Source organism: Microbacterium rhizosphaerae (genome assembly GCF_034120055.1).
Classification (GTDB): Bacteria; Actinomycetota; Actinomycetes; order Actinomycetales; family Microbacteriaceae; genus Microbacterium; species Microbacterium rhizosphaerae.
Genome location: NZ_CP139368.1, coordinates 458253 through 514327 on the forward strand (window position 1 = coordinate 458253; position 56075 = coordinate 514327).

Annotated in this window: 56 protein-coding genes (2 of these 56 cut by a window edge); 21 read left to right on the forward strand and 35 right to left on the reverse strand. The window is 69.8% G+C overall.

The window, feature by feature from the left end:
- The 8 genes from SM116_RS02105 to SM116_RS02140 all read right to left on the reverse strand — a co-directional run.
- A protein-coding gene (locus tag SM116_RS02105) for an HD domain-containing protein (RefSeq protein ID WP_320942816.1) crosses the window boundary here: on the reverse strand, window positions 1-96 show its beginning. It extends 549 nt beyond the left edge of the window; 96 of the gene's 645 nt are visible here — the first part of the coding sequence; the start codon lies at window positions 94-96; its stop codon lies off the left edge, out of view.
- A 15-nt stretch (window positions 97-111) separates the two neighbouring features.
- Window positions 112-1416 carry an NAD(P)/FAD-dependent oxidoreductase gene (locus SM116_RS02110; RefSeq protein ID WP_320942817.1) on the reverse strand — a complete coding sequence of 435 codons (1305 nt, stop codon included), beginning with the start codon at window positions 1414-1416 and terminating at the stop codon, window positions 112-114.
- Window positions 1416-1787, reverse strand: a complete 372-nt coding sequence (locus tag SM116_RS02115) for a 2Fe-2S iron-sulfur cluster-binding protein (RefSeq protein WP_320942818.1) — start codon at window positions 1785-1787, stop codon at window positions 1416-1418. The genes SM116_RS02110 and SM116_RS02115 overlap by 1 nt, the downstream gene beginning before the upstream one ends.
- 19 nt (window positions 1788-1806) lie before the next feature.
- Entirely contained in the window at window positions 1807-2568 is a 762-nt protein-coding gene (locus SM116_RS02120) for an SDR family NAD(P)-dependent oxidoreductase (RefSeq protein WP_320942819.1), read from the reverse strand.
- A 9-nt stretch (window positions 2569-2577) separates the two neighbouring features.
- Window positions 2578-4416, reverse strand: coding sequence for a PEP-utilizing enzyme (locus SM116_RS02125; RefSeq protein ID WP_320942820.1), 1839 nt, complete (start codon window positions 4414-4416; stop codon window positions 2578-2580).
- A gap of 67 nt (window positions 4417-4483) precedes the next feature.
- On the reverse strand, window positions 4484-5557 hold the full coding sequence (locus SM116_RS02130; protein ID WP_320942821.1) for a PEP/pyruvate-binding domain-containing protein: 1074 nt from the start codon (window positions 5555-5557) through the stop codon (window positions 4484-4486).
- Window position 5558: 1 nt separating this feature from the next.
- Entirely contained in the window at window positions 5559-6893 is a 1335-nt protein-coding gene (locus SM116_RS02135; protein ID WP_320942822.1) for a cytochrome P450, read from the reverse strand.
- Window positions 6894-7016: 123 nt separating this feature from the next.
- Window positions 7017-7799, reverse strand: coding sequence for an IclR family transcriptional regulator (locus tag SM116_RS02140; RefSeq protein ID WP_320942823.1), 783 nt, complete (start codon window positions 7797-7799; stop codon window positions 7017-7019).
- Window positions 7800-7907: 108 nt separating this feature from the next.
- On the opposite strand from SM116_RS02140, the gene SM116_RS02145 reads away from it, so the two are divergent.
- Both SM116_RS02145 and SM116_RS02150 read left to right on the forward strand, forming a co-directional pair.
- Window positions 7908-8666, forward strand: coding sequence for an HD domain-containing protein (locus SM116_RS02145; RefSeq protein WP_320942824.1), 759 nt, complete (start codon window positions 7908-7910; stop codon window positions 8664-8666).
- A 33-nt stretch (window positions 8667-8699) separates the two neighbouring features.
- Window positions 8700-9263, forward strand: coding sequence for an NYN domain-containing protein (locus tag SM116_RS02150; protein ID WP_320942825.1), 564 nt, complete (start codon window positions 8700-8702; stop codon window positions 9261-9263).
- A 29-nt stretch (window positions 9264-9292) separates the two neighbouring features.
- On the opposite strand, the gene SM116_RS02155 is transcribed toward SM116_RS02150, so the two are convergent.
- From SM116_RS02155 to SM116_RS02205, 11 genes are all read right to left on the reverse strand, one after another.
- Window positions 9293-10264: an NAD(P)/FAD-dependent oxidoreductase gene (locus SM116_RS02155; protein WP_320942826.1), complete on the reverse strand. Its 972-nt coding sequence runs from the start codon at window positions 10262-10264 to the stop codon at window positions 9293-9295.
- Window positions 10261-11622, reverse strand: coding sequence for an FAD-dependent oxidoreductase (locus tag SM116_RS02160; protein WP_320944225.1), 1362 nt, complete (start codon window positions 11620-11622; stop codon window positions 10261-10263). The genes SM116_RS02155 and SM116_RS02160 overlap by 4 nt, the downstream gene beginning before the upstream one ends.
- Before the next feature lie 8 nt (window positions 11623-11630).
- Window positions 11631-12404 (reverse strand): uroporphyrinogen-III C-methyltransferase, encoded by a 774-nt coding sequence (gene cobA / locus SM116_RS02165; RefSeq protein ID WP_320942827.1) that lies wholly within the window; start codon window positions 12402-12404, stop codon window positions 11631-11633.
- Complete coding sequence (locus tag SM116_RS02170) at window positions 12401-13369, reverse strand: ABC transporter permease (protein WP_320942828.1); 969 nt, start codon at window positions 13367-13369, stop codon at window positions 12401-12403. The genes cobA and SM116_RS02170 overlap by 4 nt, the downstream gene beginning before the upstream one ends.
- Window positions 13359-14105, reverse strand: coding sequence for an ABC transporter ATP-binding protein (locus SM116_RS02175; protein WP_320944226.1), 747 nt, complete (start codon window positions 14103-14105; stop codon window positions 13359-13361). The genes SM116_RS02170 and SM116_RS02175 overlap by 11 nt, the downstream gene beginning before the upstream one ends.
- A 47-nt stretch (window positions 14106-14152) precedes the next feature.
- Complete coding sequence (locus tag SM116_RS02180) at window positions 14153-15223, reverse strand: ABC transporter substrate-binding protein (RefSeq protein ID WP_320942829.1); 1071 nt, start codon at window positions 15221-15223, stop codon at window positions 14153-14155.
- Window positions 15224-15280: 57 nt separating this feature from the next.
- Window positions 15281-16645, reverse strand: coding sequence for a sulfate adenylyltransferase subunit 1 (locus SM116_RS02185; RefSeq protein WP_320942830.1), 1365 nt, complete (start codon window positions 16643-16645; stop codon window positions 15281-15283).
- Entirely contained in the window at window positions 16645-17670 is a 1026-nt protein-coding gene (gene cysD, locus SM116_RS02190; protein ID WP_425563233.1) for a sulfate adenylyltransferase subunit CysD, read from the reverse strand. The genes SM116_RS02185 and cysD overlap by 1 nt, the downstream gene beginning before the upstream one ends.
- Window positions 17667-18410 (reverse strand): phosphoadenylyl-sulfate reductase, encoded by a 744-nt coding sequence (locus tag SM116_RS02195; RefSeq protein WP_320942832.1) that lies wholly within the window; start codon window positions 18408-18410, stop codon window positions 17667-17669. The genes cysD and SM116_RS02195 overlap by 4 nt, the downstream gene beginning before the upstream one ends.
- Before the next feature lie 52 nt (window positions 18411-18462).
- Window positions 18463-20148 carry a nitrite/sulfite reductase gene (locus SM116_RS02200; protein WP_320944227.1) on the reverse strand — a complete coding sequence of 562 codons (1686 nt, stop codon included), beginning with the start codon at window positions 20146-20148 and terminating at the stop codon, window positions 18463-18465.
- Window positions 20149-20390: 242 nt separating this feature from the next.
- The gene (locus SM116_RS02205) at window positions 20391-21089 is read right to left on the reverse strand and encodes a sirohydrochlorin chelatase (RefSeq protein WP_320942833.1); all 699 of its coding nucleotides are present in this window, start codon (window positions 21087-21089) and stop codon (window positions 20391-20393) included.
- Window positions 21090-21214: 125 nt separating this feature from the next.
- Between SM116_RS02205 and SM116_RS02210 the strand changes: the two genes are divergently transcribed.
- Window positions 21215-21670, forward strand: coding sequence for a MarR family winged helix-turn-helix transcriptional regulator (locus SM116_RS02210; protein ID WP_320942834.1), 456 nt, complete (start codon window positions 21215-21217; stop codon window positions 21668-21670).
- Between the two features lie 52 nt (window positions 21671-21722).
- Window positions 21723-22055, forward strand: a complete 333-nt coding sequence (locus SM116_RS02215; protein WP_320942835.1) for a hypothetical protein — start codon at window positions 21723-21725, stop codon at window positions 22053-22055.
- A 99-nt stretch (window positions 22056-22154) separates the two neighbouring features.
- Here the strand turns inward: SM116_RS02215 and SM116_RS02220 are convergent, their stop codons facing one another.
- From SM116_RS02220 to SM116_RS02230, 3 genes are all read right to left on the reverse strand, one after another.
- On the reverse strand, window positions 22155-22511 hold the full coding sequence (locus tag SM116_RS02220; protein ID WP_320942836.1) for a nuclear transport factor 2 family protein: 357 nt from the start codon (window positions 22509-22511) through the stop codon (window positions 22155-22157).
- 26 nt (window positions 22512-22537) lie between these two features.
- Window positions 22538-23290: an MBL fold metallo-hydrolase gene (locus tag SM116_RS02225; protein WP_320942837.1), complete on the reverse strand. Its 753-nt coding sequence runs from the start codon at window positions 23288-23290 to the stop codon at window positions 22538-22540.
- A gap of 70 nt (window positions 23291-23360) precedes the next feature.
- Window positions 23361-24137 carry a hypothetical protein gene (locus SM116_RS02230; RefSeq protein ID WP_320942838.1) on the reverse strand — a complete coding sequence of 259 codons (777 nt, stop codon included), beginning with the start codon at window positions 24135-24137 and terminating at the stop codon, window positions 23361-23363.
- Between the two features lie 95 nt (window positions 24138-24232).
- Here SM116_RS02230 and SM116_RS02235 point away from each other — a divergent pair, with 95 nt between their 5' ends.
- Entirely contained in the window at window positions 24233-24817 is a 585-nt protein-coding gene (locus SM116_RS02235) for a MarR family winged helix-turn-helix transcriptional regulator (RefSeq protein WP_320942839.1), read from the forward strand.
- A 9-nt stretch (window positions 24818-24826) separates the two neighbouring features.
- On the opposite strand, the gene SM116_RS02240 is transcribed toward SM116_RS02235, so the two are convergent.
- Together SM116_RS02240 and SM116_RS02245 are read right to left on the reverse strand one after the other, a co-directional pair.
- The gene (locus SM116_RS02240; RefSeq protein WP_320942840.1) at window positions 24827-26380 is read right to left on the reverse strand and encodes an HD domain-containing phosphohydrolase; all 1554 of its coding nucleotides are present in this window, start codon (window positions 26378-26380) and stop codon (window positions 24827-24829) included.
- A 45-nt stretch (window positions 26381-26425) separates the two neighbouring features.
- Window positions 26426-27169 (reverse strand): hypothetical protein, encoded by a 744-nt coding sequence (locus SM116_RS02245; protein ID WP_320942841.1) that lies wholly within the window; start codon window positions 27167-27169, stop codon window positions 26426-26428.
- Between the two features lie 114 nt (window positions 27170-27283).
- Between SM116_RS02245 and SM116_RS02250 the strand changes: the two genes are divergently transcribed.
- Entirely contained in the window at window positions 27284-28864 is a 1581-nt protein-coding gene (locus SM116_RS02250) for an MFS transporter (protein WP_320942842.1), read from the forward strand.
- On the opposite strand, the gene SM116_RS02255 is transcribed toward SM116_RS02250, so the two are convergent.
- Window positions 28865-30184: an MFS transporter gene (locus tag SM116_RS02255; protein WP_320944228.1), complete on the reverse strand. Its 1320-nt coding sequence runs from the start codon at window positions 30182-30184 to the stop codon at window positions 28865-28867. It lies immediately after the preceding gene.
- 127 nt (window positions 30185-30311) lie between these two features.
- On the opposite strand from SM116_RS02255, the gene SM116_RS02260 reads away from it, so the two are divergent.
- From SM116_RS02260 to SM116_RS02290, 7 genes are all read left to right on the forward strand, one after another.
- The gene (locus tag SM116_RS02260; protein WP_320942843.1) at window positions 30312-32060 is read left to right on the forward strand and encodes a sensor histidine kinase; all 1749 of its coding nucleotides are present in this window, start codon (window positions 30312-30314) and stop codon (window positions 32058-32060) included.
- On the forward strand, window positions 32048-32695 hold the full coding sequence (locus SM116_RS02265; RefSeq protein ID WP_320942844.1) for a response regulator transcription factor: 648 nt from the start codon (window positions 32048-32050) through the stop codon (window positions 32693-32695). The genes SM116_RS02260 and SM116_RS02265 overlap by 13 nt, the downstream gene beginning before the upstream one ends.
- A gap of 373 nt (window positions 32696-33068) precedes the next feature.
- A complete protein-coding gene (gene dnaK / locus SM116_RS02270; protein WP_320942845.1) occupies window positions 33069-34934 on the forward strand; it encodes a molecular chaperone DnaK in 1866 nt (621 codons plus the stop codon).
- Window positions 34935-34936: 2 nt separating this feature from the next.
- The gene (locus SM116_RS02275; protein ID WP_320942846.1) at window positions 34937-35566 is read left to right on the forward strand and encodes a nucleotide exchange factor GrpE; all 630 of its coding nucleotides are present in this window, start codon (window positions 34937-34939) and stop codon (window positions 35564-35566) included.
- Between the two features lie 8 nt (window positions 35567-35574).
- Window positions 35575-36567, forward strand: a complete 993-nt coding sequence (locus tag SM116_RS02280) for a DnaJ C-terminal domain-containing protein (protein WP_320942847.1) — start codon at window positions 35575-35577, stop codon at window positions 36565-36567.
- Between the two features lie 101 nt (window positions 36568-36668).
- Window positions 36669-37139: a heat shock protein transcriptional repressor HspR gene (locus SM116_RS02285; RefSeq protein WP_320942848.1), complete on the forward strand. Its 471-nt coding sequence runs from the start codon at window positions 36669-36671 to the stop codon at window positions 37137-37139.
- Between the two features lie 15 nt (window positions 37140-37154).
- Window positions 37155-37574: an MmcQ/YjbR family DNA-binding protein gene (locus SM116_RS02290; protein WP_320942849.1), complete on the forward strand. Its 420-nt coding sequence runs from the start codon at window positions 37155-37157 to the stop codon at window positions 37572-37574.
- Window positions 37575-37625: 51 nt separating this feature from the next.
- Here SM116_RS02290 and SM116_RS02295 read toward each other — a convergent pair whose 3' ends face one another.
- The gene (locus SM116_RS02295) at window positions 37626-37811 is read right to left on the reverse strand and encodes a DUF1918 domain-containing protein (RefSeq protein WP_320942850.1); all 186 of its coding nucleotides are present in this window, start codon (window positions 37809-37811) and stop codon (window positions 37626-37628) included.
- An 82-nt stretch (window positions 37812-37893) separates the two neighbouring features.
- Entirely contained in the window at window positions 37894-39255 is a 1362-nt protein-coding gene (locus tag SM116_RS02300) for a DUF2252 domain-containing protein (RefSeq protein WP_320942851.1), read from the reverse strand.
- 194 nt (window positions 39256-39449) lie between these two features.
- On the opposite strand from SM116_RS02300, the gene SM116_RS02305 reads away from it, so the two are divergent.
- Complete coding sequence (locus tag SM116_RS02305) at window positions 39450-40547, forward strand: DUF998 domain-containing protein (protein ID WP_320942852.1); 1098 nt, start codon at window positions 39450-39452, stop codon at window positions 40545-40547.
- Here the strand turns inward: SM116_RS02305 and SM116_RS02310 are convergent, their stop codons facing one another.
- Window positions 40548-41942: a DUF2252 domain-containing protein gene (locus SM116_RS02310; RefSeq protein WP_320942853.1), complete on the reverse strand. Its 1395-nt coding sequence runs from the start codon at window positions 41940-41942 to the stop codon at window positions 40548-40550. It lies immediately after the preceding gene.
- 47 nt (window positions 41943-41989) lie between these two features.
- Here SM116_RS02310 and SM116_RS02315 point away from each other — a divergent pair, with 47 nt between their 5' ends.
- Window positions 41990-43081 carry an AI-2E family transporter gene (locus SM116_RS02315; protein WP_320942854.1) on the forward strand — a complete coding sequence of 364 codons (1092 nt, stop codon included), beginning with the start codon at window positions 41990-41992 and terminating at the stop codon, window positions 43079-43081.
- A gap of 2 nt (window positions 43082-43083) precedes the next feature.
- On the opposite strand, the gene SM116_RS02320 is transcribed toward SM116_RS02315, so the two are convergent.
- The gene (locus tag SM116_RS02320) at window positions 43084-44391 is read right to left on the reverse strand and encodes an ion channel protein (RefSeq protein WP_320942855.1); all 1308 of its coding nucleotides are present in this window, start codon (window positions 44389-44391) and stop codon (window positions 43084-43086) included.
- A gap of 96 nt (window positions 44392-44487) precedes the next feature.
- Here SM116_RS02320 and SM116_RS02325 point away from each other — a divergent pair, with 96 nt between their 5' ends.
- Complete coding sequence (locus SM116_RS02325; RefSeq protein ID WP_320942856.1) at window positions 44488-45273, forward strand: potassium channel family protein; 786 nt, start codon at window positions 44488-44490, stop codon at window positions 45271-45273.
- Window positions 45274-45336: 63 nt separating this feature from the next.
- Here the strand turns inward: SM116_RS02325 and SM116_RS02330 are convergent, their stop codons facing one another.
- From SM116_RS02330 to SM116_RS02340, 3 genes are read right to left on the reverse strand one after another with little or no spacing between them, the layout of a single operon-like run.
- Window positions 45337-45690 carry an SHOCT domain-containing protein gene (locus tag SM116_RS02330; RefSeq protein ID WP_320942857.1) on the reverse strand — a complete coding sequence of 118 codons (354 nt, stop codon included), beginning with the start codon at window positions 45688-45690 and terminating at the stop codon, window positions 45337-45339.
- A 10-nt stretch (window positions 45691-45700) separates the two neighbouring features.
- Window positions 45701-46120: a DUF6325 family protein gene (locus SM116_RS02335; RefSeq protein ID WP_320942858.1), complete on the reverse strand. Its 420-nt coding sequence runs from the start codon at window positions 46118-46120 to the stop codon at window positions 45701-45703.
- Between the two features lie 23 nt (window positions 46121-46143).
- Window positions 46144-46527, reverse strand: a complete 384-nt coding sequence (locus tag SM116_RS02340; protein WP_320942859.1) for an SHOCT domain-containing protein — start codon at window positions 46525-46527, stop codon at window positions 46144-46146.
- A 163-nt stretch (window positions 46528-46690) separates the two neighbouring features.
- Between SM116_RS02340 and SM116_RS02345 the strand changes: the two genes are divergently transcribed.
- Window positions 46691-47836, forward strand: a complete 1146-nt coding sequence (locus SM116_RS02345) for an AI-2E family transporter (RefSeq protein WP_320942860.1) — start codon at window positions 46691-46693, stop codon at window positions 47834-47836.
- 9 nt (window positions 47837-47845) lie between these two features.
- Here SM116_RS02345 and SM116_RS02350 read toward each other — a convergent pair whose 3' ends face one another.
- Entirely contained in the window at window positions 47846-48604 is a 759-nt protein-coding gene (locus SM116_RS02350) for a GAP family protein (RefSeq protein WP_320942861.1), read from the reverse strand.
- A gap of 291 nt (window positions 48605-48895) precedes the next feature.
- Here SM116_RS02350 and SM116_RS02355 point away from each other — a divergent pair, with 291 nt between their 5' ends.
- Entirely contained in the window at window positions 48896-49423 is a 528-nt protein-coding gene (locus SM116_RS02355) for a DUF1269 domain-containing protein (RefSeq protein ID WP_320942862.1), read from the forward strand.
- 15 nt (window positions 49424-49438) lie between these two features.
- Window positions 49439-50764 carry a chloride channel protein gene (locus SM116_RS02360; protein WP_320942863.1) on the forward strand — a complete coding sequence of 442 codons (1326 nt, stop codon included), beginning with the start codon at window positions 49439-49441 and terminating at the stop codon, window positions 50762-50764.
- Between the two features lie 12 nt (window positions 50765-50776).
- On the opposite strand, the gene cls is transcribed toward SM116_RS02360, so the two are convergent.
- Both cls and SM116_RS02370 read right to left on the reverse strand, forming a co-directional pair.
- Entirely contained in the window at window positions 50777-52252 is a 1476-nt protein-coding gene (cls, locus tag SM116_RS02365) for a cardiolipin synthase (RefSeq protein ID WP_320942864.1), read from the reverse strand.
- A 68-nt stretch (window positions 52253-52320) separates the two neighbouring features.
- Window positions 52321-52980 (reverse strand): hypothetical protein, encoded by a 660-nt coding sequence (locus tag SM116_RS02370; protein WP_320942865.1) that lies wholly within the window; start codon window positions 52978-52980, stop codon window positions 52321-52323.
- Between the two features lie 285 nt (window positions 52981-53265).
- Between SM116_RS02370 and gadC the strand changes: the two genes are divergently transcribed.
- Window positions 53266-54699, forward strand: coding sequence for a glutamate/gamma-aminobutyrate antiporter GadC (gadC, locus tag SM116_RS02375; RefSeq protein WP_320942866.1), 1434 nt, complete (start codon window positions 53266-53268; stop codon window positions 54697-54699).
- Between the two features lie 17 nt (window positions 54700-54716).
- Window positions 54717-56075 carry the 5' portion of a glutamate decarboxylase gene (gene gad / locus SM116_RS02380; RefSeq protein WP_320942867.1) on the forward strand. Its footprint extends 36 nt past the window's final position, so 1359 of the gene's 1395 nt are visible here — the first part of the coding sequence; it begins with the start codon at window positions 54717-54719; its stop codon lies beyond the right edge, outside the window.

The following is a 56075-nucleotide window of genomic DNA, read 5'->3' on the forward strand; positions in this document are numbered from 1 at the left end:
GACGACGATCGACCGCCAGACGGGGTCGAGGTCATCGCCCGACTCCCACGCGGAGATCGGTGAGGTGTCGGCGGGCACGGCGGTGGGGAGTGTCATCGCGGGTCTCCGGTTCTAGACGAGTGCCGCGGCGGCGGGCTCGACGATGGACCTCTTCACGGGGATGCCGGTGTCGGCGGCGTCTGCGGGTGGAATGGTGGCGCCGCGGCCGAGGGCGTGGCGTATCGCCATGAACTCCGCCGGGTGGTTGATGCAGTCCGCGGCGATGAGCCGACCGCTGCGGTAGTACAAGACGCTGAACTTCTCCGTTTCCGGATCGCCGCGCACCACGACCGAGTCGTAGCCCGTCGAGAGTCCGGCGATCTGCAGCTTGATGTCGGCCTGATCCGACCAGAACCACGGCACGCCTGAGTACACGGCGTCGCGCCCGAGCAGCGTCGCGGCGGCGACCTTCGCCTGCTCGAACGCGTTGTTGACGCTCTCGAGACGGATGCGACCCCCCGTGCCCAGCGGGTAGGGGTTCGGCATCACCGCGCAGTCGCCGGCGGCGACGGTGAGGCCGTCCGACGTGCGGCACGCCTCGTCGACGACGATGCCGCCGTCGACCTCGAGGCCGAGCTGATCCGCGAGCTCGACACGTGGGATGATGCCGATGCCGATGACGACGAGGTCGGCGGCGACGACCGTGCCGTCCTCCATCTCGACCCCGCTGACCGCCCCCTTGCCGCCGGCGACCGAGGAGTCGTCGCCCACGATGCGGGCGATGCGCGCATTCAGGAGGACCTCCGTGCCGCGACGGCGGTGCGCGCCGAGGTAGAACGCGCTGGTCTCCTCAGCGACGACGCGGCCGACGAGGCGGGGCGCCGCTTCGAGCACGGTGACGCTCTTGCCGAGCCCGCGGGCCACGGCTGCGGTCTCGAGCCCGATGAAGCCGCCCCCGACGACGACGACCCGGCGGGTGGCAGGGTCGCGCATCGCAGCCTCGAGGCTGATCGCGTCGTCGGCGTCGCGCAGGTAGTGGACTCCGCGGTAGTCGGTGCCGGGCAGCGGCAGGCGACGTACGGCGGCGCCCGTTGTGAGGGCCAGGCGTGCGAAGCGGATGCTGCGACCGCCCTCAGTCGTCGCGGTGCCGGCGCCGTCGGCGCCGCGGTGGATCGTCACGACCCGGTCGCCCGTCACGAGCTGGATGCCTCGATCGGCGAACCACTCCCGTGTGCGCAGGATCACGTCATCGGGCTCGAGCTCGCCCTTGATCCATCCCTTCGACAGCGGCGGCCGCTGGTACGGGCGATGATTCTCCTCGCCGATCAGGACGATCGGCTCGGTGTCGCCGAGTTCGCGCATGATCGATGCGAGCTGGACGCCCGCCTGGCATGCGCCGACGATCAGTGTGGTGCCCGCAGTGTCCGAAGAGCCCATCACAGCTGCTCCCGGGGAGTGGTCACGTGGTACTCGCAGCCGCCCTGGAGCTTGATCTGGCACGACAGCCGGGAGTTCTCTTCGCGCTCGACGGCGGTGCCGTCGAGCATCTCGTCCTCGAGATCTCCGGGGCCGCCGACGAGCGCGAGCGTGTCTTCGGCGACGAAGACGTGGCAGGTCGCGCAGGAGAGGCTGCCGCCGCATTCGCCGACGATCCCCGGCACGCCGTTGCGCACCGCGGTCTCCATGATCGAATCTCCGGGCCTGCCGGTGATCGTCGTCACGCCGCCGTCGTCGGCGGTGTACACCACGACGCTGTGCGTGCTGTCGACCAGCGCGGATTCTCGCGCGGGTGTCTCGATGATGCTCATGTCTTCTCCTGACTGAGGTCTAGAGGAACTGCCGCCCACCGTCGACGACGAGCGTCTGACCGGTGACGAAGGCGGATTCCGGGCTGGCGAGGAACAGGACGGCCCCCACGATGTCGTCGGGCTGGATGGGCCGCTTGATCGAGCCGCGGTCGATGCCGTACGACTCGGCGTCGGGCATGAGACTGTGGCTCGCCTCGGTGAGGGTGAAGCCGGGGGCGACGGCGTTCACGGTGATGCCGCGCGCGCCGAGCTCCTTCGCGAGCACGCGGGTCAGCCCGATCACGCCGGCCTTGCTCGCCACATAGTGCGCCCACTGAGCCGATCCGCTCATGACCGTCGCGGACGAGATGTTCACGATCCGCGCGCCCGTGTTCAGGAGCGGCGAGGATGCGCGGGCGACGAGCCACGGGCCCTTGAGGTTCACCGCCATCACGCGATCCCACTCGGTCTCGTCGATGTCCTCGAAAGGCGATCGGGTGAGGGTCGCGTAGATCGCGGCGTTGTTGATCACGACGTCGATGCCACCGCGTCCCGCCTCGGCGGTCAGGGCTGCCAGCTCGGCCGTGGAGGAGGCATCCGTCACATCGACCCCGGCGCCCGTGACGGTCAGCCCCTCCGCGGCCAGCTCGGCGGCCGCGCGCTCGGCGCCCACTCGGTCGATGTCGGCGATCACCACGACGTCGCCGCGGCGCGCGAACGCCTCTGCGAAGGCTCGTCCCAGCCCACCCGCCGCGCCCGTCACGAGGACCGTGCGGGGACTGCTCGTGGTGTCGTCGATCATCGCCTCGCCTCAGTCCAGGATCGTCACGGTGCCGGAGTTGCCGTCGACGCGGAGCATCTGTCCGGTGCGGATCTCGGAGGACGCCGTGCCCGTGCCGGTGACCGCCGGCATCCCGTATTCACGGCAGACGATCGCGGCGTGGCTCATCATGCCGCCGATGTCGGTGACCGTTGCGCGGATCTTGCCGAAGATCGGGCCCCAGCTGGGCGCCGTGACCGGGGCGACGAGGATCTCGCCGTCGCACACGTCGGAGAGCTGGTCCGCACTCGAGATCACGCGGGCCGGCCCCTCGGCGATGCCCGGAGAGGCGGCCATGCCCTTGAGCGTGCCCTCAGGCACATCGCCCACGCCCAGCCAGTTCTGGATCTGGTCGTCGGTGATGCCCCACAGCATGAGGGTGAACGGCTCGGTGATGACCGCGGGCGGCGTGTTGAGGGCCGGCTGCGGACGGGCGGTCGAGAGGGCGTCCACGATTCCGCGCCGGCGTTCGACCTCGGCCGGCCAGTAATCCGGTCCGATCGCAGGGGCGCCCACCATCCAGCCGTTGATGTAGTCGAACAGCGCCTCGCGGACCTCGTCACGGCGGAGGTAGAACATGTCGTTCGCCTGCGGCCAGAAGCCCTCGCCCTGCAGAACAGCGGACAGCTGCCGGGCCTTGCGCCAGAACACCCCCATCGTCCAGTGCTCGATGTAGAAGTTGTGGTTCTCGACGTAGGGGTACACCGTGCGGGCGAGTCCGAGCTTGCCGCGGAAGGTCTCGACCGCGTCGCCGCTGAGCATCTCGGCGTACTCCTCCGTGATCCGGTCGCGCTCGGCGATCAGGACGTCGACGTGGCGGTCGATGTCGGCGCCGCTGCGCAGGCGCTCGATGTAGCCCTTGACGAAGGCGAGCGGCGTCTCAGGCGCGTCGCGCCAGTACTCGTCGTGTGCGTAGAACCCGTTGCCGGTGGTGAAGTTGAACCACGGGTCCTGAGCGTCGGCCCATGCGTTCGTCCAGTCGACGCCGGCAGGGTCCGCGGCGATCGCGGCGAGCAGGCCGGCGGCATCCGACGTGTCGGCGAAGTGAGCGTCCAGGCCGTCGCGCACGGCGATGTGCGCGAGCTTCTTGAGCTCGTCGTCAGGGCGGAACAGCTCCATGTCGACGCCCTGCACCATCGTGGCGATCGCCTGGTCCGGAATGCGAGGGAACACGTCCTTGCAGAACATGAACAGGTCGAGATACGCGACGTAGCCGAGGTTGAGGAACTCGAAATGGTACTGCCAGGCGCGGTACGCCAGAGCGATGAGCCGGTCGTAGTCGGCGAGCAGCCGGGTCGCCGGACCGGTGCCCTTGCCGCTCAGCACGTCCTCGAGGGGGATCGCGTCGGGCAGGGCGACGAACTCGATCGACTCGAGCTCGTCGATCGTCTCCTTGAGCTTGCGGTGCCAGTTCTGCAGCAGGCTCTCCCAGTTCTGGAAGTAGTGCCCGGCGCGCTCCATGAACTGCGGGATGCGAGCCTCGATGTGCTGCGGGTCGACCGCCACGGGCGACATGAAGACGTATCCGTTGTGGATGCGGTACTCGATGCCGTTCGCCGTGGGGATCAGCAGCTGGCGGGAGTTGTACTGGCCGAGACAGCCGACCGCGAACTCGAACCCGATCGTCTCGAACGGCTTGGTGACCGTGGGCCAGTGCTGGCTGTCGCAGAACCAGAACTTCGCCTCCTCGGTCGCTCGGCGGTTCTCCTGGAAGACCAGGTTGTATGCGTAGAGGTCCTTCCAGCCCTCGGCGCCGGCGGGTGCCGGCTGCTCGTATGGGCTGGGGAAGGAGTTCTTCACCGGTGCGATGACAGCTGTCGCCTGTGACATTGTCGGGTCCTTTCGGGATGCTGGTTCGGGAGTGCGTGCGGGCGGGCGCCGCAGATCGGGACGATGATCATCGGCCGATCTGGGCCATGAGCGACTGGGTGATGCTGGCGATGCCGAAGCCCGACGTCGTCGCTGCGGCCGTGGATTCCTTCGACGCCCAGACGGTCTCGGGCCGGGATTGCAGGAGCAGCAGGTTCTCGCCGTCGGGCAGGCCCCGGTCGATCGCCCATTCGATGTCCTGCGGCGAGCCGAAGTGCTTCTCGGCCCGCTTGGCCATCGCGGCGACGAGGGTCACTTCCGCGTCGGTGAGCGAGCGGATGCTGCGCCGTTCGGGCTCGACCTCGCGCTCGATGATGCGCCGGGCGGACGCGTCCGGGACGAGCTCGATGTGCTTGTCACCGAGGTGCTCGGCAGAGATCGTCAGCATCACCTTGTCGACGTGGAGGTTGTCGGGCGTCACGAGACCGGACACGACCAGCTCACCCAGGCCCCACGCGGCGTCGATCACGATGGTGGAGCGGTCGCCGTTGGACGGGTCGATGGTCATTGCGACGCCGGCGGCCTTCGCATCCACCATCTTCTGGACGGCGACGGCCATCGACAGGCCCTCGTTCGGGATTCGGGCCCGCAGACGGTAGACGATCGCCCGGGACGTGTACAGCGAAGCCCAGCACCGGCGCACGTGCTCGGCGACCTCTTCGCGGCCGACGAGCCACAGATACGTGTCCTGCTGACCCGCGAAGCTCGCATCCGGCAGATCCTCGGCGGTGGCAGAAGACCTGACTGCGACGGGCGTCTCGGCGTCGAACCTCGACTGCAGGTCGGCGTATGCGGCCGTGAACTCGTCGTGGATCGCCGGCGGAACCGGGCGCTGCAGGATCTCGGCGCGGATCTGCGCGGAGACGGCGTCGATGCTGTCGACGTCGGCGGGGTCGATCGTGGCCAGCAGCGCGTGGATGTCGTCGGCGATGCCCGAGGTCTCGATGAACGCGGTGTACGCATCGGTGGTGATCGCGAATCCCGGGGGCACCGGCATCCCCGCCGTCGTGAGTGCCACCAGGGAGGCGCACTTCCCGCCGAGCATCTCGATCGGCGCGGGTCCGGCCTCGTCGAAGAAGCGGATGAACAGTCGCTCTGACATGTCAGACCTCCCAGGTCACGGGGACGGATGTGGGCGCGCGGAACGAGAGGTTCTCGCCGAAGGCGATCTCGCTGCCGGTGAGGCGGACGCTGGGCACGGCCGCCGCCGTCTCTTCGAGCACGATGCGGTCCTGGAGCTTGGCGAGCATGTTTCCGAGGCAGTAGTGGATGCCGTAGCCGAAGGACATGTGATTGCGGGCGTCCGTGCGGTCGATGTCGAACACGTCGGGGTGCGCGAACACCTCTTCGTCGCGGTTCGCCGAGCCCATCACGAGCAGGATGCCGGCGCCCCGGGGGATCGGCACGCCGCCGATCTCGGTGTCACGGAGGGCCTTGCGCCGCCACGCCACGATCGAGCCGCTGTAGCGCAGCACTTCGTCGATCGCGGCAGGGATGCGGGCGGGGTCGGCGACGATCGCATCCCATGCCTCACGGTGTCCGAGCAGCACACGCACCGAGTTGGCGATGAGCGTGGTCGTGGTCTCGTGGCCGGCGAACAGAAGGCTGTAGCAGAGCGAGGCGATCTCGTGATCGGTGATCTCGGCGCCGGCATCCTGCGCTTCGACGAGATCGGCGATCAGGCTGTCGCCGCCGTTGCGGTGGGCCTCGACGACGAGGCGCTGGCACTCCTGCCAGTACTCCACCAGGTTGTGCGCGTGCGGGATCTGCTGCTCGTCGGCGAGGTCGCCCCACGTCATCGCGGCGCGGGAGTCGGACCAGCGCTTGTATGTGGGCACCATCGCGGGGTCGACGCCGAGAAGCGTGAGGATCGTGATGGTCGGGATGTCGAAAGCGATATCGCGGAGGAAGTCGCCGTGACGGTCGGCGTCGGCGAGCATGCGCTGCAGCGCGGCGCGGGTGTTCTCGCGGATGGCGGGCTCGAGAGCCTTGAAGCGGCGCGGTGTGAAGGCGCGCTGGGCGATCGCGCGGATGCGGGTGTGATCCGGCGGAACGCGGGCCGAGAGGCCGGAGTAAGCGGTGAAGCCGCCCTCCTTCATGATGCGGGACGCCTCTTCTCCGCGTTCGCGCACGGGGGCCTGGGCGTTCTCGCTCGAGAAGGTCTCCCAGTCGTCGAACACGGCGCGCACGTCGGCCCAGCGCGTGACGACCCAGAGGCCGATGCGCTCGTCGTACATGACGGGCTCCTCCGAGCGGAGGCGCGCATACGCCGGGAACGGGTCGGTCATGTCGAACGGCTCGTAGCCGTGGTGCGCGTCCGCGCCAGCGGTGAAGGCCGAGTGGTCGACCGGGCAGGCCGCAGGGCCGGCAGCATCCGTCACGGCATCCGTGTCTGCTTCCGTTCCCGCGTCGTGCAGGTCGGTGCGCGATACTGCCATGGCGACTCCTTCGTCTCTGAACGTCGTGTCCTGGTTCAGCTCATGCCACCCGGAGGCGGCAGTCACATCTCACCCCCCGGGGCGTCGACCGCGATAGCCGGCTTCCACTGAGCGGAAGCGACCTCATCGCGGACGCGTGCCCGCCGGGGTCATGCTGCGCAGCGGGAATGCCCCGACACTGGTCTCGATGCGGTGAGCGATGCCGCGCAGCGCGGGCAGGTGCCGCTCCAGGCCCACCGCGGTGTCCGCGGATGTCACCAGGCCGAGTGCCGCCCCGATGCCGCCGTCGCGCTGGAAGATCGGCACCGCGATCGAGGCCGACCCGAGCCGGACTTCGTCGGCGGTCAGCGCGTAGCCGCGCGCGCGGATGACATCCAGTTCCACCCGCAGGGCGTCGGGGTCGACGTGGGTCTTCGGCGTGCGGCTCTCGAGCGGCTGGGCGAGCACGGCTTCGCGCAGCCACGACTCCTCGTGCGCGAGCAGGACCTTGCCGACCGCGGTCGCGTGCAGCGGAAGCCTGCCGCCCACACGTGATGCTTGCGGTACGCGGCGCGAGCCGTACACCCGATCGATGTACAGCGCCTCGGTATGCTCGCGCACCGCGATGTGCACGGTCTCCTGCGTGAGGCTGTAGAGGTCCTGCAGCAGAGGACGGGCGATGTCGCGTACCTGGCGACCGGCGTGCTGTCCGAGCTCCCACAAGCGCAGGCCGATCTGATACCGGCCGTTGTCGTCGCGCTGCAGCGCGCCCCAGTCCTCGAGCTCGGCGAGCAGGCGATGCGTGGTGCTCAACGGCAGTCCCGTCTCGTTGCTCAGCTCGGTGAGACTGCGGGGCGCGAGAGTCTTCTCGAACACGGCGAGGATCGACAGCATCCGCCCCGTCACCGACTGCCCCGGAGGGCTCACCCCACCCGCCATGCCGACTCCGCCCCTCGTGTCCGTCGGAGCATCATCGCTTCCGACCAGTGGAAGCGTAGTTGCTCGGGACCGGCGCTGCCTGAGAGCCTCCCGTTCATGAGCTCGTCGACGAGCACGCGCCTGGGCCGCGACATCCGCTCGCACATCCCGCCCGCATCCGACGTGCCCGGGGTCATCCGTCTGCGGGATCCGGACGCCGAGGTCTGGAATCGGGCGGCGCCGTACCTCGCGGTGCGCAACAACGACAGCCACACTCTGTACGCGTACGGCCTCGCCCGCGCCCTGTTGGCTCTGCTGCCGGATGCCGACCCGGAGGTCGTGCTGCCGGCGATCCTCCTCCACGACACCGGCTGGTCGACCGTGTCGGACGACCTGATCCTGGAGGCGATCGCGCCGGGAGGGGGACGTCCGGATCTGGTGCTGAAACACGAGAAGGAGGGTGCGCGGATCGCGACCGAGGTGCTGTCGTCACTCGGGCGAGACTCGGAGACCGTGCGTCGAATCGTGGAGATCATCGACGGGCATGACTCGCGACTTCATGCGCTGCACATCGACGATGCGATCGTGAAGGATGCCGACAAGCTCTGGCGGGTGACACCGCACGGGATCGAGATCGTCTGCGGGTGGTTCGGGCTGTCCCGCGAGGAATCCCTGCGCCTCACGTCACTGCGCGTGCAGGACGACCTCTTCACCGTGCCGGCGCGCGCAATGGCGCGCGGGTTCGCGGCGATCGGATCGATCGTGGTCGCGCCCCAGCGAGCCGGCTTGATCTCGCGGTCGACGTCCCTTCAGGTGGGCGATGGCACGATAACCGTCGGACCGGTCGGTCCGCGGGAAGCGGCACGGCCCGCGTAGGCTTCGGCTGGGGAACAGACGGAGGAGACGCACGTGTCGGACGCGGAGTCACGATCGACCTGGGTGCTCGTGGATGGTGAGAACATCGACGCGACCTTCGGCACGTCGATCCTCAACAGGAGGCCGCAGCCAGACGAGCGGCCGCGATGGGATCGCCTCCTCGCGTTCGCGCAGAGGACGTGGGGTCAGGCCGCGCGCGGCGTGTTCTTCCTGAATGCGTCCTCGGGCATTCCGATGCCCTTCGTGCAGGCGTTGAAAGCGATGGACTACATCGTCGTCCCGCTGTCGGGTGCGCCGGACGAGAAGGTGGTGGATATCGCCATCCAGCGCACGCTGCAGGCCCTCGCCGGCAGGACAGCGGATGTGATGCTGGTCAGTCACGACGGCGACTTCCTTCAGGACGTGTCCGATCTCATCGGACCGCAGCGGCGGGTGGGGATCGTCGCCTTCTCGGAGTTCCGCAACGCCGGCTACAGCACGCTCGCCGGTCTCGAGAAGTTCGACCTCGAGTACGACGCACGGGTCTTCGACGCCCCGTTGCCCCGCATCAGGGTCATCCCGATCGACGAATTCGATCCGAACACGTTCCTCGACTGAGTGCCCGCCTCGCGCCGGCTGCCACCTGCTCAGTGGGCGGTGACCACGCCGACGAGGTCGTGCACGATGACGGCCGCGCTGCGCGCGCCCTGGCCCGCCGCCACGATGAGCTGCTGGGGACCGGGGGCCGCCGCATCCCCCGCACCGTACAGGCCGGGGATGCTCGTGCGGCCCGAGCGGTCGACCACGAGATGCCCGTGCTCGTCGCGCGACGCGTCGAGGCCCGCCAGGAACTCCAGTGCGGGCGTCCAGACCGGACGGACGAAGCCGCCCTCGACCGGCACGACCGCCCCGCTCGCGAGGCGCACGCCGGTGATCGCGCCGCGGTCGCCCTCGAGGTCGGCGATCGATTCGCGCTCGACACGCACACCGGATGCCGCGAGCTCCGCTTCGTCGGCGGTATCCACCGTGTCGGCGCCGTTCGTGAAGACCGTGAGGCTGTGCGTCCAGCGGGCGATGAGCCGAGCCCGAGCCGCGAGATCGCCGGTCTCGCCGATGAGGGCCAGGGGTCGGTCCTGCAGCTCCCACGCGTCGCACGCCGCGCAGCTGAAGACGCTCATGCCGTAGAAACCGCGGATTCCCGGCACATCCGGCAGCGTCTCGCGCAGTCCCGTGGCGACGAGCACCGAGCGGGCATGCACGGATGCGGGACCCTTGCGGCCCTCGAGGACCGCGGCGAAGCGCGCCCCGTCGGCACCGGCGGTCTCCTCGAGCGACGCCACCTTCGTGCGCACCAGGACCTGGACGTTCGGGTACGCGGCGAGCTCCTCGCGCGCGAGGCGGCGGAGCTCCTGCGGCGGGACTCCGTCGCGTGTGAGGAAGCCGTGCGAGCGGAGGGTCGCCGCGTTGCGGGGGCGGTCGGCATCCACCACCACGACCGTCGCGCGGGCGCGACCGAGGTTCAGGGCGGCGGAGAGCCCGGCGGGTCCGCCGCCGATGACGAGCACATCGACGACGGGAGTCTCGCCGCTCTCCGCTCCGCCGGGCGCCGGGTCGGTCATGAGCCGAGCAGGGAACCGCTGCGCGAGAGCTCGACCTGCTCGTCGCGCGGCACGACCTTCACGCGCTCGCGCGTGTGCTCGTGCGCAGCGCCGAGCGCGCGCTCGTGGGCATCGAGGGCCAGCCAGCCGTCCCAGGTCGTGTACGCGACGTCGCGCTCGGCCAGCAGATCGAGCACGTCGCCGTCGACCGTCGGAGCCGTCAGCACGCCGTGCTCGACGTCGGCGACCAGGTGGGCGATCGTCTCCATCGCATCGGACTTCGTGTGACCGATGAGGCCGACCGGTCCGCGCTTGATCCAGCCGGTCGCGTAGAGCCCGGTCGACACCCGGCCCTCGACGTTCGGGATGACGCCGCGAACGTCGTCGAACGGCGCATCCACGATCGGCGAGCCGAAGTACCCGACCGCGCGGTAGACCTGCTGCACCGGGATCTCGCGGTACTCGCCGGTTCCGACGACGCCGCTCTCGGTGGGCGTCGTCCGCTCGAACCGCACCGCCTCGACGCGCTCCGTGCCGACGACCTCGACCGGCGCGTGCCAGAAGTGCAGGTGCAGGCGACGGGACGCGCCGGACGGCCCGCGGTCCCGCCACGACTGGAACGTGCGCAGCATGACCTTGAGCTGGTTGTTCGTGGCGGCCGCCGCATCCAGCGTCTCGAAATCCTCGTCGGCGAGCACGATGTCGACGTCGCGCACCTCGCCGAGCTCGCGCAGCTCGATGGGCGTGAACTTGACGTCGGCCGGGCCGCGGCGTCCGAAGACGTGCACGTCGGTGACGGCCGAGGCCTCGAGTCCCGCGAGCACGTTGTCCGGGATCTCGGTCGGGCGCAGGTCCACCGCGTGCTTCGCGAGGACGCGGGCGACGTCGAGCGCGACGTTCCCGTTGCCGATGACGGCGACCGCGGAGGCATCGAGCGGCCACTCGCGCGGGACGTCGGGGTGCCCGTCGTACCAGGCGACGAAGTCCGCGGCACCGTACGAGCCGGGGAGGTGGATGCCGGGGATGTCGAGCTCCGCATCGCGGATCGCACCGGTGGCGAGGATCACGGCGTCGTAGCGCTCGTGCAGCTCGTCGATCGCGATGTCGCGGCCGACCTCGACGTTGCCGATGAACCGGGTGGTGCCGGCATCCAGCATCTCGTGCAGCGAGGTGACGATGCCCTTGATGCGCGGGTGGTCGGGCGCGACGCCGTAGCGGATGAGGCCGTACGGCGCGGGGAGGGACTCGAACAGGTCGATGCGTGCTCCGACAGGCTCAGCAACCGGTCCCTGAGCTTGTCGAAGGGCGTTCGTGAGGATGTTGCCGGCGTAGATGCCGGCAGGGCCGGCTCCGACGATCGCGACGCGGAGGTGATTCAAAGAGGAGGTCACAGCGAGGCGGCCTTTCTGTCTTCGGTTTCGAGAGCTTCTGCGTACAGGCTGAGCGACACGACGTCGCCGGCGACGACGACGGCGGGCGAGCGCACGCCGCGGAGCGCGGCCTGGTGCGCGATGGTGGCGAGCGTTCCGACGGTGACCCGCTGGCCGGGGCCGAACCCGTCTTCGACGATCGCGACGGGGCAGTCGGCCCCGCGCTCGCCGCGGGCCAGGGTCATGGCCGCGTGCGCGAGGGTGCCGATGCCCATGAGCAGGACCACCGTGTGATCGCGGCCGCCGCCGAGCTGCTGGATCTGGTCGTGGGCGGTGACGACGGTGAAGGCCGTCGCGACGCCGCGGTGGGTCAGCGGGATGCCGGCGATCGCGGGCACCGAGACGGCTGACGTGACGCCCGAGACGACCTCGACGTCAACGCCCGCCTCGAGGCAGAACTCGCGCTCCTCGCCGCCGCGGCCGAAGACGTACGGGTCGCCGCCCTTCAGCCGCACGACGTTCTTGCCGTCGCGGGCGAGGTGCACGAGCAGGGCGTTGATCGCGTCCTGCGGCACGGCGTGGTGCCCCGGGAGCTTGCCCACGTCGACGACCTCGGCCGCGAGCTCCACGCCCTCGGCGGCGAGCCCGTCGAGGACCGCGCGCGCGCCGAGGCGATCGGCGACGATGACGTCGGCCCGCTCGAGAGCGCGCAGGCCCCGCAGGGTCAGCAGGCCGGGATCGCCCGGGCCCGCCCCGACGAGCCAGACCTTGCCGGTCGCACGGCGGCTCATCGGGCCGTCTCCACGAGCAGGCCCCGGCGGCGCAGCATCCGTCGCTCGAACGGGGCGAAGACCACGAGCTCCACGAGGATGCCGATGACGAGGATCACCAGGATGGCGGCGAGCACCGACGAGATGTCGGCGAGCTGGCGCGAGGTGTCGAGCAGCGAGCCCAGACCGAAGCCCATGGTGCCTCCGACGGTGATGATCTCTGCGGCCATGAGCGACCGCCACGCGAACGCCCACCCCTGCTTGAGGCCGGCGACGTACCCGGGCAGTGCGGCAGGCAGCACGATGAGGGTCGCCAGGCGCAGGTGCCGCGCGCCGAGCACCGTCCCCACCCGCCGCAGCTGCGGCGGCACCTGGTCGACGCCCGACACGAGGCCGTTCACGATGGACGGGATGGCGCCCATCAGCACGACGAAGTAGGCGGTGGCATCCGTCAGTCCGAACCACAGGATCGCGGCGGGGACCCATGCGACGGACGGCAGCACCTGCAGCCCCGAGATGATCGGGCCGACGGCGCGACGGATGGGTCGCACCTCGGCGAGGAGCAGCCCGACGGGCGTCGCGACGACGATCGAGATGAGGAAGCCCAGGATGCCGCGCTCCAGGCTCGTCACGATCGCGGTGGGCAGTCGGCCCGACGCCCAGGCGTCGCCGAGGGCGGCCGCGACATCCGCCGGTGAGGGCACGATGTCGGGCCGCGGCTGGGCGATGACGATGTAGAGCTGCCACGCGACGAGCAGCACGACGATGAAGAGGATGGGCGGCAGCACGCTCGTGCGGAACCGGCGCCACCCGCTCGGGCGGCGCTCGGCATCCGTCTGCAGGCTGTCGAGGCCGGCGGCGAGGTCGCGAAGCTCGGTGTCGGTCGGTGCGACGACGCGGACGACCGCCGGGCTCGGGGACGCGCTCGCCCCTGCGGGTGGAGCCTCGACGGGCTCGGCGACGGGGATGCGGGTTTCAGGCGGCATTGCGGCGGATCTCCTTGCGCAGCTGCTCGGTGATCTGCTGCTCGAGGACGACGTGGTCGGCTCCTGCGGTGCGCCACTGGCCGGCGATGCGGCCCGGACGGCTCGAGAGCAGGATGACGCGCTGGCCGAGGCGGGCGGCCTCGCGCACGTTGTGCGTGACGAAGACGATCGTGCGGCCGGTGGCGCGCCACACCCGCGCGAGCTCCTCGTGCAGGAGGTCGCGCGTGATGGCGTCGAGCGCGGCGAACGGCTCGTCCATCAGGAGCACCGGGCGGTCCTGGGCGAGGGCGCGAGCCAGCGCGACACGCTGGCGCATGCCGCCGGACAGCTCGTGCGGGCGCTTGTCCGCCGCATCCGTCAGCGAGACGATGTCGAGCAGCTCCAATGCTCGCTCGCCGCGCTCCGCACGCGGCACGCCCCGCAGGCGCAGCGCGAGCTCGATGTTGCGGCGGGCGGTGAGCCACGGCATGAGGGCCGAGTCCTGGAACATGAAGGCCGAGCCCTCCGCCGGCGTCTCGATCGTCCCGGCGGTCGGGGCATCGAGGCCCGCGATGAGGTTCAGCAGGGTCGACTTGCCGCAGCCGGACGCGCCCAGGAGGCAGACGAACTCGCTCGGTGCGATGTCGAGGGAGATGTCGTCGAGCACGACCGGCCCGGCGCCGTAGCGCTTGCCGACGTGCTGCAGGCGGACGGCCGGCGCCGGAGCGAGCGGCGGCGCGACCGGCGGCGTCGTCATGTCGAAGCTCGGTCCGAGGCGGCGCTCGGGCGCCGGCGATCCGGAACTCATTGTTCTCCGAGCCCGTGCGCCGAGACGGTCTTGTCGCCGTCGGCCTTCAGGACCTCGTTGAGCAGCCGCAGGTCGAACAGCCCGTCGACCGAGCCCCTCTTCTGCGTGCCGGCCCGGAGGCCGTGCTGTACGAGCTGGGTGTAGGTCTGCGCCTGCGGGTCGGCCGAGAACGTCACGTGCTCGAGCGACCGGCGCAGCACCGCGTCGGACAGCCCCTTGCCGGAATCGGCCTTCAGCTTCTCGTTGATCGCGTTCGCGGCCGTGCTCTTGTTCTCGTTCAGCCACGCGATCGCGTCGACGTCGCCCTGGACGAGCTGCTTGACGGTCTGCGGATGCTTCGCCAGGAATTCCGCGTTCACCAGCAGCACGGTCGTGGGGAACGCGCCGTTCTTCCACAGATCGGCCTCGTCGACGAGCACGGTGGCGCCCGCCTCCTCGACCAGGCGCGACACCCACGGCTCCGGCAGCCACGCGCCGTCGATCTTGCCCTGCCGGAACAGCGCGAGCGTCTGCGCGTTGTCGGTCGGCGTGATCTTGACGTCGCCGCCGCCGGTCGTGTCGGTCTTGAAGCCCCGGCCCGCGAGCCAGTTGCGCAGCGCGACATCCTGCGTGTTGCCCAGCTGCGGAGTCGCGAGCGTCTTGCCCTTGAGGTCCTCGGGCTTCGTGATGCCGCTCTTGACGACGAGTGCCGCGCCGCCGGTGGTCGCACCGGCGACGATGCGCACCGAGCGCCCCGCCGACTGGATGTACGAGTTGATCGACGGGTTCGGGCCGATGAACGCCGCGTCGATCGCGCCGGCGGACAGCGCCTCGATCGTCGCCGGGCCGGCGTTGAACAGCTCGGCCGAGACCTTCGCCGTGATGTCCTTGTCGAAGATCCCCTCCTGCAGCCCGACGAGCGCCGGTGCGTGGGTCACATTGGCGAAGTAGCCGATGCGGATCTCGGAGGCGGGAGTCCCGCCGGTGAGAGCGGCGGGCGTGCGCGTCGCCGCATCTGCGGAGGCGGCGCAGCCGGCAAGCATCATGGCCGCCAGGGCCAGGGTCGTGAACTTCGCGGTCTTCATCATTGCGTTGCGCCTCCTTCGTGATCAGTGGATGTGACGGTGTTGCGGTATCCGGGCGGTTCAGGCCAGGACGGTCCCGGCGGCGAGCGTCGCGCCGTCGGACGGATGGATGACCAGGAACGATCCGCCCGCGCGCCCCTGCGCGTAGGGCTCGACCGGCAGGTCGGCGGCGACGCGCACGTGCGCCCGGCCGATGTCGTTCACCGAGAGGGATGCCGCGTCCTCGTGCGCGAGCGCGTCGAGGTCGTAGCGGCTCGTGATCTGCAGCACCGCCTGGACCGTGGAGGTGCCGTGTTTCACCAGCACGCGAGTGCCGGATGCGAGTCCGCGGGCGTCGAGCTGGAACAGCTCGGCGTCGAACTCACGGGTCGGCGCGGGCGCGGCGTCGGCAGCGGCGATGACCGTGCCGCGGGCGGCATCCACATCGTCCGCGAGTTCGATCGCGACCGACTGGGGGGCGGATGCCTCGTCCGTCGGCGCTCCGGCCACCCACACACCCGTCACCGTCGTCCGCAGGCCCGTCGGGAGGACGGTGACCTCGTCACCGACGCGGACACGGCCCGAGGAGACACGGCCGGCGGAGGCGCGGTAGTCGCGGAACTCCTCGGCATCCAGCCCCGGCGCGAGGGCCCCCTGCGGGCGGATCACCAGCTGCACAGGCAGCCGGAACGGCTCGCGCTCGGTCTCGAGCTGGTCCTCGGCGGGGAGGGTCTCCAGGAGGTCGATGAGCGAGGGGCCGTCGTACCAGGGGGTCCGCTCCGAGCGGTCGACGATGTTGTCGCCGTCGAGGGCCGAGACGGGCAGCACGTGCAGGTCGTCGATCTGAAGCTGCGCCCCGACGGCGCGGGCCTGGGCCTCGACGTCCGCGAAGACCTCGGCGGAGAAGTCGACGAGGTCGATCTTGTTCACGGCGATGATGACGTGCGGCACGCGCAGCAGCGCGACGACGGCCAGGTGACGTCGGGTCTGCTCGAGCACGCCCTTGCGCGCGTCGACCAGGACGATGACGGCGTCGGCCGTCGCGGAGCCGGTGACCATGTTGCGGGTGTACTGCACATGTCCGGGGCAGTCGGCGAGGATGAAGCTCCGGCGGTCGGTCGCGAAGTAGCGGTAGGCGACATCGATCGTGATGCCCTGCTCGCGCTCGGCGCGCAGGCCGTCGGTGAGCAGGGCGAAGTCGAAGCCGGTGCCGTGCGCGAAGCCGCGCTCGGCGGATGTGCGGGCCACCTGCTCGAGCTGGTCGGCGAGGATGGCCTTCGCGTCGTGCAGCAGGCGGCCGACGAGCGTCGACTTGCCGTCGTCGACCGAGCCGGCGGTCGCGAAGCGGAAGAGGGTCGTCCCCTCCGGTCGCCGAGACGGTCGAAGCGTGGAGATGTGCGGCCCCTCGACGAGCTCGGGGACCGGATCGATCTGAGCGGTGCTCATCAGAAGTATCCGTCCTTCTTGCGGTCCTCCATGGCGGCCTCGCTGATGCGGTCGTCGGCGCGCGTCGCGCCCCGCTCGGTCAGCGTCGAGACGGCGACCTCGGCCACGATGTCGGCGGTGGTCGCGGCATCCGATTCGACCGCTCCGGTGCAGCTCATGTCGCCGACCGTGCGGTAGCGGACCGTGCGCTTCTCGACCGTCTCGTGGGCGAGCGGCTGCGAGACCTCGCCGACCGCGCGCCACATGCCGTCACGGCGGAAGACGTCGCGCTCGTGCGCGAAGTACAGCGGCGGGAGGGCGATGCCTTCGCGCTCGATGTAGCGCCACACGTCGAGCTCGGTCCAGTTCGAGATCGGGAACGCGCGGACGTGCTGACCCGGGGTGTGGCGGCCGTTGTACAGGCTCCACAGCTCCGGACGCTGGTTGCGCGGATCCCACTGGCCGAACTCGTCGCGCAGGGAGATGATGCGCTCCTTGGCGCGGGCCTTGTCCTCGTCGCGGCGGGCGCCGCCGAAGACGGCGTCGTGGCGGCCGGCGGCGATGGCGTCGAGGAGAGGCGTCGTCTGCAGCGGGTTGCGCGTGCCGTCGGCGCGCTCATGCAGGCGGCCGTCGTCGATGTAGTCCTGCACGCGGGCGACGTCCAGACGGATGCCGAGGCGGGCCACGGTGTCGTCGCGGAACGCGATGACCTCGGGGAAGTTGTGGCCGGTGTCGACGTGCAGCACCGGGAAGGGAACCTTGCCCGGGAAGAACGCCTTGGTCGCCAGGTGCAGCACGACGACGGAGTCCTTGCCGCCGGAGAAGAGCAGCACCGGGCGCTCGAACTCGGCGACCACTTCACGGATGATGTGGATCGCCTCGGCCTCGAGCTGGTCGAGGGCATCGAGGCCGCCGGGTGCAGTCACAGCATCCCGATCCTGCGCACTGCCGGTGATCCGGCCGAAATCGGGGCTATCGGCCGAATTCGCCCGATATCCGCCGGATTGCCGCCCGGCGGCGGAAAGGTCGATCGTGTCGGTGCTCATACGTGCAGCCCGCATTCCGTCTTGGAGGTGCCGGCCCAGCGGCCCGATCGGGGGTCTTCGCCGGCGGCGACCGGCTTCGTGCACGGCTCGCAGCCGATGGATGGGTAGCCGAAGTTCACGAGCAGATTGACCGGTGCCTTGTGCTCGGCGGCGTAGGCGAGGAGGTCGTCGAAGCTCCAGGATGCGACCGGGTTGACCTTGACGAGACCGTTGCGCTCGTCCCACGAGACGAGGGGCGTGTTCGTGCGCGTAGGCGCCTCGTCGCGGCGGACACCGGTGAACCACACCTCGTAGCCGCCGAGCGCGTCGTGCAGTGGCGCCACCTTGCGGCGGGCGCAGCACAGCGCCGGGTCGCGCTCGAAGAGCTTGGCGCCGAACTCGGCATCCTGCTCGGCGACCGTCTGATCCGGGGTGATGTCGATGATCCGCACGTCGAGGACGCGCTCGACCTCGTCCCGCGTCGCGTACGTCTCCGAGAAGTGGTAGCCCGTGTCGAGGAAGAGCACGTCGATGCCCGGGAGCTGCTCGGCGACGAGGTGCGGGAGGGCGGCGTCGGCCATCGAGCAGGCGACGGCGGCGGCATCCGCCCCGAAGTTCTGCGCGACCCACGCGACGACCTCGGCGGGCGTCGCCTCGTGGTCGGTGAGGCTGCCGAGCTCGACGTTGCCGCGCTCGGCGAGGGCCTTGAGCTCTTCGGCGCTGCGCTTGGCGGCGGCGCGGGGGGCAAGCGAAACGGTCATTGTCCTGAGGTCCTTTCTGAGGCGCCGGCTCGCTGCGCCGCGAGAGCGGCGCTCATTGCAGAGCCTCCTCATCGGCGCGGTGCGCCCACTCGGCGAACGACTCGTCGGCCTCGCGGTCGGCGAGGAACCGGCGGACGACCCGCTCGACGTAGTCCGCGATGCCGTCGGCCGCGACCTTGAGGCCGCGGACCGTGCGGCCGAGGCCCGGCTCTTCGCGCAGCGGCGAGGCGAGTCCGCCACCGAGGTGCACCTGGTAGCCGGGCACCTGCTCGTCGTCGATGACCACCAGCTGGCCCTTGAGGCCGATGTCGGCGGTCTGGATGCGGGCGCACGAGTTCGGGCAGCCGTTGACGTGGAGCGAGATCGGATGCGGGAGGTCGATGCCTGCGAGGCGCTCTTCGAGGACCTCGATGGCGGCCGCGGCGTTGACCTTGGTCTCCACGATCGCGAGCTTGCAGAACTCGATGCCCGTGCACGCGATGGTGCTGCGGCGGAAGAGATCCGGGCGCGACGAGAGGCCGAGCTCATCCAGGCCGGCGACGAGCGAGGGGATGCGGTCCTCCTCGATGTCGAGGATGACGAGCTTCTGGTGCGGGGTCGTCCGCACGCGGGTCGATCCGTGGGCCTCGACGAGGTCGGCGAGCCGGGTCAGCTGGCTCCCGGAGGAGCGGCCGACGAGCGGCGTGACGCCGACGAAGAACCGACCGTCCTTCTGGCGGTGGATGCCGACGTGATCGCCGGGGCTCGTCGGCTTCGGGGCGGCCGGGCCGTCGGGGAGCGGCGCATCCAGGTACTCCGTCTCGAGCACCTGGCGGAACTTCTCCGTGCCCCACTCGGCGAGGAGGAACTTCAGGCGCGCCTTGTTGCGCAGGCGCCGGTAGCCGTAGTCGCGGAAGATCTGCGTGACGCCGTGCCACACCTCGGCGACGCGATCAGGCGGCACGAAGGTGCCGAGGCGCTCGCCGAGGCGGGGAGTCGTCGAGAGGGCCCCGCCGACCCAGAGGTCGTAGCCGGGGCCGAGCTCGGGGTGCACGATGCCGACGAACGCCACGTCGTTGATCTCGTGGACGACGTCCTGGCTGGGGTGGCCGGTGATGGCGGTCTTGAACTTGCGCGGAAGGTTCGCGAGCGACGCGTCGCCGATGAAGCGCTCGGTGATCTCCTGGATCTGCGGCGTCGGGTCGATGATCTCGTCCGCGGCGATGCCGGCGACGGGGGATCCGAGGATGACACGGGGGACGTCGCCGCAGGCCTCGGTGGTCTGCAGGCCGACCGACTCGAGCCGGCGCCAGATCTCCGGGACATCCTCGACGCGGATCCAGTGGAGCTGGATGTTCTGGCGGTCGGTGACGTCGGCGGTGTCCCGGCCGAACTCGGTCGAGATCCCCGCGATGACGCGCAGCTGCTCGGTGGTCAGCTGCCCGCCGTCGATGCGGACGCGCAGCATGAAGTACTCGTCCTCGAGCTCGTGCGGCTCGAGGGTCGCGGTGCGGCCGCCGTCGATGCCCGGCTTGCGCTGCGTGTAGAGGCCCCACCAGCGGAAGCGCCCGTGGAGGTCGGTGGGGTCGATGCTCGCGAATCCGCCCTCCGCGTACGTGTTCTCGATGCGCTCGCGGACGGCGAGGCCGCCGTCCTCCTGCTTCCACTCCTCGTTGCCGTTCAGCGGCGTGGTGCCGTCGATCTTCCACTGGCCGTTCGGCTTGGATGACGGGCGCGGCGGGCGCGCGCGGTCTGTGATCGGGCGGGCGTGCCCGGACGCAGACGCCGCCGGCTGTCGCTCGCTCGTGTCGCTGATCGTCACCGCTGGCACCTCCCCGCTCGTCCGGCTGGGCCGGGCAGGCCCGTTCGGACCTCTGGCGAGGCTATGGCGGAGCGTCGGCCTGTGACATCTCGTGTGTCATGTCACGGAACGCGGCGTAACGCAGAGACATGAACTTGACGCATGTATTCCATAACGTCCAGTTATGTTTGCACGGGAGCTCATTCGGAGAGTTGTGCCGCGTCCAGATACCGCTCGACGACGATGTCGACGAGGGATGCCGCGGGCTCGCTGTCCGGGGTGAGGAGCGGGCGGGCGAGGGGCCGGCCGTGCGCCTCGCGCGTCGCGAGGTCGTGGAAGTAGCCCGGCGCGAGCAGGTAGTTCGCGACGACGGTGTCGGGTGAGTCGGCGATCGCGGCGTCGACCGCTGCGCCCAGTCGCGGTTCGGCGGCGGCGAGGAAGCCGACGTGGACCTCGCGCCCGAGCGTGTCGCCGAGCATGCGGGCGACGAGGCGGCAGTCGTCGTTGGCGCGTTCGTCGCTGGATCCTGCGACCGCGAGCACGACATGCCCCGGATTCGGCTCGATCTCCCGCAGGCGCTCGGCGAGGAGGTCGGCGAGCCGCGGGTCGGGGCCGAGGGCGGGCGTGATCGTGACGTCGTCGCGGTGCGCGCTCTGCTCGCGCAGGTCGATGCGCACGTGGTATCCGGCCGACAGCAGGAGCGGGACGATGACGACCGGGCCGTCGGAGAGCTCGGCGAGGGATGCCGCCACATCCGGCTGCTGGACGTCGACGTGTCCCAGCCGCACTCTGGCCTGCGGCAGGCGCCGCCCGACGGCGTCGACGAGCGCCTGGATCGACGCCTGTCCCTCCGCGGACGCGGTGCCGTGCGATATCGCGAGGAGTGCAGGGTGCGGCATCCGCTCATTCTCCCGTCATCTCCCGCCGCCGGCTCACATCTCTGCTCGTTCGTTCCCCTCAGACCGCATCCATCCGACGATGCCGAGATATTGACAGTATGCTGTCAATCTGGAAGGATGTGCGCATGTCGGGGAAGCAGGACGAGCTGTGGGCGCTGTCGCTGGCCGTGTTCCGCGTGAACGGCCTCTTGATGCGCAACGGCGAGCGGCTGACAGCGCCGTCCGGTCAGTCGAGCGCGCGCTGGCAGGTACTGGGACGTGCGGACGACTCGCCTCGCACCGTCGCTCAGATGGCACGGGAGCTCGGCCTCGCTCGCCAGAGCGTGCAGCGAGTGGCTGACGCGCTCGAAGCCGACGGACTGGTCGCCTATGTCGAAAATCCTGCAGATCGGCGCGCACGTCTGGTGGCGATCACGCCGGCGGGTGCGCGGGCACTGTCCGACATCGTCGCGCGCTACAGCGCGTGGGCCGAGCGGATGGCGGGGATGCTGGATGCCGCGGACCTTGCTTCGGCCGCCGCCTCGCTCGCGCGGGTCGGAGACCGGATCGAGGCCGACTTGGCCGGCGGCGACGGGTGGTGACGGGTGGTGACGGTGCATCGCCGTCGAGGGATGCCGAGGGAATGGAGTGGGTATGAAGACGTACGTCGTGCTGTACCACGCGCCGCAGGAGGTCGCCGCACGGTTCGCGCAGGCGACCGCGGAGGAGGCGCAGGCGGGGCTCGCCCAGTGGCAGGAGTGGAGTGCTGGGCTGGGTGACCGGCTCGTCGATCTCGGTCGCCCGCTCGGTGCCGCCGCGACCGTGACCGCTGCGGGCTGCGTCGACGGCGGGAGCGATGTGATCGGGATGTCGGTCGTCCGCGCGCAGTCACGCGACGAGGCGCTCGAGCTTGTGCGTGAGCACCACCACCTCGCGTGGGGTTCGATCACGCTGCTGGAGGAGCAGGTGGTCCCGGAACTCGCCTGAGACTCAGGGTGGCGAGCGCATCACCGCGCGGGGTTCATAGCGCCTTCTACCTCGCTCGGCTGACGGGATGCGGCGGAGGGCGGCGCGGCCACCCGCGCCTCAAGCCGGCGGCGGCGCGTACGACATCCGGTCGAAGATCAGGACGCTCTCGACGATCCTCCCGCCCCGCACGGTGAAGCACTCGGCCGCGGGTGTCGTGCTCGTCGCCGCTGTCTGCGGATAGTAGAAGAGCGCGACGCGATCGCCGTCGGCGAAGGTCGCGATGTCCGCGATGCCCGTGAGCTTCGGCGCGAAGCCGGCCAGGAACGCTCCGTACGCCTCCTTGCCGACGAGATCCTGCCCGGGAGCCCGGCATCGGATGTCGTCCGACACCAGGCTCAGCGCATGCTCGACGTCACCACCCGTCCAGGCGCGGTGGTACTCCTGCACGATCTTCGACGGTGTCGATTCAGCCATGTCAGCCTCCTTGGACGACACCGACGCTACCCCGCACCACCGACAAGCCGTCGCAGCCTTTCGTACTCGGCATCCATGCCCGCGTTCGCCCGGCGGGGATCATCCGACGAGGCGCGGTGCACGACGTCGTCGATGTACCGCCGATCAGCGTCGAGCCGGGTGAGGGCATCCGCTCCGACGCGCCCGTGTCCGGGCACCACGACAGCCGCCCGCGCGGCGTAGGGCGCCAGCACGTCGAGCGCCTCGAGGTAGGCCGGCACATCGTCCGGATCGAAGGGGAGCGGCAGCTCGACATCGCTCAACATGTCGCCCGCGAGCAGCAGGCGCTCGCGCGGCAGCCACAGTGCGGTGTGGCCGGGCGCATGCCCGTCGTGCACGATCAGCTCGATGTCGAATCCCGCAGATTCGGGGATGCGGCCGGCCACCGCATCCACCCTCCCCATGAGTTCGACGAGCGGATGCGGGAACTCCGCGCCCAGCCCCTCGACGAGGGCGTCGCGCTCCTGGCGCGCGAGTTCGGTCGTGCGCTGCGACGCCCACCGCGGAGCATCCCCGAATCCGGGATGCCAGAGCAGATGATCGTGGTGCGCGTGCGTCGCGAAGCCGCCGACCACACGCGATCCCCCCACGAACGCGGCGAGCGCGGCGAGCTCGTCGGGCATCCATGCCGGATCGACGAGGAATGCCTCCTCACCGCCGATGAGCACCGTGGATGTCGTCAGCGTCCTCCGGCTCGTCGCGACGTGGATGCCGGGTGCCACCTCCTGCGGAACGCCCACGGCGTCACGCTACCGTCCGCCCGCGGAAGAGGCCCGCGACGTCTCCATCGCGGGCCTCTCGTACGGCCGGTTAGGCGCCCCGGTGCGCTGCGAACCCGGCGGCGAAGCCGCGCTCATACGCCGCCTCGGCGCCGCCGTGTTCCTGCTCTCCGTGCGGGTGCGCGTGCCCGTGACCGTGGTGGGCGTGCGCGTGCCGGCCATGACCGCACTCCGCGCCGTGCCCCGCGTGTCCGTGGTGGCCGTGGTGCTCCCAGGGTGCGTGACCCTGCTCCCAGGGTCCGTGACCCTGCTGCCACCCGCCGGCGAACTCCGGCCGGAAGCCCGGGCCGAAGCCAGGACCGAATCCCGGTCCGAAGCCCCGACGAGCGGCCCACGGGCCGAACCCGGGTCCGAAACCGCGACCCCGGAATCCGGGCCCGAAGCCGGCGCCGCCGAAACCGCGCCCGGGAACCCCGGACTTCTCGTCCCAGCCGAGCGCACGCGAGACCGACTCGAGCGACGAGGCGAGTGCCTCATACCGCTCTTCGCCGACCGCGTCGCGGATCGTGGCGTGCAGCTCGTCGAGCCGCTCGGACAGCCGGTCGGCGGCGGCTCGGCCGTCCTCCGTCAGCTCCCACGTGCCATCGCCGCGCTGGTGGGCCCAGCCGCGGTCCTCGAGCGAGCGCAGCTTCTTGTCGCGATCGGTGGTCAAGGGACCCTTCGCCAGCCGGCGCAGCAGCATCCCGTCGCGCCGCGGCAGCCCCTCGGCCGCGAACGCGGCCCCCAACGACTGGGCGACCTGGAAGTCTGCGATGCGGAGCCAGTCGCGCAGCGACGGCGTCCATTCGGTGTCTTCGTTCTCCGTCATGAGAACTCCTCTCGATGAAGTACATGTCATCTGGCATGTACATGCAGTGTGACATGTATCTGGGATCCATGTCAAGTCGCATGTATCGTCGATGTATGAGCGACTCCGACATCGACCGCATCGCGAACGCGCTCGCGCGGCTGCGCGGGCGACGTATGCCGTTTCCCGGCGGGCCCGGCATGCCGCCGCGTCCGCCGGATCAGCCGTGGCCGGGCATGCATGGCGGCCCCGGCATGCACGACCACTGGTCGGGGCACGACCACGGTCCGCACGGCCACCAGCCGCCCCCGTGGGCCGGCGCCATGCACGGCCGCTTCGGCGGTCCCGCGCGCTTCCGGCTCCTGGAGGCGCTCGCCCGGGCCTCCGGTCCGCTCTCGGTGAGCGAACTCGGCGAGGCGATCGGCGTGGATCAGCCGCGAGCGTCGCGGCTCGTCCAGCAGTCCGTCGAGATGGGACTCGTCCGCCGCGAGGCCGACCCCGACGATGCCCGCCGCACGCGCATCGCACTGACGACCGACGGCGAGCGTCTCGTGCGCGGCTTCCTCGGGCAGCGGACGGATGCGGTGGCCTCCGCGCTCGCGAGCTTCACCGACGCCGAGCGGGCGGAGCTGGCGCGCCTGCTCACGAAGCTCGCCGACGCGTGGCCGGCGAGTCCGCCGCGCCCCGACGGACGGCCCTGATGTGACGGCTCAGCGCAGGAAACCGTGGTCGATCGCGAACAGACTCGCACCCACGCGGTTGCTCACGCCGATCTTGGCGTAGGTGTGCTCGACGTGGTTGCGCACGGTCTTCTCGCTGATCGAGAGGGATGCCGCGATCTGCCGGTTCGTGCGCCCCTGGGCGACGAGCGTGAGGACCTCCGCCTCGCGCGGAGTGAGACCCGCGGGCGTCGCGGTCCGCGCACGTGCCCCGACGGCCCCGACCGCGGCGGCGATCGCGGCGACCGCCTCCGCATCCAGCTGACCCGCCGCCGCCCGCCGTTGCAGCCGGGCCGCCGCCTCGGCCGGCTCCAACGCCACCCGATAGGGACGCGGCTCGGTCGCCGAGCGATAGGCGACGGCCGCGGCGAGCAGGCGATCGGCCCTGGTGAGAGTCGTTCCGCGGCTTCCGGCGGGATATCCGCCGCCGTCCGGCCGCTCGTGGTGCGCGCGGACGAGGGCGGCCTCGGCATCCATCCCGGGAACCCGTGAGAGCACACGACCGCCGAGGTACGGATGCATCCGCACGCGCTCCCAGTCCGCGTCGTCGAGCGGGCCGTCCTTCGACCAGATGAGGTTCGAGACGCCGAGCCGCCCGATGTCGTGCACGTATGCGGCCCGCCGCAGGGTCGACGCATCGGCCGGCGACATGCCCATGGCGAGCGCGGCCGACCCGGCGAGGTCCGCCACCCCTCGCGAATGCCCGAGCATGAACGGGCATTTGAGGTCGACGAAGTCGCCGATCGCGGCGAGGGTCTCGTCGAGGGCCTCGCCGTGGAGCACCGCATCGCGATCCGGTGCGGAGTCGATCGCGGCCGTCCAGGCAGCCGAGCCGTGCGGGATGTCGAGCAGGGCACCGGCGTCCGCGGCGAACGCGTCGACCACCACCGGATCGAACTGACCGCCGCGCCTGCTCTGCGCCATCGCGATTGCGGCATCCACCCCGCCGAGGCGGTCGTGCACCTCGGCGGTGTCGGCGAGCTGCGCGATCCGCATCTCGAGCGGAATCCGGTCGCCGGACAGCGCCTGCGGGAGCCCGCGACCGTCGTACCGCTCGAAAGCGCACGCGACGGCATCCTGAACCTCCTGCGGAAGGCCGAGCCGGCCGGCCAGCAGCGCCGCCGACATGCAGTGCGAGTGCAGCAGGCGCCCGAGGTTGCCGCGCGCATCCGACATCATCCCGGCGAGCGTCGCGGCCCGTCGTGTGAGCGGCCGGCCCTCGGCGACGTGGTCGACGAGGAAGCGCAGGAACGGCAGGCCCGACCAGTCCACGAGGTACGACGCCGCGCGCACGGCGATGTCGTCGCCGAACCAGCGGGCGTACTCCTGCGAATCGGCGGTGCAGCCGATCCACATGAGCAAGGTCGAGTAGTAGGTCGCGCCGCGCTGCTGCGCGGACAGCCCGAGACGCTCGGCGAGCCTGCGCGCGAGGATCGCGGCGCGCAGCATGTGCTCGGCCGGCTGACCGAGTCCGAGGTCGATCGCGATCGACAGCGCCGCGAGCATCTCGGCCCGCGTCGGAGCTCCTGCCGTCGACCCGCTCACGGCGCCATTGTGGACGATCGGATGCGTCGCATCCAGAGCCCGCGCTCACACGGCGTCGGCGTGCAGCCCGGGGGCGAGGTGACGAAGCGGGTCGAACGACTCGAACCGCGCCTCGCCGACGTAGAAGATCCCGCGCTGGGGCATCCAGAAGTCCCCGAGGCGCGACTGCTCGTCGAGCGGATGCGTCGAGCCCGGATCGTCACCGTCGAGCGTCGCGGTGCTCGAGGCGACCGACCATACGCGCAGCGGCACCACCTGGAAGTGCTGCCGGTTGGGCGAAGCGCCGGTCAGGCGCATCCTGCCCGCCCGCAGCATCGGGCGCGACATCGGCCCCATGGCGGCCAGCAGCGGATCGCTGCTCCGCGCGGCGGCCGGCATCGCGCCCGCCATGGCCGACATCGTGCGGGTCGCCGGTGTGGCGCGAAGCGCGATGTCCCACTCCAGCGTGCCGGGGATGCGCACGCGCAGGCGGTGCGCATCCGTCCAGGTCAGCTCGATCCGGGCGACGCGCTCGTAGGATGCGGCGGCGCTGAAGTAGCGCGGGCAGCTCCGCTCGGGCGGAGCCGTCACGTACATGTGCCATCGGCCCTGCGGATCGCGGTGCCACACCGACCGGTAGGGGTCGCCGATCGTGGTCTGCGTCCACGCTCGCAGGGCCAGGTAGTGCCCGGTGTCGAAGGCGACGCCCATGACGCCGAACCCGGTGAAGCGCTCGCCGACGCCGCTCGGCAGCGCGGGCCGCGCGGTGGTGGCCGCGGCGGCGGATGCGGGAGTGATTCGCGTGCTCATGACCTCACTCTCGTCGCCGGATCACCGGCGGGCATGAGGCATCCGCCCCATCTTGCGAGGCCTCGAGGAGACTTCGTATAGCGCGCGAGCGCGGCGGAGTGGTTCACTTCACGCATGACGACCGATGCGGGCGCGACCACGTTCAACCGCCGTCTCGCGGCCCTGCTCGCGATGGCGATGTTCGTGCTCGTGGTCGACACGTCGATCATGAACGTGTCGATCTCGGCCGTCGTGAAGGAGCTGGACACCACAGCGAGCGGCGTGCAGGGGGCGATCGCCCTCGAAGCGCTCGTCTCGGCGGCGTTCATCCTGATCGGCGGCAAGACCGGCGATCTCATCGGGCGCAAACTCGCCTACATCCTCGGCCTGCTCGGATACGCGATCGGCGCGGTCGCGATGACGTTCGCCCAGAGCCTCACGGCGGTCATCGTCTTCTGGGCGATCATCGGCGGGATCGGCGCATCCCTGCTGCTGCCCTCGATGCAGTCGCTCATTCACGGGAACTTCGCCGGCGCGTACCAGAAGCGCGTCTATGCGCTCGTGGGCGCATCCGCCGCGATCGCGGCCGCCGTCGGCCCTCTGCTCGGCGGGTTCATCACGACGTTCTGGTCGTACCGTGTCGCGTTCGGGCTGGAGGCGGTGATCATCGCGGTCGTGCTGGGCGGCATCGGGCTCGTGAAGGATGTGAAGTACACCGGCGACCGCTCGATCGATCTCGTCGGCGCGGCCCTGTCGGTGCTCGGCATGGGCGGTGTCGTCCTCGGCATCCTGGTGTGGCAGGAGGGCGGCGGCTATGTGGGGCTGCTCATCGGCCTCGGCGTCGTCGCGCTCGGCGGCCTCACCTGGTGGCTGCGCTCGCGGAAGAAGCGGGGCAAGCCGGTGCTGCTCGACCCCGCGCTGTTCTCGTCGAAGCCGTTCCGCACCGGCGTGAGCGGCCAGCTGCTGCAGCAGATCGCGCTGGGCGGAACCATGATCGTGCTGCCGCTGTATCTGCAGATGGTGCTGGAGTACAACGCCCTGCAGGCGGGCCTGTCGATCGCCCCCTTGTCGCTCAGCATGTTCGCCGTCGCGATCTGGGCGGGCCGCCGCGCCAAGGGCCGGCCGGCGAACCTCATCCTGATCGGATTCATCCTCGCGTTCGTCGGCCTCCTCGGCATCGTCCCGCTCGTGCCGATCGCGACCTCCGGCTGGTATCTCACGATCCCGCTCATCGTCGCGGGCGCAGGCCTCGGACTCCTGGTGTCGCAGCTGAACAACTTCACGCTCTCGCCGATCTCCGACGAGCGCGTGAGCGAGGCCGCCGGCGTCAACTCTGCGGCGGGATCCTTCGGCCTCTCCTTCGGCCTCGCGTTCGCCGGGGCGATCATGCTCGCGACGCTCGCCTCGGCGTTCACGACGCTGGCGTACCAGAGCGAGGTGCTCACCGCCGAGCAGCAGACGCAGGTCGCCTCGGTGCTGGAGGAGGATGCGCAGCTCATGTCGAACACGGGCCTGGCGCAGATGCTCGCCGACGAGCCGCCCGCGGCGTCGGCCGAGGTCATCCGCATCAACACCGAGGCGCGGCACATCGCGCTGCAGGTGGCGCTGCTGATCCCGATCCTCGCTTCGGTTCTCGGCACGCTGAACGCCCTCCGGATGCGTCGCCTGCCCGACCCGCAGCCCAACGAGGCGGCCGAGGGGATGATCGGCGGCTGACTATCCCTTGGGCACGGGCTGCGGTGCCTTCACCGGCAGCAGGAGCAGCAGCCCGATGAGCAGCACGAGGACGATCGCGAGAATCCCCCAGTACTGCGCACCGCCGAGCGCGACGAAGATGCCGAAGAGCGTCGGGGCGATGAACGTCGCGGCCCGGCCGGTGGTCGCGTAGAGGCCGAACACCTCGCCCTCGCGGCCGGGCGGGATGACCCGGGCGAGGAACGTGCGGGATGCCGACTGCGCAGGCCCGACGAACAGGCACAGGAGCAGGCCGAAGATCCAGAACATCGTCTGGCCGCCGCCGTGGAGGAAGAACACCGCCGTCCCGCAGACGATCAGGCCGACGAGCGAGACGACGATGAGGGGCTTCGCGCCGAACCGGTCGTCCAGGGCCCCGCTGGACACGGTCGCGATGCCGGCGACGATGTTGGCCGCGATCCCGAAGAGGATGACCTCGCTGGCGGTGAAGCCGAAAGTCCCGGCCGCGAGGACGCCGCCGAAGGTGAAGACGCCGGTCAGGCCGTCTCGGAAGACGGCGCTCGCGATGAGGAAGTAGACGGTGTGCCGAGCCTCGCGCCAGAGCCGTGCGATGTCGCGGAAGAGCTTCGCGTACGACGCGGCGAGCCCGATCTTCACCGGATCGCCGTCGGGACGGTTCTCCGGGACGGCGATGAGCACGGGCAGCGCGGAGAGCAGGAACCACACCGCAGCCGCGGCCATCGCCACGCGCACGCCGGTCGCACTGTCGAGACCGAGGATGCCGAACGGCGGGATGAACAGGATCAGGAGGATCAGCAGCAGCACGATGCCGCCGAAGTACCCCATGCTCCACCCGAAGCCCGACACCTTGCCGACATTCCGTGGCGTGGACACCTGCGACAGCATCGCGTTGTAGTTGACGCTCGCCAGCTCGTAGAAGACGGTGCCGATGGCCAGCAGCGCGATGCCGAACCAGAAGAACGCCGGATCGGGCTGCACGAACGCCATGAGTGCGAGCATCACGACGACGATCACCGTGTTGACTGCGAGCCACAGCTTGCGCCTTGCGGAGGCATCCGTCCGCTGTCCGGTGACCGGCGCGGTGATCGCCACGAGCAGGCCCGCCGCGCCCAGGGCGAATCCGAGGGCGGCGCTCGTCGAGGCGTTCGAGCCGAACGAGTCGCTCGTGATGTAGCGCGTGAACACGAAGGTGGTCGCGACGGCGTTGAAGGCGGCGGAGCCCCAGTCCCACAGGCCCCAGGCGAGCACCTTCCCCCTGCCCGGCGCCGCGGCGCCCGCAGGCGCCTGAGGGGCGGAGGAGCCGGCTGCGATCGCGTCCATGTCGCTCAAGCCAGGGCCCTTTCGTGAACGTCCGGTGCCGCGCATCCATGGTTCTCGGGGATGGATGCCGCGCCGCGTCGTCACGGCGCGCGCTCAGGCTACCGCGGGCAGGCCACAATGGAGCCACATGACGCCTGTTCCCCGCGTGCGGTTCGCGCTGCGGCGCTCCCTCGATCGAGCCCTCGTGGTCATCGGGGTCTCCGCAGTGCTGCTCGGCGTGTTCCAGTACGCGGTCATGCCGGTGCACGACAGCCCGGTCGGGCTCCTCCTGCGCTGCCTGCCGCTGATCTTCTGGGCCTACATCGTTGGCGGGGTCATCGCCTGGCGCCGCCGCCCGAGCAACCCGATCGGCTTCCTCATCGTCATCGCCGGCGTCGCGATCTACCTCGGGCTGCTCGGCAACGCCACGATTCCGCTGCTGCAGGCGCTCGGCGCGATCTTCGCGAGCGTCGCGCTCGCCGCGACGCTGCACCTCCTGCTCGCGTTCCCGGCGGGACGGCTGACCCGCCCGGCGTTCTGGATCGTCGTCGCCGGGTACTTCGTCTCGCTCGTGCTGCAGGCGCCCCTCTATCTGCTCGACCCCCACGGGCCGTTCCCGCCGTTCGCGATCGCCGACGACCCGTCGCTGGCCCAGACGTCTCAGCACGTGCAGGTCGTCGCCGGGTTCGTGGTCATGAGTGCGGCGGCGGTCGTGCTGGCTGTCCGCATGGGCCGGGCCGACGCATCCCACCGCCGCGTCCTCATCCCGCTGTACGTCTACGGCATCATCACGGTGCTCTACACCCCGCTCTCGACGCTGATCGGGGTCGATCTGCTCGGCCTCGACCCGTTCGCCCGCACGGTGATCCAGCTCGCGCTGATCGCCTGCATCCCGCTCGTGCTCACGATCGCCATCCTGCGCGGTGGCTTCGCGCGCACGAGCGAGCTCGAGGAGCTGTCGACGTGGCTCGGCAGCACCACCCGGACGAGCCTGTCGATCGAGGCTCTGCTCGCGACCGCCCTGGGCGATGCGTCGTTGCGGCTGGGTGTGTGGGTCGGCGAGCGCGGCCAGTTCATCGGCGACGACGGACAGGTCATCGAGCCGCCGACGTCACCGACGCGCGCGTGGCATGTGATCGAGCGCAACGGCCGCACGATCGGCGGGTTCTCGTACGACTCGGCGCTCCAGGGAGACGCGGATCTCGTCGCCCGGGCGGGCAACGTCGTCGCGATCGCGGTCGAGAGCGAGCAGCTCACCGCCGAGCTGCTCGCCAGCCGTCAGGCGCTGGTGGCGTCGCGCGAGCGCATCGTCGAGGCGGCGGACCGGGAGCGCCGGCGCATCGCGGGCGACCTGCACGACGGGCTGCAGGCCCAGCTCGTGATGCTGGCGCTCGAGGCGCACCGGCTCGCATCCAGCCCCGCCGCCGACGTGCCCGAGCGCGCGCTGCGCCTGCGCGCCGACATCGACGCTGCCGCCGCCGACCTCCGCGCGTTCGTCCACGACCTCGTGCCCGCGGCGCTCATCGAGCGCGGGATCACGGCGGCCGCCGAGGACCTCGTCGATCGCATGCCGATCGCGACGGTGCTGGAGGACACGACGGATGGAACGGTCTTCGACCCGGCGATCGAGAACACCGCTTACCACGTGATCTCGGAGGGCCTGACGAACATCGTCAAGCACTCGCAGGCGAGCTTCGCGCAGGTGCGGCTCGGCAGCTCCGAGGGGTGCCTCCAGATCGAGATCACCGACGACGGCGTCGGCACGGCGGCGATCGACCGCGGCACGGGACTGCGAGGTCTCGCCGACCGGGTGGACGCCCTCGGCGGCACCCTCCACATCCAGAGCCGGCCCGGTACGGGCACGATCCTCAGAGCGGAGCTGCCGTGCGCATCGTGATCGCCGAAGACGAGGCCCTCATCCGCCGCGGACTGGAGCTCGTGCTGGCCGACGCCGGTCACGAGGTGGTCGCCTCGGCGACGGATGCCGCGGGCCTGACCGAGGCGGTCGGCCGGCTGCATCCCGATCTCGTCGTCACCGACATCCGCATGCCGCCGACCTGCACCGACGAGGGGCTCGTCGCCGCGCTGGAGATCCGCCGGACCGACCCGAGCACGGCGGTCGTGGTGCTCTCTCAGCACGTGCAGCGGCGCTATGCGCGCGAGCTGCTCGCCGACGGTGTCGGGCGCGTCGGCTATCTGCTCAAGCAGCGGATCGCCGACATCGACACATTCCTCGTGGACCTCGAGCGCGTCGCCGCCGGAGGCACCGCCCTCGACCCCGACGTCGTCGCGGTCATGATGGGGCGTGCGCGCAACGCCGACTCCGCGGTGGGTTCGCTCACCCCCCGGCAGCAGGAGGTGCTCGCGCTCGTCGCGGAGGGGCTCAGCAACGCGAGCATCGCCGCCCGTCTCTTCCTCACCGAGAAGGCGGTCGTGCAGCATGTGTCGCGCATCTACGACGCGCTGGGATTGACGGCGGATGCCGAGTCCCACCGTCGCGTCCAGGCGGTCGTCCGCTACCTCGACGGGTGAGAGAGGACCGGGAAGGGGCGCCCAGCCCGCCCCATTCCCGTCCGTTGCATCCGGGCTCGTTTGACGACGCTCCCCAGCGTGGCGTCCGAGCTCTCCGGATACATGTCCGCACCGATGGCGCGAAGACCTTTCGGACACTACGTGAGCCGCTTCGCGAGTGACTAGGGACCCAGGTCCCCACTCCGTCCGCGCGCAAAGTTGAGTGCGTTCATATCAACTTCATTTGACGTCGAAGATGCCCGGGCGTATGCTTGAGCCATCGCGACTCAAGATTCCCGCGTTCGCGGGATCTCTCGGGTCGACGAGCCGATTTGAGAACAGAACCCCGGGCCGCGGCATCCGTCGCGACCCCCGTCAAGGAGAGAGAACACATATGCCCCGTGCAGTGGGAATCGACCTCGGTACGACGAACTCGGTCGTGAGCGTCCTCGAGGGCGGCGAGCCCAAGGTCATCGCGAACGCCGAAGGCTTCCGCACGACTCCGTCGGTCGTCGCGTTCACGAAGGACGGCGAGGTGCTGGTCGGCGAGACCGCCAAGCGCCAGGCAGTGACGAACGTCGACCGCACCCTGACGTCCATCAAGCGCCACATGGGCACCGACTGGAAGACCCAGTCGATCGACGGCAAGGCCTACACGCCGCAGGAGGTCTCGGCGCGCATCCTGCAGAAGCTGAAGCGGGATGCCGAGCAGTACCTCGGCGACGCCGTCACGGACGCCGTCATCACCGTCCCGGCGTACTTCAACGACGCCGAGCGCCAGGCCACCAAGGAGGCCGGCGAGATCGCGGGCCTGAACGTCCTGCGCATCATCAACGAGCCGACGGCTGCTGCTCTCGCCTACGGTCTCGACAAGGGCAAGGAGGACGAGCTCATCCTCGTCTTCGACCTCGGCGGCGGAACGTTCGACGTCTCCCTCCTCGAGGTGGGCAAGGACGACGACTTCTCCACGATCCAGGTGCGCGCGACCGCGGGCGACAACCGCCTCGGCGGCGACGACTGGGACCAGCGTCTCGTCGACTACCTCATCAAGCAGTTCAAGGACACCACCGGTGTCGACGTCTCGGGCGACAAGATCGCCCTGCAGCGCCTGAAGGAGGCTGCGGAGCAGGCGAAGAAGGAGCTGTCGTCCTCGACGAGCACCTCGGTGAACCTGCCCTACCTCTCGCTGACCGACTCGGGCCCCGTGTCGCTCTCGGAGACGATCACGCGTGCCAAGTTCGAGGACCTCACCAAGGACCTGCTGGACCGCACCAAGAAGCCGTTCGAGGACGTCATCCGCGAGGCCGGCATCAAGGTCGGCGACATCGACCACGTCGTGCTGGTCGGCGGCTCGACCCGTATGCCCGCCGTCAGCGACCTGGTCATGAAGGAAGCCGGCAAGGAGCCCAACAAGGGCGTGAACCCGGACGAGGTCGTCGCGGTCGGCGCCGCCCTGCAGGCCGGCGTCCTCAAGGGCGAGCGCAAGGACGTGCTGCTGATCGACGTCACCCCCCTGAGTCTCGGCATCGAGACCAAGGGCGGCATCATGACCAAGCTCATCGAGCGCAACACGGCCATCCCGACCAAGCGCAGCGAGACCTTCACGACCGCCGACGACAACCAGCCGTCGGTCGCGATCCAGGTCTTCCAGGGTGAGCGCGAGTTCACGCGAGACAACAAGCCGCTCGGCACGTTCGAGCTCACCGGCATCGCGCCGGCGCCGCGCGGCATCCCGCAGATCGAGGTCACGTTCGACATCGACGCGAACGGCATCGTGCACGTCTCCGCCAAGGACAAGGGCACGGGCAAGGAGCAGTCGATGACGATCACCGGCGGCTCGTCGCTGCCGAAGGACGACATCGAGCGGATGGTGCGCGAGGCCGAGGAGCACGCGGCCGAGGACAAGAAGCGCCGCGAGTCCGCCGAGACGCGCAACCAGGCCGAGACCCTCGCCTACTCGATCGAGAAGCTCATCAAGGAGAACGACGACAAGCTTCCCGCCGAGGTCAAGAACGATGTCCAGGGCGACGTCGACGCGCTGAAGACCGCACTCGCGGGCGATGACGACGACGCCGTGAAGAACGCGTTCGAGAAGCTGAACCAGTCCCAGGGCAAGCTCGGCGAGGCGATCTACGCCTCGCAGCAGGCCCAGGGCCAGCAGCCCGACCCGAACGTCGCCGATCCGGGCAACGGCTCCGTGCCGAACCCGGAGGAGGATGTCATCGACGCCGAGGTCGTCGACGACGAGGAGCAGAAGTAAGCATGACGGACAAGGACTTCCCCGAGCCGGCGAACGGCGACGACGAGGTCCGTCCCACCGACGAAGGGTCGGAGGCTCAGGCCTCCGACCCTCAGTCGCAGGACGGGCCCGCACCGGAGCCTCAGGCTTCCGACGACGAGGAGCTGACGGTGGACGACATCCTCGGCACGACCCAGAACGCGGATGCCGCGGCCGAGGACGCGGCGCTGGCCGACCTCGAGTCGGCCCTGCTCAACGACCTCAAGCGTCTGCAGGCCGAGTACGCCAACTACCGGCGCCGCACCGAGGAGCAGCGCGAGGTCGAGATCGCCCGCGCGCAGGGCGCCGTGGCGAAGGGCCTGCTGCCCGTGCTCGACGACCTCGACCGCGCCGAGAAGCACGGCGACCTCGACGATGGCAGCCCCTTCGCGGCCATCGCCGAGAAGCTGCGCGCGGTGGCCGACCGCATGGGCATCTCCACGTACGGTGCCAAGGGCGAGCTCTTCGACCCCCAGCAGCACGAGGCGATCTTCCAGCAGCCGACGCCCGGTGCGACCGAGACGACGATCCTCGAGGTCGTCGAGGTGGGCTACCGCCTCGGCGATGTCGAGCTGCGACCGGCGAAGGTCGTCGTCGCCGTTCCCGCCGAGTAGGAGGCTCGATGGCCAGCCAGGACTGGTTCGACAAGGACTTCTACGCGGTCCTCGGCGTCTCGAAGGACGTCGAGGCGGCCGAGCTGAAGAAGACGTATCGCAAGCTCGCGCGCCAGTACCACCCGGACTCCAATCCGGGGGATGCGGCTGCCGAGGCGAAGTTCAAGGAGATCAGCGAGGCGTACTCGGTGCTGTCGGACCCCGATCAGCGCACCGAGTACGACCAGATCCGTGCGATGGGCTCGGGCGCGCGCTTCCAGGCCGGCGGCCCGGGCGCGGGCGGCTTCGAGGACGTCTTCAGCATGTTCGGCCAGGGTCGCGGTGGTCCGCGCTCCCAGACGGCGGCCGATTTCGACGACATCTTCGCGATGTTCAACCAGCAGGGCGGCGGTTTCGGCTCCGGCCGGTTCGGCCAGCCCACGGGCGGCTACCGCGGCTTCGGCGGTCCCACGAAGGGGGCCGACGTCACGGCCCGCACGACCATCGACTTCATCACGGCGACCAAGGGCGAGACGATCACGCTGCAGGGCGAGGACGGCAAGCCGTTCAAGGTGAAGATCCCCGCCGGTGTCGCCGACGGCCAGAAGGTGCGTCTGCGCGGCCGAGGCCGCCCGTCGCCCGACGGCGGTGAGAACGGCGACGTCGTCGTGCTCGTCTCGGTGCGCCCGCATCCGGTGTTCACCCGCGAGGGGCTGAACCTCCGCGTGCACGTGCCGGTGACCTTCACCGAGGCGGCGCTCGGCGCCACCATCGAGGTGCCGACGCTGGGTGGCGAGCCGGTCCGACTCCGCGTCGCCCCGGGCACGCCGTCCGGACGCGTGCTCCGTGTGAAGGGCCGCGGCGTCACGACGTCGAAGGGCACCGGCGACCTGCTCGCCGAGGTCCAGGTGGCCGTGCCGTCGCACCTCGACGACGCCGCCCGTGCGGCGCTCGAGCGCTTCCAGGAGCTCGAGCCGAAAGAGAACCCGCGTGCCGACCTCATGGCCAAGGCCCGCGGCTAGTCCTTCGACAGGCTCAGGAACCGGGGAGACAGGCTCAGGAACCGGGAAACAGACCCAGGAACCGGTAGAAAGGCTTCAGGAACGGGAGAGGAGGCGACGAGGTGGCAGATCGACTCGACATCGACGAAAACGCCCCGATCTTCGCGATCGCGGCGGCCGCTGAGCTGTCCGGGATGCATCCGCAGACCCTCCGCCAGTACGACCGCCTCGGGCTCGTCGTCCCCGCGCGCACGCAGGGCGGCTCTCGCCGCTACTCCCTGCGCCATGTCGCGAAGCTCCGTGAGGTCGCGCGCATGTCGTCCGACGGCATGAGCCTGCCCGCCATCGTTCGCATCCTCGAACTCGAAGAGCGGGTACGCGAGCTGCACGGCCGTGTCCAGGCGCTCGAGCAGCGCGTGCAGATGGAGCTCGACAACCGGCCCGGCGCGCGGGTCTTCGCGGCCGAGGCGAGCGGCTCCGTGATCCGGCTGAAGTCCGGAACCCGCGTGCGCCGCACGCGGGACGTCGTGCTCTGGCAGCGGCCGCGCGGCGAGCTCGGCTCCGGAACGGATGCCGCGGCTCGCGGCGACTGAGCGACCGAGCAGCTGATGGCGACGATCGACGATCTCCGCGCGATCACCCGGTCGCTGCCGCAGACCGAGGAGAGCAGCCACCACGGCCACGGCGGCGGCCTCGCGTGGCGCGTCGGCTCCGGCGGCGCGTACGCGTGGGAGCGGGGACCGCGCACGACCGACCTGGCCTCCCTTGAAGCCCTCGGGCGCACTTGGCCGGCGGGTGTCGTGATCGGCGTGCGCACCGATGGCCAAGAGGGCAAGGAGGCGCTGCTGGCATCCTTCCCCGACGTCGTCTTCACGATCCCGCACTTCGACGGCTACCCCGCCGTGCTCGTCCGGCTCGACGACATCGCGCCCGACCTCCTCGCCGAGATCGTGAGCGACGCCTGGCTGGTCAAGGCGCCGAAACGGCTCGCGCGGGAGTGGCTCGCCTCACGCGGACTCGACGCGTAGCTCAGGCGCCGCGCCTCGCCGTCGCATCGCGCGACGGACGCTGCGGGCGACTCAGCCCTGGTGCAGGATCTCGCAGTCGGCGCCGGGCGAGAGCACGCCTTCGTGGCCGTCGTCGTAGCGGATGACCAGGAGCTGATCGTCATCCGTCCCGCGGATCTCGACGACCTCGCCGAGGTGATCCGCCATCCCGACCGCCCTGCCGTGCACACGGATGCGGTCACCCACCGTCGCTCGCATCTTGGACTCCCTCCCGCTTGTCCGTACGGCTCTCGCTCTTACACGGTACGGCGGCGCGGCGACGAATGACAGGGGGCGCGCGTCAGCCGGCCTTCTTCTTCGCCACGAACGCCTTCCAGTCGCCGTACGACACGTCGGCGTAGGCATTGGCCCACGCCACGATGGCGTCCGCGACGATGCGGCCGTTGCCGATGTAGCCCACGACGCGGCCGGCATCCGCTGTCTGCCCATGCGCCCGCGCGAGCGTGATCGCACACGCCTCGCCGAAACGCCTGAAGGGCTCGTCCGCCAGTGCCTCCGCATCGATGCCGCCCTTCATATCCCGGAACTGCCGCACGTAGTACGCGCCGTGGTCGTCCTTGGAGTGGCCGAGGAAGGGGTCGGAGATCGCCTGCAGCACGCGCTGCATCCCGACGACCCGGCCGCCCTCTCCGTGGCGCTCGATGTGCTCGAGCGCCGCGGCCGGCTGGACCGCACGCCCGTAGCGGATGAGCACGCTCTCCTGCGCCTCCTTGGTCTGCAGCAGCAGCGCGTGGCCGTCGCCGTCCTCGAGGACCGTGAGGTAGCACCGGGTCCCCACGCTGCCGACGCCGACCGCGCGGAAGGCGGTGTCGGATGCCGAGTAGTGCAGCAGGAGCATCTGGATGTCGACGTTCGCGGTGCGGGCGTACGCGCGCAGGCGGGCCTCGGCCTCCGCTTCGAGCGCGGCATCGAGGTGGAACATCGCCGGCGGACGGATGATGAACCTCAGACGTCCGTCGGGCCCCCGCTCGGTCATGCGGCGCACGGCCTGCTCGCCGGTCCGCTTGCGTGCCGAGCGCACGGCACCCAGCAGCACGTCGCGCGACGACTTCTCGATCGCGTGCACCGACGCCTTGGCGTCGAAGTGCGTCCAGTAGCGCTCGAGCGGGCTCTTGCGCGCCGCCCGCGCGAGGCGTCTGCTGTATGCATCCACGGCGCTGCGGGCGGCGGTCTCGACGACCTCGTCCTTGCGTCCCGTGGCTCTGCCGGCGACGACGATGCTCGTGACGAGCCGCTTCACATCCCACTCCCACGGAGCCCACGCGGCCTCGTCGAAGTCGTTGAGGTCGAACAGCAGCGTGCGCTGGGGGGATGCCGAGAACCCGAAGTTGGCGAGGTGCGCGTCGCCGCACGATCCGACCGAGATGCCGGTGCTCGCGTCGCGGGCGAGGTCGGCCGCCATGATCGCGGCCGTACCGCGGTAGAACGCGAACGGGCTCGCTGCCATCCGCTCGGCCCTCAGCGGCAGCACCTGCTGCACGCGGGTGGACTCCTGTTCCTCGAGGATCCCGAGGGGAGCGCGCCCCGCCGTCGTCAGCCGGGCCAGGTCGTGGCGCGGGGTCCGCCGGCGTTCGGCCTTGCCGGCGGCCAGTCGCTGCGCGAGAGAGGGGATCGCCGGGCGGGCGGAGTCCGTGTCGGTCATGCGCGCCATCCTCGCATCGGCATCCGACCCGCCGCCTATGCCTTGGCCGAGAGTCTGTCCGAGGCCAGGAGCGGGAGTGCGGCGAAGCGTTGCGCGGCGGGGCGGCGCGAACCGCATCCCTCGTCTAAGCTCGCTGGAGCGGTGCGTCCCCCCGGAAGGCGCCGATGCTGACGTTCCGGCCGCCCGGAGGAGCCATGCCCGAGATCGCCGCATCCTCGACAGAGAGCGAGGATGCCGCGCCGCCCGCATCCGCGGCGCGTGCGGCAACGGCCGAGTTCGGGCCGCCGACCGTGGGGAGCCTGCGCTCGCGCGAGGCGCTGGCCATGGGGCTCGGCGCCGTCGCGTTCGTGGTCGCCGCCCTCGTCAGCGTCCCCGCGCTCCACCTCCAGCCCGTGCCCATCGCCGGACGCGGCTCGCTCGGCCAGTTCGTGGCGCTCGCGTCGGCGATCGTCGCGATGGCATCCTTCGTCCTGGGAAGGTTCGTGCTGCGCGATCGCAGCCGTCGCGTCGGCGTGCTCGACCTCGTCGACGTGCTCGCCATCGCGATCGCGCTCGGCGTGATCGCCCTGCTGACGTGGGCGCTGCTCGCGAATCTCCTCTCGCGCGCGTTCATCGGCGCCGAGGTGTTCGCCATCCCGTCGCTCCTGCTCGCAGGCGTCACGGCGGCCCTCACCGCGTACGCCGCGTTCCTCGTCGGGACCGAGCTCGATCTGCAGCTGCTCGCCTTCATCCTCGCGATGTTCCTCGTGGAGGGCGTGCTCGCCGCCATGCTGACCTCGGCCGACAAGGGCTGGTGGAAGGAGAACCTGAGCGCACTGGGGATGACCGACGACGTGTCGGCCCTGGCGTTCAACAGCACGCTCATCATCGCCGGGGTCATCGTCACCACGCTGTCGCGGCACGCGACGCACGACATCGAGACCTCGTCCCGCGCGGCCGCGCGATGGGTTCGCGGGCTGCTCATCACGGTGGGCGTGTTCCTCGCCTGCGTCGGGATCTTCCCGGTCGACCGGTTCTTCGCGGTCCACAACACGGTGGCGACGGGGATGGCGGTCGCCTACTGCGTGCTCGTCGTGGGACTCCGGTTCTGGATCCCGGGGCTGCAGCGCGCTTTCATCTACCTCGGCTGGGTCTTCCTCGCCGTCGTCGTGGTGCTCGGTGTCTTCTTCGCGATCGGCTACTACACGCTCACGGCGGTCGAGCTCGTCGCGGCGATGCTGATCTTCTCCTGGATCATCCTGTTCCTGCGCAACATCTCCGCGCTGCAGAAGGACACGCGCGCCGCGGCGTGATCAGCGCTCGCCGACGTGACGGTGCGCGCGGTACAGCTGCCAGTCGGCGCGGGAGAGGGCCGCGTAGGCGTACGCCCACTCGAGGATCGCTTCGCCGGCCACCTTGCCGCCCCCGAGGTATCCCGAGACGATCGCCGCAGTCGGGGACTGACCGTGCGCACGGGCGAGCGTCGCGGCGCAGGCGTCGGCATACCACCGGAACGATGCGTCGTCGAGCGCGTCCATGTCGAATCCGCCCTTCCTGTCCCGGAACTGGCGCACGTAGAAGTCGCGCTCCGCGCCGCCGGGCGAGCGGACGAGGTGACCGAGAAAGGGATCGGACACGGCCTGAAGGATGCGCTGCATCGCAACGACGCGACCCCCGTCGCCGTGCGTCCGGATGTAGTTCACGACCGCCTCGGGCTGCTCGACCCGACCGTGTTCGATCAGAACGCTCGGACCGGCTTCCTTGCCCTGCAGCAGGAGGGCGTCCCCGTTGCCGTCCTGCAGGGCGATCACGAAGCAGCGCGTGCCGACGCTGCCGACGCCGACCACGCGCAGGACGAGATCGGACAGCGTGTACTTCTGCAGCAGCACGCGGATGTCGATGTTCGTCGACGTCACGTAGTCGTTGAACTGGTCCAGCAGGCGCTGCTCCAGAATCGGCGTGACGTGTGCCATGGTCGGCGGGGTGTCGATGAACACGAGCCGGCCGTCCTCCTCGGTGCGCGTCATCTTGCGGGCCGCCCGGGCGCCGGTGCGCTTGTCGGCCTCCTTGACCGCGGCGTCGATGGCGCGCCGCGTCTCGTCGTCGACCGCGAGTGCCGCGCTCAGCGCGTCGAACCGGTCGTAGTACCGCTTCACGGGGGTGCGCCGGGCGCCGCCGCGGAGCGAGCGCGCGTACACCCGCACGGCGTCGAGCGCCGACTCGCGGATGACCCGGTCGTCGCGGTTCGTGGACTGGCCCGCGATGACGATGCTCGTGACCAGTCGCTTCACGTCCCACTCCCACGGCGCCCACGCGGACTCGTCGAAATCGTTCAGGTCGAACACCAGCGTCCGCTGGGGGGATGCGTACAGGCCGAAGTTCGACACGTGGGCGTCGCCGCACGACCCGACGAGCAGCCCGCTGCTGGGGGAGCGCGAGAGGTCGGCCGCCATGAGCGCCGCTGTGCCGCGGTAGAACGCGAAAGCGCTCGCCGCCATGCGCTCCGTGCGGATCGGGACGAGTTCCGGCACGCGATGCGCATCCTGCGCGTCGAGGATCGCCATGGGGTCGCGCGGCCCGGCCGAGAGCTCGGCGAGCGCCTCTCGCGGCACGCTCCCGCGGGCGGCCCGCCCTTCGGAAAGCTGCTCCTCGAGGGTGGGAAGAGGTGCCCAATGCCGGGCGATCGGAGAATCGGCAGACGATGACATGGGGCCAGTGTGGCACCGCCGGGCGGTGACTTCGATAGCCTGACGCCGTGACCCGCGCCGCGCCGCCGCCTCCGCCGGCCCAGACCCCCGCCCTCTCCCCGAGTCTGCGCGTGCTGATCGGGTTGGCGGCCGCAGTCGTCGTGCTGGCCGGCGTGTACGTCGCCCGCAGCCTTGTCGGACCGCTCGCCTTGGCGATCGTCCTGGTCGTCATCTGCGAACCGGTGCGGCGGCCGTTCGACCGGCGCGGCCGGCGCAGCTGGGCGGGCACCACCGCGGTCATCGTCGTCGCCTACCTCGTGCTGGCGCTGATGGGCCTGCTGCTGTGGGTGGCGGGCGTGCAGTTCGCCCAACTCGTCGGCCAGTACTTGACGACCCTCCGCGCCTCGCTCGACGAGTTCCTGGCGTGGCTGCAGTCCGCGGGATTCGATCAGCAGGCGGCGGCCGCCGCCGCATCCGTCCTGGATCCGAAGGCGGTGCTGAGCGTGGCGTCGAGCCTCGGGGGCACGGTGATCGCGACCGCGACCGCGCTCTTCTTCGTCGTCTCGTACGTCATCTTCATGGCGGCCGATGCGGCGCGCTACCGGGATGCGGAGCGCGTCTTCGGTGCGGGGCGCCGACCGGTGCTGGCGCGGATCGGCAAACTCAACACGGGCATCCGTCGCTACTACGTCGTGAATGCATCGTTCGGTGCCATCGTCGCGATCATCGACGGTCTCGCCCTGTGGGCGCTCGGCGTCCCGGCGCCCATCGTGTGGGCGGTGCTCGCGTTCGTGACGAACTTCATCCCGAACATCGGCTTCATCCTGGGACTCATCCCGCCCGCGGTGCTCGCGTTCGTCGTCGGCGGCTGGCCGATGTTCCTCGCGGTCATCGCGATCTACTGCGTCGTGAATGTCGTGCTGCAGGTGCTCGTGCAGCCGAAGTTCGTCAGCGACGCCGTCGATCTCAGTCTCACGCTGAGCTTCTTCTCGGTGGTGTTCTGGACCTTCGTCATCGGGCCGCTGGGGGCGATCCTCTCCATCCCGCTGACGCTGTTCGTGCGCGCCCTCGTGCTCGAGGGCGATCCGGGCGCGCTCTGGCTGCGATGGCTGTCGGGCGACCGGACCGCGGTGCCACGCGCGGCCGGATCGACCGACTGAGATCAGCCGACCTTCGCTCGCGCCATCCCGGGCTTCTCCTTCGCGAGATCGGCCGGAGTGATGAGCATCTCGCGGGTCTTCGTGACGACGAGCCACGTCGGCAGCACGATGATGCAGAGCATGGGCAGGACGGTGACGTCTCCGACCATCGCGACGCCGACGAAGATCGCGATCCAGCCGTCGCGCGAGATCGTGAGCACGACGCCGAGCACTCCGCACGCGATGGCGAGGCTCATCGGCAGGCCGGGGATCAGCGCGTGGCCGAGGAGCCCTGCGACGACGCCGATGAACACCGCCGGGAAGATGCGGCCGCCGCGGAACCCCGCCGACGCCGCGACCACGAGGGCCAGCGTCTTCACGACGAGGAAGAGCGTCAGCTGTCCGGTGCTGTATGCGCTCGGGTTCTTCAGCAGCTCGTCGCTCTGCTCGAGTCCCTTGAAGAGCGTGAGCGGGCCGCCGAGCATGCCGAGCAGGCCCAGCACCACACCGCCGGCCGTGATGTACACGAGCGGATGCCGCAACGCGTGGAACAGCCGGTGCGCGAGCGGGAAGAGGTACACCGCGATGAGTCCGAACGCCGCTGAGGCGCAGGCGACCAGCGACCCCGTGAGCAGGTCGAAGGGCTGTGGCGCTCCGTACGGCGTGCCTGAGTATGCGGCGCCGAACGCGCCGCCCAGCAGATAGGTCGTCACCGAGCCGGCACCGGCCGACACCAGAGGAAGGAACAGCCGGTCCCACAGCGAGCCGCCCATCTTGAAGCCTGCCGCCATCCCCGTGAACACCAGCGCGGCGGCGACCGGCGTGCCGAACAGGGCGCCGATCGTGCCCGAGGCCGCCATCGCGGCGATGATCGGCGTGGGCGCTGCTTTGGCGATCCGGCCGGCGAGCGCGACGGCGAGCGCGACGTTGATCGCGACGATCGGGTTCTCCGGGCCGAGGCTCACACCGCCCGCGAGCGAGAGCACGATCGCGAGCAGCAGACCGGGCAGCACCGTGAGCTTGAGGGGTGCCGACACCAGCTCGGTCGTCGCCGAATCCGGCCCGGCGTGCCCGGGCATGAGCCACACGACGAGCCCGACGGCGATGCCGGTCGCCGTCAGCACCGTGAAGATCCACCACGGGGTGTTCCCGCTGATGCCGAAGGCGCCCGGCGCGTTCGTCCACAGGACGTCGTGGAGGAGGCCGGCGAGCCAGTTGACGAAGGCGAGCGCGAGCGCCGAGATGACGCCGATGAGGAGCGCGGGAATCGACAGCAGCAGGAGCTGACGGATGCTGAGCGCCGGCGGCGGCGCGGTGGCTTCGGCGGTCATGCCAGCACGATACCGGCCGCCGCGGGCGCCGAACGAGGACATTCCCGGGCGGCGCGCCCGCCGGGGCGCCCGGCACGCCTGCGCCAGAATTCGGCTGTGGATGAGAGAACCTGGCACACGCACACCGAGATGCCCCTGACGGTGGCCAGCCTCATCTACCTCGTCGCCTACTCGTGGCGGGTGATCGCCGACCTGACCGGGACGCCGTTCGTCGTCGCGACCGTCGTGATCCTCGTCACGTGGGCGATGTTCATCGCGGACTACCTGGTGCGGCTGTTCCTCGCGAAGGAACGCGCCCGGTGGTTCCGCAAGCACTTGGCGGCGCTCGCGTTCGCGTTGATCCCCGTCCTTCGTCTGGTCGGGCTGCTGCGGGTGCTCACGCGCTTTCCGGGGATGAGGACGACCGCCGGCAACGTGCTGCGGACGCAGCTCCTGGTCTATGGTGCGGGCGCGTCTGCCGTCCTGATCTACATCGCATCCCTCGCTGTTCTCGAGGCGGAGCGCCCGGCGTCGGGCGCGAACATCACGACGTTCGACGTGGCGCTGTGGTGGTCCGTGGTCACCGTCACGACGACGGGATACGGCGACTACACGCCCATCACGAGCGCCGGCCGGTGGGTGGCCGTCGGCCTCATGCTCGGCGGCGTGGCCCTCGCCGGAGTCATCACCGCGACCCTGGCCTCCTGGGTGTTCGATCGCGCGTCGCGCAACAACGAGGAGGCCGAGCCGGCGACGCGGGCGCAGCTGCGCATCCTCACCGAGAAGGTGGATGCGCTCGCCGCGCGCGGCGGCCGCACCACAGGCCCCGACGACGGGGATCGCGCACCGGGCGACGCCCGTGCCGCCGATAGCGACGACGCCGACAGCGACGACGGAACGTGAGCGAACCACGGGAGACGGAGAAGGCCGCGCCCTCTCGGGCGCGGCCTTCTCCGATGGGAACGATCAGGACAGGAGCTTCGCCTTCGCGGCGGCGAACTCCTCGTCCGACAGGATGCCCTGCGAGTGCAGGGTGGCCAGCTGGGTGAGCTTGGCCATCATGTCGTCCTGCGCCGGCGCGGCCGCGACGGGCGCGGGTGCCTGGGCGGCCTGCGCGTTGGCCACGGCCTGAGCCGCAGCCTGGTTCATCGCATCCTGCTGGGCCTGGGCCTCGGCCGCGGCCTGCTGCTGCTGGTTGTAGTACTTCTCCTGCTGGTGACGCGAGACGCTGCCCGAGACAGCGGTCGCGGTGCCCGCGACGACCGCGGTGCGTGCCGCCATGCCGATGAGGCCGGGGCGTCCCATTCTTCCGAGGGGCATGATCTTCTCCTTACTCGGCGTTCTCTGACAGGAACGCGTTGACAACGGGGGCGGGGATGCCTTCACGCGCGATGACCGCGCCACCGGCCTCCCACAGCCGTGAGGCGAAGGCCTTCGCCCACAGCAGCTCGACGACGAGGATCGCGGCGGACTTGCCGGGCTCGAGACCCTCCACGAGATAGAGGATGTCGTCCTGCCCGGCGAGGCCGGCCAGGTCGAGGGCGGGAGCGCCGCCGTCGTCGATGGTGTCCGACAGCTCGAGCACCTCGATCTCGCCCTCCGGCGAGCGGCGGGCGAACACGAGATCGAGCACGTTGACCGTGCCGGCGGCGACGAGGTCGTCGATCGCCTGCAGCACCGCGGGACCCGGCCTGTCGCCGTCGAAGCCGATCGCGTAGAACTCGATGGGGCCGTAGTCGAAATCCGTCATTTCTTCTCCTATTCAGATGCGCGTCAGGACGCGAGTGCCTTGGCCTTGAGTGAGTCGAATTCAGCCTGCGTGATCGCACCCGAGTCCAGGAGGGACTTCGCCTTCGCGATGTCATCCGCAGCACTGGAGGTGCCGGCCGTCTGTCGGATGTACTCCGCCTGCGCCGTCTGCATCTCCTGCGCCTGGGCCATCGCCCGCTTCTGCATGCTGCCGCCGCGAGCGATGAGGTAGATGAGTGCGGTGAGGAACGGCAGGAAGACCAGGAAGATGATCCAGACGGCCTTCCACCATCCGCTGAGCGTGTGATCGCGGAAGAGGTCTCCGATGATCGAGAAAAGCACCATCAGATACGCCACGAACACGAAGACCCAGAAGACCCAGAGGAGGAAGTCCCCGAAGCTACCCATATGCGACAACCAATCGTAGGGACGGGCGATTCGCCCGTCCGACCCCAGCAGGCCGCGAATATGCGGAGCCTGCGAGGGTGACACTACTACTTCGCAGTGGCGCGGAGAATAAACAATCGCACGAAGATGGAGTGAACGCGTCTCGGGGTGCGATCATGTGCACATGGTGGATGAACCCGAGGCATCTGAGGTCGTCGACGCATCCATTTCGGAGCCCCTCACGAGCATCGCGGAAGAGCGCCCGCGGCGGCTCGGCCATGTGCTCGCGGGCCTCGATCACCCGGCAGCGGCGGGTTTCCTCGCGACGATCGGGGTGCTCGGCGCGCTGGTAGTCGGGTTCGCGATCGCATCCATCACGACGATCCTCATCTACATCGTCCTGGGCATGTTCCTCGCGCTGGGGCTCGACCCGATCGTGCGCATGCTGGAGCGCCATCGGGTCAAGCGCAGCCTCGGGATCGCGATCGTCTTCTGCGGCTTCGCGCTCGTCATGGTCCTCTTCTTCGTCTTCATGCTGCCGCCCGTCGTCGCACAGATCCTCGAGCTCATCCACGCGATCCCCGTCGCGGTCGAAAGCATCCCGCACAGCGACTGGTTCGGCCAGCTCGCGCCGGATGCCCAGGTCTCGGTGCTCGCTGCGCTCGAGCAGGTCTCGGCCTGGATCGCCTCGCCCTCGACGATCGCGGCGTTCGGCGGGGGCATCCTCCACGTCGGGCTCGGTTTCGTCTCGGCGATCTCGGCGAGCTTCATCGTCATCGCCCTCACGCTGTACTTCCTGGCCTCCCTCTCGGGGGCGAAGAAGGCGCTGTACGCCCTTGCCCCCGCGCGCAACCGACGGCGCCTCGAGGACCTCACCGAGCGCGTGACCGGTTCCGTGGGAAGCGCGCTCATCGGGTCCGTCATCCTCTCGTCGCTCAACGCGGCCGCGGTCTTCGTGCTGCACGTGGTCATCCACCTGCCGTACCCCGCGCTCATGGCCGTCATCGCTTTCGTGATCACGCTCATTCCGCTGTTCGGCTCGATCATCTTCCTGGTGTTCGCGACCTTCGTCGCGCTGTTCTCGAGTCCGACGCAGGCGCTGATCTTCCTCGTGGCCTACCTGATCTACATCCAGCTCGAGTCGTACGTCATCAGCCCGCGTGTCATGAACCGGGCCATCGAGATCCCCGCTGCGCTCGTGCTGATCGGAGCGCTCGCGGGCGGCGCGCTCGCGGGTGTGCTGGGCGTCCTGGTCGCCCTCCCGGTGATGGCGTCGCTGCTGCTGATCATCCGCGAGGTCGTCGTCCCGCGTCAGGACCTCAAGGTCTGAACCGCGTGATCAGAGCCGCTCGGCGCCGAGCACGATGACGACGACGCCCACCAGCATCAGGATGATGCTCGTGATGAGGTTCCCGTGCGAGACGAGCCATTCCCGCGTGGCTGCGAGTGGCCGCTCGACCCGTTTCGGGGCGGCGACGGCCGCAACGATCGGGATCGCGACCGTGGATGCGCCGATCACGGTGTAGACCGCGAGGGCGAGCACGGCATTGGTCGGCGAGCCGGCGTCGGCGTGCAGGGCCAGGCCGGCGGCGATCGCGAGCAGGAGCGCCTTCGGGCGGATGTTGAGCAGCAGGGCGACGCCGAACGACGAGCGAGGACCCAGCTTCTCGACGGAGCGCAGCCAGGCAGGCCCGACGCGGTTCTCCGCATCGGAGGTCTCGCCGGGCCCCACCGCCGTCGCGTCCGCGACCTCCGCGACCTCCTCCACGCCCTCGGCCGGTGCTGCTGCGAGCGCGCCGGACCGCTTGCGTCCGCGGAAGAACGACCACGCGCCGACCGCGATGAGGAGGATGCCGACGACGATCTCCACGATGCCGATCACACCGTTCCCATGGAGCGGATGCGGGGCGCGCGGTACGTACTGCGCTGCGAGGCCGGCCAGCCCCGCGAGCACGAAGATCCCGCAGACGAGGCCGATCAGGTAGGGGACGGCGGACGTCGATCGTGCCGGCGACAGCACGATGACGAATGCCGCGAGGATGGGCACGGTGCTGAAGGCGAGAGCGAGGCCGAGCGGCACGACGTGAACGAAGACCACGCGCGCCCCCACTCGATCAGCCGGAGCGCCGACTGCCGGACCGGCGCTGCACCCTCACACTATGGGATGCGCGCGCCACGCCTGAGTCGTCACCGCAGGTGCGCGTACGTGTCGCATCGGTGCGTCGCAGCGCCGATACGGATTGATGTGCGCGCATATGCGCCGCTACGCTGGGGCCGATTCGTCGGGCTGCACGAGAATTCGCCATGGCGGCCGCAATGCGCAATGCGACGGTCGACATGCGCAATGCCTCATTCGCGCGGCCGGACGGCGACTGATCGGGGGAATGACATGGCTTCGGACGTCCTCACACTGGTGGCGGGAACATACGACGACGTGGGCACCGCGGTGTCCGACTCGGAATCGTTGAAGAGCGGTCAGGATGCGGGCGGCTACAGCATTCACGGGCTCGTCGTGCTCACGCGGGACGCGAAGGGCGATGTCCGGCTGCAGGAGCACGATGCATCCGTGGGTCACGGCGCGACCGCCGGCGCCGGTGCCGGCATCGTCATCGGGCTCTTCGCGCCGCCGATTCTGGCGGCGACCCTGATCGGCGCTGCGGTCGGCGCCGGGATCGGAAAGCTAAGGAAGCGGCACGAGGAGAAGAAGCTCGGCGTCGACGTCGACGAATACCTGCCGCCGGGCACCACCGCGGTCGTCGCCGTCGTCACGGGCGAGTCACCGGAGAAGGCCGAGGCCGCACTCGTGAGGGCCGACAAGCACGTCAGCCGGCCGGTCGCTCCCGAAGACTACGAAGCCCTGCGGGACCTCATGTCGAAAGCCTCGCGCGACGACACCGACGTGACCGCCGACGACTGAGGCGCGGGAACGACCGTGGCGCACGACGAGAGCACCGGGAGCGGTCGCGACGCGAGCGGCGAGCCGGCATCGACCGATGGCGCCACGACGGGCGGTCGTGATCGCCGTGGCTACTGGGTGCTCATGGGCTATGCCGTTCTCTTCGGCGTCGCGGGCGGGCTGTTCTCGCTGGTGTTCATGTGGATCCTCCATGTCGGCGAGAGCTGGTACGAATACACGAGCCCCGGGTGGATGGGCGGCCAGTGGTGGTGGATCGCCCTGACGGCCGCAGCCGGCGTGGTGGTCGGTCTGCTGCGGATGCTCACGCGACTTCCCGAGAAGACGCCGGGGCTGATCGCCGACATCCAGGAGGCGAATGTCGAGCCGAGGCTGATCCCCGGCGTCCTGCTGGTGTCTGCTGCCTCGCTGATCGGCGGAGCGAGCGTCGGCCCGGAGAAGGCGCTCGGCACCTTCGGCGGCGGATTCGGACGCTGGCTGGCCACGCGCACCCGGTTGAGCGACGACGACAGCGCCGCCGCCACGCTGAGCGGGATGGGTGGCGCGTACGGCGGGCTGTTCTCGAGCCCGCTGATCGTCGTCGTACTGTTCGTCGAGGTCGTCCGCGCCGGTGGCGCGAGGTTCACCAAGATCCTCATGTCCACGGTGCTGTCGTCGAGCATCAGCTTCGGCATCTACTTCGCGATCGCGGGGGCCGTCTTCCTCGGGCTGTACGCGGTCCCGGCTTTCGAATACCAGGACTGGTATCTGCTCGCGGCAGTCGGGATGGGACTGCTTTCGGCCGTGGTGAGCTCCGTGTTCGGCGCCATCGTGACCATCTGCGGCGCGCTGTTCGCCCGCATCCACCTGCCGTCTATCGTGAAGTCCACGATCGGCGGTGCGCTGTTCGGACTCATCGGGGTGATGCTTCCGCTGACGATGATGACCGGCAACGACCAGCTCGGCGTGGTGCTCACGCAGGGGTCGACGCTCGGGCTGGGCCTGCTGATCGTGCTCGTCATCGCGAAGATGGTGACGATGGGCGTGAGCCTGGGCAGCGGCTTCGTCGGCGGCCCCATCCTGCCGTCGCTGTTCGTCGGCGGAACGGCCGGCGTGGCTCTGCACCTCGCTCTGCCGGGCCTGCCGCTCGGTCTGACGTTCGCCTGCATGCTCTCATCCGTCGTCGGCGGCTTCGTGTCCGCCCCGTTCGCGATGGTGCTCTTCGCGGCGTTCACGACGCAGATGGGCGCACTCAACACGGCACCCGTGCTGGTGTCCGTCGTCACGTCGTATCTGGCGGTTCAGGCGGTCGTGCACCTCATCGCGGCCCGTCGCGAGAAGCGCTCGACGACGGCGCCGACGTGACCGCCGCCGCTGTCAGTTCAGCGCGGACGTGAGCCGCATGACGCCGTCGAGGAAGGTCGCCTTGGCGGGCTCCTTCTTCCACTCCTCGAGGGTGAGCTCGCGTCCGGCGTCGCGGTACGCCTGCTCCACCTCGCGCATCTGCGCGACGAACGACGCGCCGCGCACCATCATCGAGACCTCCATATTGAGACTGAACGAGCGGATGTCCATGTTGCTCGAGCCGATCACGGCGATGTCGTCGTCGATCGAGAAATGCTTCGAGTGCAGGATGAACGGCGCCGGATACAGGAAGATTCGCACTCCGGCGGTGAGCAGCGCCTCGTAATACGACCGCTGCGCGTGATAGACCATGGCCTGGTCGCCGATCTCCGACACGAACAACTGCACCTCGAGCCCGCGCGCGCAGGCGTTCGTGATGGCATACACCATCGCCTCATCGGGGACGAAGTACGGGCTCGTCAGGATCACCTTCTCGGTCGCTCCGTAGATGAGCGACAGGAAGAGACGCAGATTGTTCTCGGTCGGGTACCCGGGGCCGCTCGGCACGATCTGGCACAGCAGGGCATCGGACGAGGTGGATGCCGGCAGCTCGGGTACCGGCACGTGCTCGGTCGCCTGCAGATCCTCTCCGGCCTCGATGAGCCAGTCGGAGAGGAAGACGATGTTCAGCCCGGCGACCGCAGGGCCCGTCACGCGGCTGACGAGCTCCTGCCACTTGAGGCCGCGCTTCTGGTTCTTCGGGGAGTCGTAGTCGCGGGAGATGAGGTTCTGCGACCCCATGAAGCCGACCCGGCCGTCGACGACGACGATCTTGCGGTGGTTGCGCAGGTCGGGTCGCTGATACTTGCCCTTGAACGGCTGGACCGGCAGCATCCACGCCCATTTCACGCCGATGCGATCGAGCTCGGCCAGGGTCTCCTTGCAGTTGCCGACCTTGCGCGTGGCGACGTAGTCGGCGAGCAGTCGGACGGTGACGCCGCGGGCGACCGCGCGCTCCATGGCGGCGAAGAAGCCGCGGGTCGTGTCGTCCCACGCGACGATGAAGAACTCCACGTGCACGAAGTCCGTCGCGGTGTCGATCTCCGCCGCCATGGCGTCGATCGATCCCTGGTAGTCGCTGTACAGCGTCGCCTCGTTGCCGAGCGTGGCGGGGAGCGCCGTCAGGGACTCGTTCTGCTGGACGACCCGCTGGAACCACCGCGGCCACGACGCATCCATCGTCGCGACCGCATTGTCGGCCACCTTCGCACGGATCATCGCGTCGATGCGCTCCTGCTCGGCGCGCCGCTTCGCCGGCAGATGGTAGCTGCCGATGAGGAGGAACAGTACGATGCCGAGACCGGGCAGCAGCACGATGAGCAGCAGCCAGGCCATGGCGGCGGTCGGCTTGCGGTCGCGGGGGAGGATGATCAGCGCGGTGACGATGATCGCCGCGTGCACGATGAGTGCCAGCCCCCAGGACCCATTGGCGATGAGCAATGACGTCACGAGAGCAGTGTGCCCTGTTTCGCGGGTCCGGCGCCAACGTCGGTCCGTGCGGCGCGGCGCGTCGTCGTTCAGGCGGAGGGGGTCGTGGCGGGCGTTTCATCGTGCAGCGATCGCCGTGCGAGCACCGCGGCCAGGAAGAAGCAGACGGCACCGAGGAACGTTCCGAGGTTCACCCAGAGCACGCTCGCGAGCTCGCCCGTCGAGGGGATGACGTACGCGCCGACGGCGGAGAAGCCGAAGAAGATCGACCCGACGAGGTTCAGCCACGTGCCGTGCAGGGTGCGCGCATCCCGATCCCACAGCTCATGCCGGCGCTGCGCCGCGATGATCGACACCGCGCTGGAGAGCAGGAATGCGGCCGAGCCCCACGCATCCGGCCGCCATCCGGTGGAGGCGGTGGACATCTGCCGGAGCGTGCCGATGAGCACGGCGCCGGTGCTGACGTTGAAGAGGATGGTGCCCACGAACTGGATCGCGGCCGACCACCAGTCGGCGAAATCGGCGGTCGACGACTCGCGCCGTGGTGGCCGGCGGCCGCTCAGCGCGAGCTGCACGAACGCCGCCGCGGTGAAGAAGATCGAGCCGACGAAGAAGGTCGCGGCATCCCACGTCGGGCCGACCGCGGCCGCGTACCAGGGCACGACCCCGAGGGCGAAGAGCACCGATCCGATCGCGAAGCCCCAGGACTCGCGCCGCAGTCGCGTGACTCGGGTCCGGGGCTTCGGCACGAGCCGATCGTAGCGTGACGGACCGCGCCCCCCGGCGGCGGGGCCGACGGCGTCGACGCCGGAAACGGCCGCTATCGGTGCAATTGCGCATAGCTGTTGTTCATTCGGAGGCTCTTCCATAACTCGCCGATCGCCGCTATCGTCACTCGCGAATGGCCGTCGAGCATTTCGGGTATATCGCCAGTGGGCGGCTGCATCACCCATTCCGGGTAGGAACGAATGCAGGGGGATCGTATGTCAGTGAATAACAGCCGCAGTCAGACGAAACCGACGAAATCCGCCGCGATGTCGTGGACCACGATGGCGATTCTCATCGCCACGGCGGTTGCGAGCGTTCGCGGTCTGCCCGCGATGGCGGGTTACGGGTGGGCGTCGATCTTCCTCTACGTGCTGCCCGCGATCGTCTTCATGATCCCGGTCGCCCTCGTCGCCGCGGAGCTCGCGAGCGGGTGGAAGGGTGGTGTCTTCGTCTGGGTGAAGGAGGCCTTCGGCGAGCGGATGGGGTTCAGTGCCATCTGGCAGCAGTGGATCCAGAACGTGGTCTGGTACCCCGCGCAGCTGGCCTTCTTCGCGTCGGCGCTGGCATATGTGTTCAACCCGGCACTGGCCAACAACGGCCTCTTCACCGGACTCGTCATCCTCGTCGTGTACTGGTTCTCGACGCTCATCGCGTTCCGCGGCGTGAAGGCGTTCGCCGGCGTCAGCAAGTGGGGGTTCATCGCCGGCACGATCGTGCCCTCGCTGGGTCTGGTGCTGTTCGCGGTCCTGTTCCTGTCGAGCGGCGGCCACTCGAGCCTTCCGCCCGCATCTCAGGGACCGTGGCTGCCGACCTGGACGGGCCTGGCAAGCATCGTGCTGATCGTGAGCAACTTCCTGTCCTACGCGGGCATGGAGATGAACGCGGTCCACGTGAACGAGATGGACAAGCCGGGCAAGAACTTCCCGCGCGCGATCGTCCTCGCCGCGATCATCATCCTCATCGTCTTCATCTTCCCGACGCTGGCGATCTCCGTAGGTGTCCCGGCGAGCAGCATCAACCTCACGCAGGGCGTGCTGCAGGCGTTCGACGTGTTCTTCACTCAGATCGGGATGCCGTGGGGCACAACGGTGATGGCGTTGCTCATCGTGTTCGGCATCCTCGCATCCGTCGTCACGTGGATCCCGGGACCGAGCAAGGGCCTTCTGCTCGTCGGCCGGCAGGGTTATCTGCCGCCGAGCCTGCAGAAGACGAACAAGAATGACATGCAGGTGCCGATCATGGTGATCCAGGGGATCATCGTCACAGTGCTCGCCGTGCTGTTCGCCGTCGTACCGAACGTGCAGAGCGTGTTCTGGATCTTCTCCGCGATGGCCGTGCAGCTCTACCTGATCATGTACATGATGATGTTCCTCGCCGCGATGCGGCTGCGGCGCACGCATCCCGATGTGAAGCGCGGCTTCCGCACCCCGGCGATGGGGCTCGTCGGCTGGGTGGGGTTCCTCGCGAGCCTCCTCGCTTTCCTCATCGGGTTCGTCGAGCCCGAAGGCAGCACGATGGGCCAGCTCGGCTACACGCTGCTGCTGCTGGGCGGCATCATCGGCCTCGGGATCTGGCCCTTCATCATCATCCTGTTCCGTAAAGAGAGCTGGCTGGTCAGCCCACCGGAATCGCATGAGCACGAACCCGTGACGCCGCCGCCATCGGCGAGCGCGACGACCACATCCGGACCGACAGCCTGATCCAGGGGGAGAGAAGAATGCTGCATAAGAGGGAGAACATCCGTGACGAGATCCTCGACGAGGTCTTCTCGTCGACCGACTTGTCGGTGTCGATGCCGAAGTACCGAATGCCGGAGAAGGAGCACCTCGCTCGCCATGCGTACCAGGTCGTCTCCGACGAGCTGATGATGGACGGGAACTCGCGGCAGAATCTCGCGACCTTCTGCCAGACGTGGCTCGAGCCCGAAGTGCGCCTGCTCATGGCAGAGACGCTCGACAAGAACATGATCGACAAGGACGAGTATCCGCAGACCGCGGCGATCGAGGAGCGCTGCGTGCACATCCTCGCGGACCTGTGGAACTCGCCCGACGCGTCGAACACCCTCGGCACGTCGACGACGGGATCGAGCGAGGCGGCGATGCTGGGCGGCATGGCGCTGCTGTGGAACTGGCGTGCCCGGCAGAAGGCGGCGGGGAAGCCCGCCGACAAGCCGAACATGATCACCGGTCCGGTGCAGGTGTGCTGGCACAAGTTCGCCCGCTACTGGGACGTCGAGCTCCGCGAGATCCCCATGGAGGGCGATCGCTTCCACATGAACGCGGAGGAAGTGCTCAAGCGGGTGGACGAGAACACGATCGGCGTCGTGCCCACGCTCGGCGTCACCTTCACGGGCGTCTTCGAGCCCGTGCAGGAGGTCAGCCAAGCCCTCGACAAGCTGCAGGAGGACACCGGGCTCGACATCCCGATCCACGTCGACGGTGCGTCAGGCGGCTTCCTCGCCCCGTTCACGGCGCCCCACATCGTGTGGGACTTCCGCCTGCCGCGGGTCAAGTCGATCAACACGTCCGGTCACAAGTTCGGTCTCGCCCCGCTGGGCGTCGGCTGGGTCGTCTGGCGGGATGCGGCGGACCTGCCCGAGGACCTGATCTTCAACGTGAACTACCTCGGCGGCAACATGCCCACGTTCGCGCTGAACTTCTCCCGCCCGGGCGGCCAGATCATCGCGCAGTACTACAACTTCCTCCGCCTCGGCAAGGAGGGGTACCGCAAGGTCCACCAGGCCTGTTACGACACGGCGATGTATCTGGCGTCCGAGATCGACAAGCTCGGCCACTTCGACATCATCCACGACGGCAGCCCGCAGGCCGGCATCCCGGCCGTCTCATGGAAGCTCAAGGACGGGATGGATCACGCGTTCACGCTGTTCGATCTCGCGGACCGGCTCCGTACGCGCGGATGGCAGGTGCCTGCGTACACGATGCCGCCCCACCGCGAGGACCTGCCCGTGCAGCGCATCCTCGTGCGCGCGGGCTTCGAGCGGGACCAGGCGGCCCTGCTGATGGACGACTACCGCGATGCCATCGCCCACTTCGACAAGCACCCGATCACGGTGTCG

What these genes read in the sequence shown, in the direction of transcription:
- SM116_RS02110 (WP_320942817.1), bottom strand. Translation starts at nt 1,416, where the DNA reads ATGGGCTCTTCGGACACTGCGGGCACCACACTGATCGTCGGCGCATGC.
- SM116_RS02115 (WP_320942818.1), bottom strand. Translation starts at nt 1,787, where the DNA reads ATGAGCATCATCGAGACACCCGCGCGAGAATCCGCGCTGGTCGACAGC.
- SM116_RS02120 (WP_320942819.1), bottom strand. Translation starts at nt 2,568, where the DNA reads ATGATCGACGACACCACGAGCAGTCCCCGCACGGTCCTCGTGACGGGC.
- SM116_RS02125 (WP_320942820.1), bottom strand. Translation starts at nt 4,416, where the DNA reads ATGTCACAGGCGACAGCTGTCATCGCACCGGTGAAGAACTCCTTCCCC.
- SM116_RS02130 (WP_320942821.1), bottom strand. Translation starts at nt 5,557, where the DNA reads ATGTCAGAGCGACTGTTCATCCGCTTCTTCGACGAGGCCGGACCCGCG.
- SM116_RS02135 (WP_320942822.1), bottom strand. Translation starts at nt 6,893, where the DNA reads ATGGCAGTATCGCGCACCGACCTGCACGACGCGGGAACGGAAGCAGAC.
- SM116_RS02145 (WP_320942824.1), top strand. Translation starts at nt 7,908, where the DNA reads ATGAGCTCGTCGACGAGCACGCGCCTGGGCCGCGACATCCGCTCGCAC.
- SM116_RS02155 (WP_320942826.1), bottom strand. Translation starts at nt 10,264, where the DNA reads ATGACCGACCCGGCGCCCGGCGGAGCGGAGAGCGGCGAGACTCCCGTC.
- cobA (WP_320942827.1), bottom strand. Translation starts at nt 12,404, where the DNA reads ATGAGCCGCCGTGCGACCGGCAAGGTCTGGCTCGTCGGGGCGGGCCCG.
- SM116_RS02170 (WP_320942828.1), bottom strand. Translation starts at nt 13,369, where the DNA reads ATGCCGCCTGAAACCCGCATCCCCGTCGCCGAGCCCGTCGAGGCTCCA.
- SM116_RS02175 (WP_320944226.1), bottom strand. Translation starts at nt 14,105, where the DNA reads ATGACGACGCCGCCGGTCGCGCCGCCGCTCGCTCCGGCGCCGGCCGTC.
- SM116_RS02180 (WP_320942829.1), bottom strand. Translation starts at nt 15,223, where the DNA reads ATGATGAAGACCGCGAAGTTCACGACCCTGGCCCTGGCGGCCATGATG.
- SM116_RS02185 (WP_320942830.1), bottom strand. Translation starts at nt 16,645, where the DNA reads ATGAGCACCGCTCAGATCGATCCGGTCCCCGAGCTCGTCGAGGGGCCG.
- cysD (WP_425563233.1), bottom strand. Translation starts at nt 17,670, where the DNA reads ATGAGCACCGACACGATCGACCTTTCCGCCGCCGGGCGGCAATCCGGC.
- SM116_RS02195 (WP_320942832.1), bottom strand. Translation starts at nt 18,410, where the DNA reads ATGACCGTTTCGCTTGCCCCCCGCGCCGCCGCCAAGCGCAGCGCCGAA.
- SM116_RS02205 (WP_320942833.1), bottom strand. Translation starts at nt 21,089, where the DNA reads ATGCCGCACCCTGCACTCCTCGCGATATCGCACGGCACCGCGTCCGCG.
- SM116_RS02210 (WP_320942834.1), top strand. Translation starts at nt 21,215, where the DNA reads ATGTCGGGGAAGCAGGACGAGCTGTGGGCGCTGTCGCTGGCCGTGTTC.
- SM116_RS02215 (WP_320942835.1), top strand. Translation starts at nt 21,723, where the DNA reads ATGAAGACGTACGTCGTGCTGTACCACGCGCCGCAGGAGGTCGCCGCA.
- SM116_RS02220 (WP_320942836.1), bottom strand. Translation starts at nt 22,511, where the DNA reads ATGGCTGAATCGACACCGTCGAAGATCGTGCAGGAGTACCACCGCGCC.
- SM116_RS02230 (WP_320942838.1), bottom strand. Translation starts at nt 24,137, where the DNA reads ATGACGGAGAACGAAGACACCGAATGGACGCCGTCGCTGCGCGACTGG.
- SM116_RS02235 (WP_320942839.1), top strand. Translation starts at nt 24,233, where the DNA reads ATGAGCGACTCCGACATCGACCGCATCGCGAACGCGCTCGCGCGGCTG.
- SM116_RS02245 (WP_320942841.1), bottom strand. Translation starts at nt 27,169, where the DNA reads ATGAGCACGCGAATCACTCCCGCATCCGCCGCCGCGGCCACCACCGCG.
- SM116_RS02250 (WP_320942842.1), top strand. Translation starts at nt 27,284, where the DNA reads ATGACGACCGATGCGGGCGCGACCACGTTCAACCGCCGTCTCGCGGCC.
- SM116_RS02255 (WP_320944228.1), bottom strand. Translation starts at nt 30,184, where the DNA reads ATGGACGCGATCGCAGCCGGCTCCTCCGCCCCTCAGGCGCCTGCGGGC.
- SM116_RS02260 (WP_320942843.1), top strand. Translation starts at nt 30,312, where the DNA reads ATGACGCCTGTTCCCCGCGTGCGGTTCGCGCTGCGGCGCTCCCTCGAT.
- dnaK (WP_320942845.1), top strand. Translation starts at nt 33,069, where the DNA reads ATGCCCCGTGCAGTGGGAATCGACCTCGGTACGACGAACTCGGTCGTG.
- SM116_RS02275 (WP_320942846.1), top strand. Translation starts at nt 34,937, where the DNA reads ATGACGGACAAGGACTTCCCCGAGCCGGCGAACGGCGACGACGAGGTC.
- SM116_RS02280 (WP_320942847.1), top strand. Translation starts at nt 35,575, where the DNA reads ATGGCCAGCCAGGACTGGTTCGACAAGGACTTCTACGCGGTCCTCGGC.
- SM116_RS02290 (WP_320942849.1), top strand. Translation starts at nt 37,155, where the DNA reads ATGGCGACGATCGACGATCTCCGCGCGATCACCCGGTCGCTGCCGCAG.
- SM116_RS02295 (WP_320942850.1), bottom strand. Translation starts at nt 37,811, where the DNA reads ATGCGAGCGACGGTGGGTGACCGCATCCGTGTGCACGGCAGGGCGGTC.
- SM116_RS02300 (WP_320942851.1), bottom strand. Translation starts at nt 39,255, where the DNA reads ATGACCGACACGGACTCCGCCCGCCCGGCGATCCCCTCTCTCGCGCAG.
- SM116_RS02305 (WP_320942852.1), top strand. Translation starts at nt 39,450, where the DNA reads ATGCCCGAGATCGCCGCATCCTCGACAGAGAGCGAGGATGCCGCGCCG.
- SM116_RS02310 (WP_320942853.1), bottom strand. Translation starts at nt 41,942, where the DNA reads ATGTCATCGTCTGCCGATTCTCCGATCGCCCGGCATTGGGCACCTCTT.
- SM116_RS02320 (WP_320942855.1), bottom strand. Translation starts at nt 44,391, where the DNA reads ATGACCGCCGAAGCCACCGCGCCGCCGCCGGCGCTCAGCATCCGTCAG.
- SM116_RS02330 (WP_320942857.1), bottom strand. Translation starts at nt 45,690, where the DNA reads ATGCCCCTCGGAAGAATGGGACGCCCCGGCCTCATCGGCATGGCGGCA.
- SM116_RS02335 (WP_320942858.1), bottom strand. Translation starts at nt 46,120, where the DNA reads ATGACGGATTTCGACTACGGCCCCATCGAGTTCTACGCGATCGGCTTC.
- SM116_RS02340 (WP_320942859.1), bottom strand. Translation starts at nt 46,527, where the DNA reads ATGGGTAGCTTCGGGGACTTCCTCCTCTGGGTCTTCTGGGTCTTCGTG.
- SM116_RS02345 (WP_320942860.1), top strand. Translation starts at nt 46,691, where the DNA reads ATGGTGGATGAACCCGAGGCATCTGAGGTCGTCGACGCATCCATTTCG.
- SM116_RS02355 (WP_320942862.1), top strand. Translation starts at nt 48,896, where the DNA reads ATGGCTTCGGACGTCCTCACACTGGTGGCGGGAACATACGACGACGTG.
- gadC (WP_320942866.1), top strand. Translation starts at nt 53,266, where the DNA reads ATGTCGTGGACCACGATGGCGATTCTCATCGCCACGGCGGTTGCGAGC.